This is a genomic window from Streptomyces sp. NPDC053541 (genome assembly GCF_044544705.1).
Taxonomy (GTDB): domain Bacteria; phylum Actinomycetota; class Actinomycetes; order Streptomycetales; family Streptomycetaceae; genus Streptomyces.
In genome coordinates, this window is the sequence record NZ_JBITXM010000013.1 from 1 (window position 1) to 52,325 (window position 52,325).

Annotated in this window: 66 protein-coding genes (1 of these 66 running past the window's edge); 41 read left to right on the forward strand and 25 right to left on the reverse strand. The window is 73.4% G+C overall.

The features are described from left to right. The first annotated feature begins 245 nt into the window (after positions 1-245). Complete coding sequence (locus ACIGW2_RS30520; protein ID WP_391654557.1) at positions 246-1,583, forward strand: UDP-glucose dehydrogenase family protein; 1,338 nt, start codon at positions 246-248, stop codon at positions 1,581-1,583. Between the two features lie 111 nt (positions 1,584-1,694). Here ACIGW2_RS30520 and ACIGW2_RS30525 read toward each other — a convergent pair whose 3' ends face one another. From ACIGW2_RS30525 to ACIGW2_RS30540, 4 genes are all read right to left on the reverse strand, one after another. Then, the gene (locus ACIGW2_RS30525) at positions 1,695-2,624 is read right to left on the reverse strand and encodes a membrane dipeptidase (RefSeq protein ID WP_361585552.1); all 930 of its coding nucleotides are present in this window, start codon (positions 2,622-2,624) and stop codon (positions 1,695-1,697) included. A 171-nt stretch (positions 2,625-2,795) separates the two neighbouring features. Then, on the reverse strand, positions 2,796-3,992 hold the full coding sequence (locus ACIGW2_RS30530) for a dipeptidase (RefSeq protein WP_399847177.1): 1,197 nt from the start codon (positions 3,990-3,992) through the stop codon (positions 2,796-2,798). Continuing rightward, positions 3,989-4,486: a 5-(carboxyamino)imidazole ribonucleotide mutase gene (gene purE / locus ACIGW2_RS30535; protein ID WP_356067542.1), complete on the reverse strand. Its 498-nt coding sequence runs from the start codon at positions 4,484-4,486 to the stop codon at positions 3,989-3,991. The genes ACIGW2_RS30530 and purE overlap by 4 nt, the downstream gene beginning before the upstream one ends. A gap of 34 nt (positions 4,487-4,520) precedes the next feature. Next, complete coding sequence (locus ACIGW2_RS30540) at positions 4,521-5,660, reverse strand: 5-(carboxyamino)imidazole ribonucleotide synthase (RefSeq protein WP_361585557.1); 1,140 nt, start codon at positions 5,658-5,660, stop codon at positions 4,521-4,523. 188 nt (positions 5,661-5,848) lie between these two features. On the opposite strand from ACIGW2_RS30540, the gene ACIGW2_RS30545 reads away from it, so the two are divergent. Then, complete coding sequence (locus ACIGW2_RS30545; RefSeq protein ID WP_391654559.1) at positions 5,849-6,364, forward strand: GtrA family protein; 516 nt, start codon at positions 5,849-5,851, stop codon at positions 6,362-6,364. Between the two features lie 22 nt (positions 6,365-6,386). Here ACIGW2_RS30545 and ACIGW2_RS30550 read toward each other — a convergent pair whose 3' ends face one another. Both ACIGW2_RS30550 and ACIGW2_RS30555 read right to left on the reverse strand, forming a co-directional pair. Beyond that, positions 6,387-7,658 (reverse strand): ATP-binding protein, encoded by a 1,272-nt coding sequence (locus ACIGW2_RS30550; RefSeq protein WP_391654560.1) that lies wholly within the window; start codon positions 7,656-7,658, stop codon positions 6,387-6,389. A 37-nt stretch (positions 7,659-7,695) separates the two neighbouring features. Then, positions 7,696-8,373, reverse strand: a complete 678-nt coding sequence (locus ACIGW2_RS30555) for a response regulator transcription factor (protein WP_356067522.1) — start codon at positions 8,371-8,373, stop codon at positions 7,696-7,698. Between the two features lie 436 nt (positions 8,374-8,809). Here ACIGW2_RS30555 and ACIGW2_RS30560 point away from each other — a divergent pair, with 436 nt between their 5' ends. Beyond that, positions 8,810-10,330, forward strand: coding sequence for an oligopeptide:H+ symporter (locus tag ACIGW2_RS30560; protein WP_356067521.1), 1,521 nt, complete (start codon positions 8,810-8,812; stop codon positions 10,328-10,330). 88 nt (positions 10,331-10,418) lie between these two features. On the opposite strand, the gene ACIGW2_RS30565 is transcribed toward ACIGW2_RS30560, so the two are convergent. The 6 genes from ACIGW2_RS30565 to ACIGW2_RS30590 form a co-directional block, all read right to left on the reverse strand. Further along, positions 10,419-11,762 (reverse strand): hypothetical protein, encoded by a 1,344-nt coding sequence (locus ACIGW2_RS30565; RefSeq protein WP_399847572.1) that lies wholly within the window; start codon positions 11,760-11,762, stop codon positions 10,419-10,421. 50 nt (positions 11,763-11,812) lie between these two features. Beyond that, complete coding sequence (locus ACIGW2_RS30570; protein ID WP_391654562.1) at positions 11,813-12,871, reverse strand: hypothetical protein; 1,059 nt, start codon at positions 12,869-12,871, stop codon at positions 11,813-11,815. Next, positions 12,868-13,734: a hypothetical protein gene (locus ACIGW2_RS30575; protein ID WP_399847178.1), complete on the reverse strand. Its 867-nt coding sequence runs from the start codon at positions 13,732-13,734 to the stop codon at positions 12,868-12,870. Before ACIGW2_RS30575 ends, ACIGW2_RS30570 begins: the two co-directional genes overlap by 4 nt. A gap of 8 nt (positions 13,735-13,742) precedes the next feature. After that, positions 13,743-14,441: a peptidase gene (locus tag ACIGW2_RS30580; protein WP_399847179.1), complete on the reverse strand. Its 699-nt coding sequence runs from the start codon at positions 14,439-14,441 to the stop codon at positions 13,743-13,745. 136 nt (positions 14,442-14,577) lie between these two features. Further along, positions 14,578-15,009: an ATP-binding protein gene (locus tag ACIGW2_RS30585; RefSeq protein WP_391654566.1), complete on the reverse strand. Its 432-nt coding sequence runs from the start codon at positions 15,007-15,009 to the stop codon at positions 14,578-14,580. A gap of 103 nt (positions 15,010-15,112) precedes the next feature. Further along, a complete protein-coding gene (locus tag ACIGW2_RS30590) occupies positions 15,113-15,484 on the reverse strand; it encodes an STAS domain-containing protein (RefSeq protein ID WP_356067513.1) in 372 nt (123 codons plus the stop codon). 186 nt (positions 15,485-15,670) lie between these two features. Between ACIGW2_RS30590 and ACIGW2_RS30595 the strand changes: the two genes are divergently transcribed. After that, positions 15,671-16,525, forward strand: coding sequence for an RNA polymerase sigma factor SigF (locus ACIGW2_RS30595; RefSeq protein ID WP_361585584.1), 855 nt, complete (start codon positions 15,671-15,673; stop codon positions 16,523-16,525). A gap of 21 nt (positions 16,526-16,546) precedes the next feature. Here the strand turns inward: ACIGW2_RS30595 and ACIGW2_RS30600 are convergent, their stop codons facing one another. Next, a complete protein-coding gene (locus ACIGW2_RS30600; protein ID WP_391654567.1) occupies positions 16,547-17,089 on the reverse strand; it encodes a hypothetical protein in 543 nt (180 codons plus the stop codon). Between the two features lie 140 nt (positions 17,090-17,229). Here ACIGW2_RS30600 and ACIGW2_RS30605 point away from each other — a divergent pair, with 140 nt between their 5' ends. After that, positions 17,230-17,544: a hypothetical protein gene (locus ACIGW2_RS30605; RefSeq protein ID WP_399847181.1), complete on the forward strand. Its 315-nt coding sequence runs from the start codon at positions 17,230-17,232 to the stop codon at positions 17,542-17,544. A 15-nt stretch (positions 17,545-17,559) separates the two neighbouring features. On the opposite strand, the gene ACIGW2_RS30610 is transcribed toward ACIGW2_RS30605, so the two are convergent. The 6 genes from ACIGW2_RS30610 to hutU form a co-directional block, all read right to left on the reverse strand. Then, complete coding sequence (locus ACIGW2_RS30610; protein WP_399847183.1) at positions 17,560-18,279, reverse strand: hypothetical protein; 720 nt, start codon at positions 18,277-18,279, stop codon at positions 17,560-17,562. Beyond that, positions 18,276-18,944 (reverse strand): VOC family protein, encoded by a 669-nt coding sequence (locus ACIGW2_RS30615; RefSeq protein ID WP_391654571.1) that lies wholly within the window; start codon positions 18,942-18,944, stop codon positions 18,276-18,278. The genes ACIGW2_RS30610 and ACIGW2_RS30615 overlap by 4 nt, the downstream gene beginning before the upstream one ends. Positions 18,945-18,967: 23 nt before the next feature. Continuing rightward, complete coding sequence (gene hutI / locus ACIGW2_RS30620; RefSeq protein ID WP_391654572.1) at positions 18,968-20,212, reverse strand: imidazolonepropionase; 1,245 nt, start codon at positions 20,210-20,212, stop codon at positions 18,968-18,970. A gap of 17 nt (positions 20,213-20,229) precedes the next feature. Beyond that, positions 20,230-21,567 carry a formimidoylglutamate deiminase gene (locus ACIGW2_RS30625; RefSeq protein WP_391654573.1) on the reverse strand — a complete coding sequence of 446 codons (1,338 nt, stop codon included), beginning with the start codon at positions 21,565-21,567 and terminating at the stop codon, positions 20,230-20,232. Next, positions 21,558-22,760, reverse strand: coding sequence for an allantoate amidohydrolase (locus tag ACIGW2_RS30630; protein ID WP_391654841.1), 1,203 nt, complete (start codon positions 22,758-22,760; stop codon positions 21,558-21,560). Before ACIGW2_RS30630 ends, ACIGW2_RS30625 begins: the two co-directional genes overlap by 10 nt. Positions 22,761-22,834: 74 nt before the next feature. Next, positions 22,835-24,499, reverse strand: a complete 1,665-nt coding sequence (hutU, locus tag ACIGW2_RS30635; protein ID WP_391654574.1) for a urocanate hydratase — start codon at positions 24,497-24,499, stop codon at positions 22,835-22,837. A gap of 136 nt (positions 24,500-24,635) precedes the next feature. On the opposite strand from hutU, the gene ACIGW2_RS30640 reads away from it, so the two are divergent. The 6 genes from ACIGW2_RS30640 to ACIGW2_RS30665 all read left to right on the forward strand — a co-directional run bounded on the left by ACIGW2_RS30640 (position 24,636) and on the right by ACIGW2_RS30665 (position 28,670). Further along, complete coding sequence (locus ACIGW2_RS30640; RefSeq protein ID WP_399847186.1) at positions 24,636-25,982, forward strand: diaminopimelate decarboxylase; 1,347 nt, start codon at positions 24,636-24,638, stop codon at positions 25,980-25,982. After that, positions 25,979-26,458 (forward strand): SRPBCC family protein, encoded by a 480-nt coding sequence (locus ACIGW2_RS30645; protein ID WP_361585608.1) that lies wholly within the window; start codon positions 25,979-25,981, stop codon positions 26,456-26,458. Before ACIGW2_RS30640 ends, ACIGW2_RS30645 begins: the two co-directional genes overlap by 4 nt. A gap of 113 nt (positions 26,459-26,571) precedes the next feature. Continuing rightward, the gene (locus ACIGW2_RS30650) at positions 26,572-26,994 is read left to right on the forward strand and encodes a hypothetical protein (RefSeq protein WP_399847187.1); all 423 of its coding nucleotides are present in this window, start codon (positions 26,572-26,574) and stop codon (positions 26,992-26,994) included. Further along, a complete protein-coding gene (locus tag ACIGW2_RS30655) occupies positions 26,991-27,767 on the forward strand; it encodes a transcriptional regulator (protein WP_391654576.1) in 777 nt (258 codons plus the stop codon). The genes ACIGW2_RS30650 and ACIGW2_RS30655 overlap by 4 nt, the downstream gene beginning before the upstream one ends. A 41-nt stretch (positions 27,768-27,808) precedes the next feature. Next, positions 27,809-28,201 carry a roadblock/LC7 domain-containing protein gene (locus ACIGW2_RS30660; RefSeq protein ID WP_356067489.1) on the forward strand — a complete coding sequence of 131 codons (393 nt, stop codon included), beginning with the start codon at positions 27,809-27,811 and terminating at the stop codon, positions 28,199-28,201. 97 nt (positions 28,202-28,298) lie between these two features. Continuing rightward, entirely contained in the window at positions 28,299-28,670 is a 372-nt protein-coding gene (locus ACIGW2_RS30665) for a hypothetical protein (RefSeq protein WP_391654577.1), read from the forward strand. A gap of 22 nt (positions 28,671-28,692) precedes the next feature. Here ACIGW2_RS30665 and ACIGW2_RS30670 read toward each other — a convergent pair whose 3' ends face one another. Both ACIGW2_RS30670 and ACIGW2_RS30675 read right to left on the reverse strand, forming a co-directional pair. Beyond that, a complete protein-coding gene (locus ACIGW2_RS30670) occupies positions 28,693-29,526 on the reverse strand; it encodes a MurR/RpiR family transcriptional regulator (protein ID WP_356067485.1) in 834 nt (277 codons plus the stop codon). A gap of 360 nt (positions 29,527-29,886) precedes the next feature. After that, the gene (locus tag ACIGW2_RS30675; protein WP_356067483.1) at positions 29,887-31,281 is read right to left on the reverse strand and encodes a cystathionine beta-synthase; all 1,395 of its coding nucleotides are present in this window, start codon (positions 31,279-31,281) and stop codon (positions 29,887-29,889) included. A 125-nt stretch (positions 31,282-31,406) separates the two neighbouring features. Here ACIGW2_RS30675 and ACIGW2_RS30680 point away from each other — a divergent pair, with 125 nt between their 5' ends. From ACIGW2_RS30680 to ACIGW2_RS30690, 3 genes are all read left to right on the forward strand, one after another. Further along, positions 31,407-32,435 (forward strand): SGNH/GDSL hydrolase family protein, encoded by a 1,029-nt coding sequence (locus tag ACIGW2_RS30680; protein ID WP_399847189.1) that lies wholly within the window; start codon positions 31,407-31,409, stop codon positions 32,433-32,435. A 176-nt stretch (positions 32,436-32,611) separates the two neighbouring features. Continuing rightward, entirely contained in the window at positions 32,612-33,832 is a 1,221-nt protein-coding gene (locus ACIGW2_RS30685) for an acetyl-CoA C-acetyltransferase (RefSeq protein WP_361585622.1), read from the forward strand. Between the two features lie 437 nt (positions 33,833-34,269). Continuing rightward, the gene (locus ACIGW2_RS30690) at positions 34,270-35,178 is read left to right on the forward strand and encodes a hypothetical protein (protein WP_391654580.1); all 909 of its coding nucleotides are present in this window, start codon (positions 34,270-34,272) and stop codon (positions 35,176-35,178) included. A gap of 75 nt (positions 35,179-35,253) precedes the next feature. On the opposite strand, the gene ACIGW2_RS30695 is transcribed toward ACIGW2_RS30690, so the two are convergent. Beyond that, a complete protein-coding gene (locus ACIGW2_RS30695) occupies positions 35,254-35,583 on the reverse strand; it encodes a hypothetical protein (RefSeq protein WP_361585628.1) in 330 nt (109 codons plus the stop codon). 99 nt (positions 35,584-35,682) lie between these two features. On the opposite strand from ACIGW2_RS30695, the gene ACIGW2_RS30700 reads away from it, so the two are divergent. Continuing rightward, positions 35,683-35,913: a DUF4287 domain-containing protein gene (locus tag ACIGW2_RS30700; RefSeq protein WP_361585630.1), complete on the forward strand. Its 231-nt coding sequence runs from the start codon at positions 35,683-35,685 to the stop codon at positions 35,911-35,913. Between the two features lie 15 nt (positions 35,914-35,928). Here the strand turns inward: ACIGW2_RS30700 and ACIGW2_RS30705 are convergent, their stop codons facing one another. Beyond that, complete coding sequence (locus ACIGW2_RS30705) at positions 35,929-36,804, reverse strand: alpha/beta fold hydrolase (RefSeq protein ID WP_391654581.1); 876 nt, start codon at positions 36,802-36,804, stop codon at positions 35,929-35,931. A gap of 116 nt (positions 36,805-36,920) precedes the next feature. Between ACIGW2_RS30705 and ACIGW2_RS30710 the strand changes: the two genes are divergently transcribed. Further along, positions 36,921-37,481, forward strand: coding sequence for a TetR/AcrR family transcriptional regulator (locus tag ACIGW2_RS30710; protein WP_391654582.1), 561 nt, complete (start codon positions 36,921-36,923; stop codon positions 37,479-37,481). A 93-nt stretch (positions 37,482-37,574) separates the two neighbouring features. Here the strand turns inward: ACIGW2_RS30710 and ACIGW2_RS30715 are convergent, their stop codons facing one another. Together ACIGW2_RS30715 and ACIGW2_RS30720 are read right to left on the reverse strand one after the other, a co-directional pair. Beyond that, the gene (locus ACIGW2_RS30715; protein ID WP_356067468.1) at positions 37,575-38,465 is read right to left on the reverse strand and encodes a Bax inhibitor-1/YccA family protein; all 891 of its coding nucleotides are present in this window, start codon (positions 38,463-38,465) and stop codon (positions 37,575-37,577) included. 344 nt (positions 38,466-38,809) lie between these two features. Continuing rightward, positions 38,810-39,220, reverse strand: coding sequence for a hypothetical protein (locus ACIGW2_RS30720; protein ID WP_399847193.1), 411 nt, complete (start codon positions 39,218-39,220; stop codon positions 38,810-38,812). A 195-nt stretch (positions 39,221-39,415) separates the two neighbouring features. Here ACIGW2_RS30720 and ACIGW2_RS30725 point away from each other — a divergent pair, with 195 nt between their 5' ends. From ACIGW2_RS30725 to ACIGW2_RS30845, 25 genes are all read left to right on the forward strand, one after another. Beyond that, positions 39,416-39,628 (forward strand): helix-turn-helix domain-containing protein, encoded by a 213-nt coding sequence (locus ACIGW2_RS30725; protein ID WP_399847195.1) that lies wholly within the window; start codon positions 39,416-39,418, stop codon positions 39,626-39,628. After that, positions 39,628-39,876, forward strand: a complete 249-nt coding sequence (locus ACIGW2_RS30730; RefSeq protein WP_399847197.1) for a hypothetical protein — start codon at positions 39,628-39,630, stop codon at positions 39,874-39,876. The genes ACIGW2_RS30725 and ACIGW2_RS30730 overlap by 1 nt, the downstream gene beginning before the upstream one ends. A 73-nt stretch (positions 39,877-39,949) precedes the next feature. Then, on the forward strand, positions 39,950-40,180 hold the full coding sequence (locus tag ACIGW2_RS30735) for a hypothetical protein (protein WP_399847200.1): 231 nt from the start codon (positions 39,950-39,952) through the stop codon (positions 40,178-40,180). Positions 40,181-40,274: 94 nt separating this feature from the next. Next, complete coding sequence (locus tag ACIGW2_RS30740) at positions 40,275-40,748, forward strand: hypothetical protein (protein ID WP_399847202.1); 474 nt, start codon at positions 40,275-40,277, stop codon at positions 40,746-40,748. Beyond that, entirely contained in the window at positions 40,745-40,918 is a 174-nt protein-coding gene (locus ACIGW2_RS30745; protein WP_399847204.1) for a hypothetical protein, read from the forward strand. The genes ACIGW2_RS30740 and ACIGW2_RS30745 overlap by 4 nt, the downstream gene beginning before the upstream one ends. Further along, complete coding sequence (locus ACIGW2_RS30750) at positions 40,915-41,379, forward strand: hypothetical protein (protein ID WP_399847206.1); 465 nt, start codon at positions 40,915-40,917, stop codon at positions 41,377-41,379. The genes ACIGW2_RS30745 and ACIGW2_RS30750 overlap by 4 nt, the downstream gene beginning before the upstream one ends. After that, positions 41,376-41,765 carry a hypothetical protein gene (locus tag ACIGW2_RS30755; protein WP_399847207.1) on the forward strand — a complete coding sequence of 130 codons (390 nt, stop codon included), beginning with the start codon at positions 41,376-41,378 and terminating at the stop codon, positions 41,763-41,765. Before ACIGW2_RS30750 ends, ACIGW2_RS30755 begins: the two co-directional genes overlap by 4 nt. Beyond that, the gene (locus tag ACIGW2_RS30760) at positions 41,758-42,045 is read left to right on the forward strand and encodes a hypothetical protein (RefSeq protein ID WP_399847210.1); all 288 of its coding nucleotides are present in this window, start codon (positions 41,758-41,760) and stop codon (positions 42,043-42,045) included. Before ACIGW2_RS30755 ends, ACIGW2_RS30760 begins: the two co-directional genes overlap by 8 nt. A gap of 205 nt (positions 42,046-42,250) precedes the next feature. Next, a complete protein-coding gene (locus tag ACIGW2_RS30765; RefSeq protein ID WP_399847213.1) occupies positions 42,251-42,658 on the forward strand; it encodes a hypothetical protein in 408 nt (135 codons plus the stop codon). Positions 42,659-42,715: 57 nt separating this feature from the next. Then, positions 42,716-43,771 carry a hypothetical protein gene (locus ACIGW2_RS30770; protein WP_399847214.1) on the forward strand — a complete coding sequence of 352 codons (1,056 nt, stop codon included), beginning with the start codon at positions 42,716-42,718 and terminating at the stop codon, positions 43,769-43,771. A 29-nt stretch (positions 43,772-43,800) separates the two neighbouring features. Beyond that, entirely contained in the window at positions 43,801-44,109 is a 309-nt protein-coding gene (locus ACIGW2_RS30775; protein ID WP_399847216.1) for a hypothetical protein, read from the forward strand. Further along, positions 44,106-44,387, forward strand: a complete 282-nt coding sequence (locus ACIGW2_RS30780) for a WhiB family transcriptional regulator (RefSeq protein ID WP_399847219.1) — start codon at positions 44,106-44,108, stop codon at positions 44,385-44,387. The genes ACIGW2_RS30775 and ACIGW2_RS30780 overlap by 4 nt, the downstream gene beginning before the upstream one ends. Continuing rightward, a complete protein-coding gene (locus ACIGW2_RS30785) occupies positions 44,387-44,818 on the forward strand; it encodes a hypothetical protein (RefSeq protein WP_399847220.1) in 432 nt (143 codons plus the stop codon). The genes ACIGW2_RS30780 and ACIGW2_RS30785 overlap by 1 nt, the downstream gene beginning before the upstream one ends. Beyond that, complete coding sequence (locus tag ACIGW2_RS30790) at positions 44,815-45,501, forward strand: hypothetical protein (protein ID WP_399847223.1); 687 nt, start codon at positions 44,815-44,817, stop codon at positions 45,499-45,501. The genes ACIGW2_RS30785 and ACIGW2_RS30790 overlap by 4 nt, the downstream gene beginning before the upstream one ends. A gap of 281 nt (positions 45,502-45,782) precedes the next feature. Continuing rightward, complete coding sequence (locus tag ACIGW2_RS30795) at positions 45,783-46,007, forward strand: hypothetical protein (RefSeq protein ID WP_399847225.1); 225 nt, start codon at positions 45,783-45,785, stop codon at positions 46,005-46,007. A gap of 114 nt (positions 46,008-46,121) precedes the next feature. Further along, complete coding sequence (locus tag ACIGW2_RS30800; RefSeq protein ID WP_399847228.1) at positions 46,122-46,367, forward strand: MerR family transcriptional regulator; 246 nt, start codon at positions 46,122-46,124, stop codon at positions 46,365-46,367. Positions 46,368-46,377: 10 nt separating this feature from the next. Further along, on the forward strand, positions 46,378-46,593 hold the full coding sequence (locus ACIGW2_RS30805; RefSeq protein ID WP_399847230.1) for a hypothetical protein: 216 nt from the start codon (positions 46,378-46,380) through the stop codon (positions 46,591-46,593). Further along, entirely contained in the window at positions 46,572-46,853 is a 282-nt protein-coding gene (locus tag ACIGW2_RS30810) for an HNH endonuclease (RefSeq protein WP_399847232.1), read from the forward strand. Before ACIGW2_RS30805 ends, ACIGW2_RS30810 begins: the two co-directional genes overlap by 22 nt. 9 nt (positions 46,854-46,862) lie before the next feature. Further along, complete coding sequence (locus tag ACIGW2_RS30815; RefSeq protein WP_399847235.1) at positions 46,863-47,216, forward strand: hypothetical protein; 354 nt, start codon at positions 46,863-46,865, stop codon at positions 47,214-47,216. Between the two features lie 9 nt (positions 47,217-47,225). Further along, positions 47,226-47,627 (forward strand): hypothetical protein, encoded by a 402-nt coding sequence (locus ACIGW2_RS30820; RefSeq protein WP_399847236.1) that lies wholly within the window; start codon positions 47,226-47,228, stop codon positions 47,625-47,627. A gap of 162 nt (positions 47,628-47,789) precedes the next feature. Then, entirely contained in the window at positions 47,790-48,380 is a 591-nt protein-coding gene (locus ACIGW2_RS30825; RefSeq protein WP_399847238.1) for a helix-turn-helix domain-containing protein, read from the forward strand. After that, positions 48,337-49,908: a terminase large subunit domain-containing protein gene (locus tag ACIGW2_RS30830; protein ID WP_399847239.1), complete on the forward strand. Its 1,572-nt coding sequence runs from the start codon at positions 48,337-48,339 to the stop codon at positions 49,906-49,908. Before ACIGW2_RS30825 ends, ACIGW2_RS30830 begins: the two co-directional genes overlap by 44 nt. 14 nt (positions 49,909-49,922) lie before the next feature. After that, positions 49,923-51,089 (forward strand): phage portal protein, encoded by a 1,167-nt coding sequence (locus tag ACIGW2_RS30835; protein ID WP_399847241.1) that lies wholly within the window; start codon positions 49,923-49,925, stop codon positions 51,087-51,089. A 17-nt stretch (positions 51,090-51,106) separates the two neighbouring features. After that, positions 51,107-51,793: an HK97 family phage prohead protease gene (locus tag ACIGW2_RS30840; protein WP_399847243.1), complete on the forward strand. Its 687-nt coding sequence runs from the start codon at positions 51,107-51,109 to the stop codon at positions 51,791-51,793. Positions 51,794-51,884: 91 nt separating this feature from the next. Continuing rightward, on the forward strand, positions 51,885-52,325 hold the 5' portion of the coding sequence (locus ACIGW2_RS30845) for a phage major capsid protein (protein ID WP_399847244.1). The gene runs 798 nt beyond the window's last position; 441 of the gene's 1,239 nt are visible here — the first part of the coding sequence; the start codon lies at positions 51,885-51,887; the stop codon falls past the right edge of the window.

Consider the following 52,325-nt stretch of genomic DNA (forward strand, 5'->3'; position numbering starts at 1 on the left):
ACCGCCGCGGCGAACGGCGCGATCTTCGCCTCCGCCAGCGCACGGACCGTCTCCCGGAGCATCTCGTGCTCCTCCGACGGACGATACAGATCGAAATCAGCCGAACCGGCCACCGTCATTCACTCCCACGCGTGCTAACTACCGTTAAGTAACTCAAAGGGTAGGGCGAGACCGGGCCGCGATCCAGGGCCCGACTATGCTCGGGCTGGCAATTCGCCCGACCTCGACTCCTCACTGGAGACCGCATGGCCCTCAAGATCACCGTGATCGGCACCGGCTACCTCGGCGCCACGCACGCCGCGGCCATGGCGGAGCTCGGATTCGAGGTGCTCGGGCTCGACGTGGTGCCCGAGAAGGTGGAGACGCTGGCCGCCGGGCGGGTCCCGATGTACGAGCCGGGCCTGGAGGAGCTGCTGGCGCGGCACGTCGCCGGGATCGAGGGCTCCAGCGGGCGGCTGCGCTTCACCACCTCCTGGGAGGAGGTCGGCGCCTTCGGCGACGTGCACTTCGTCTGTGTGAACACCCCGCAGAAGCACGGCGAGTACGCCTGCGACATGAGCTACGTGAACGCCGCCTTCGCCTCCCTCGCCGGGGTCGTACGGGACGGGGCCCTGGTCGTCGGCAAGTCGACCGTGCCGGTCGGCTCGGCCGAGCGGCTCGCCGGCGTGCTGCCGGAGGGCGTGGACCTGGCCTGGAACCCGGAGTTCCTGCGCGAGGGCTTCGCCGTCCAGGACACCCTGCACCCGGACCGGATCGTGGTCGGCACGGCCGAGGGCGCGCGCGGCGAGCGGGCCGAGAAGCTGCTGCGCGAGGTGTACGCGGTGCCGGTGGCGGAGGGCTCGCCGTTCGTGGTGACCGACTATCCGACCGCCGAGCTGGTGAAGACCTCCGCCAACTCCTTCCTCGCCACCAAGATCTCCTTCATCAACGCGATGGCGGAGGTGTGCGAGGCGGCCGGCGGCGACGTGGCCAAGCTGGCCGAGGCGATCGGGCACGACGAGCGGATCGGCAGCAAGTTCCTGCGGGCCGGCATCGGCTTCGGCGGCGGCTGCCTGCCCAAGGACATCCGGGCCTTCATGGCGCGCGCCGGCGAGCTGGGCGCGGACCAGGCGCTGACCTTCCTGCGCGAGATCGACTCGATCAACATGCGGCGCCGCGCGTCCATGGTGGAGATGGCCCGCGAGGCGCTGGGCGGCGGCTTCCTCGGCAAGCGGGTCGCGGTGCTCGGCGCGACCTTCAAGCCCGACTCGGACGACGTCCGCGACTCGCCCGCGCTGAACGTGGCCGGCCAGATCCACCTCCAGGGCGGCCAGGTCACCGTCTACGACCCCAAGGGCATGGACAACGCCCGGCGCCTGTTCCCGACGCTCGGGTACGCCGAGTCCGCGCTCGACGCGGTGCGCGGCGCGGACGTGGTGCTGCACCTGACCGAGTGGCGGGAGTTCCGCGAGGCGCTCGACCCGGCGGAGCTGGCCGCGGTCGTGTCGTCCGCCGTCATCCTCGACGGCCGCAACGCACTGGACGGGGCGCGCTGGCGCGAGGCCGGGTGGACCTACCGGGCGATGGGCCGTCCGCGCGCCTGACGGCGTCCCGACGACGACGGCCGAGGGGCCCGGTGCCGTGCGACACGGCTCCGGGCCCCTCGGTGTCTCCCGTGACGGTTCTCCGTCACGGCTCTCCGTCACGGCTCTCCGTCACGCGGCCTTCAGCCGGGTCACCCGGGAGCGGAACTCCGTCTCCCGCAGCGCGCGCGTGATGTTGCCGTGCGCGAGGGCCACCAGGTCCGGGGCCTGCCAGTCGCGGCGCAGGAGCTCCGCGAAGAGCGGGACGTAGCCGGTGGACGGGCTGGTCGGGTGGGAGATGCCCAGCGACCGGGGGCCCGCGAGGGCGCGGAGCCGGTCCAGGGCGTCGGCGGTCGCCGCGGCGTCCGGGGTGACCGGGATCATGCAGACGCCGTCCTTCTCGCCGAGCAGGCGCAGCACGTCGTCCGGCAGGACGTCCGGGTCGGCCTCGGTGAGCAGGACCGGGGCCCGGCTCACCGCGAGGGTCTGGCGGACGGTGTCGTGGTCGGCGCCGGCCAGGTCGACCGCCAGGCCGAGCCGGTTCATCTCCCGGACCGCCTCGCGGGCGAAGCGGTCGTAGCGGGTGAGGCTCACCGCCCGTACGCCGAGCGCGTGGTACGCCCGCAGGGTGGCGGGCGAGCCGCCGACGGCCGCCCAGCTCACCGGGCCGAGGACGACGGCGACCCGGCCGCAGTTGCGGGCGTGCTCCATCTCCGAGGTGGTGTGGGCGAGGCGCAGGTCCTCGGGGCAGGCCGCCACGAGGGCGCGGACCGCGTCGATCCGGCGCAGGGTGCCGAGGACGCCGTCGTCGGCGTCCACGCGCAGGGACCAGAGCTGTGCTCCCGCCTCCGCGGCCCGTTCCGGGGGAAGGTCCTCCGGGTCCGGGTCGGTGACGCGCGGCGGTTCCGTGTGCCCCTCGACGACCGGCTGCGCGGCGAGCAGCGCGCGGGCCCGGGTCGACTCGTCGAGGGGCCGGGGATGTTCGGGGGGATCGGCGTCGCCCGCCGAGGCGGCGTGGGCGACGGTGAAGGTGGTGGTGGGATCGTCCAGCAGATCTGCCATGGGTGACTCAACTCCGTACTACTGAGGCAGTACGGCAACCGTGCCACCGGCCCCGCCGCCGGGCGCGGCGGACTGGGCCGTCCGGGGGACGGCGGCCCGGGACGCGCGAAGGCCCCCGCCGGGGCGGGGGCCTCACTGACGGGCCGTCACTTCACCGGTGCCGTCCGGTGGTTACGCGTCGAAGCCGGCGATCGTCGCGATCGACGGGCCCCGCAGCGCCTGCTGCTCGCGCGCCACCGCCTCGGCGTCGCGCAGCACCCGCACCGCGTTGGACCAGGTCAGCTTCGTGAGGTCGGCGTGCGACCAGCCGCGCACGAGGAGCTCCGCGACCAGGTTCGGATAGCCGGCGACGTCGTCCAGGCCGGCCGGGGTGAAGGCCGTGCCGTCGTAGTCGCCGCCGATGCCGATGTGGTCGATGCCGGCGACCTCGCGCATGTGGTCGAGGTGGTCGGCGACCGTGGCCGCCGTGGCGACCGGGCGCGGGTGGTCGGCCTCGAAGGCGCGGTGGACGGCCATCGCCTCCGGGGTGGTGGCCAGGTGGTGCAGGCCGTGGGCGCGCATGTTCTCGTCGGCGCGGGCCGTCCACTCCACCGCGGCGGGCAGGATGAACTTCGGCACGAAGGTCGCCATCGCCACGCCGCCGTTGGCGGGCAGCCGCTCCAGGATCGCGTCCGGGACGTTGCGCGGGTGGTCGCAGACCGCGCGGGACGAGGAGTGCGAGAAGATCACCGGCGCGACGCTGGTGTCCAGGGCGTCCCGCATCGTCGACTCGGCGACGTGCGAGAGGTCCACGAGCATGCCGCAGCGGTTCATCTCGCGGACGACCTCGCGGCCGAAGGCGGTGAGGCCGTCGTGCCGCGGCTCGTCGGTGGCCGAGTCCGCCCAGTCGTTGTTCTCGTTGTGGGTGAGCGTCATGTAGCGCACGCCCAGGGCGTACAGGGCGCGCAGGGTGGCCAGCGAGTTGTTGATCGAGTGGCCGCCCTCGGCGCCCTTGAGGGACGCGATCCGGCCCTGCTCGCGGGCCGCCTCCATGTCGGCGGCGGTCCGCGCGGGCGCGAGGTCCGTCGCGTACCGCTCGACCAGCCGGTCGACGGCGTCGATCTGCTCCAGGGTGGCGCTGACCGCGTGGTCGCCGGCCAGCCGGCCCGGCACGTACACCGACCAGAACTGCGCGCCGACCCCGCCGGCGCGCAGCCGGGCGAGGTCGGTGTGCAGGGAGGCCGAGCGGTCGCCGGCGATGTCCAGCGCGTCCAGATCGTAGCCGCACTGCTCGCGCAGCGCCCACGGCAGGTCGTTGTGCCCGTCGACCACCGGGGCGGCGGCGAGCAGTTCCCTGGCCTCGGCCAGCCGCTCCGCCGCCGCGCTCACTGGGCGAACCCGAAGGAGCCCGAGCCCTCGACCTTCTGCCGCAGCCGCTTGCCCTTCTCGGTCGCCTGGTCGTTGAGCTCCTGCTGGAACTCCCGCATGCGGGCGAGCACGTCGGGGTCCTGCGCGGCGATGATCCGGGCGGCGAGCAGGCCCGCGTTGCGCGCGCCGCCGACCGAGACGGTGGCGACCGGGACGCCGGCCGGCATCTGCACGATGGACAGCAGCGAGTCCATGCCGTCGAGGTACTTGAGCGGCACGGGGACGCCGATCACCGGCAGCGGGGTGACCGAGGCGAGCATGCCCGGCAGGTGGGCCGCGCCGCCGGCGCCCGCGATGATCGCCTTGAGACCGCGGTCGGCGGCCTCCTCGCCGTACGCGATCATCTCGCGCGGCATGCGGTGCGCGGACAGGACGTTGACCTCGTACGCGATCTCGAACTCGTCCAGGGCCTGGGCGGCGGCCTCCATGACGGACCAGTCCGAGTCGGAGCCCATGGCGATGCCGATGAGCGGGGTGGCAGCGGCCGGATTACTCAACGATCGTTCCTCGCAGGTAGTCGGCGGCGTGACGGGCGCGCTCCAGCACGTCGTCCAGGTCGTCGCCGTAGGTGTTGACGTGGCCCACCTTGCGGCCCGGCTTCACGTCCTTGCCGTACATGTGGATCTTGAGCTGCGGGTCCCGGGCCATGCAGTGCAGGTACCCCTGGTACATGTCCGGGTAGTCGCCGCCCAGAACATTGCACATCACGGTCCACTTCGCGCGCGGGCGCGGGTCGCCCAGCGGAAGGTCGAGGACCGCCCGGACGTGGTTGGCGAACTGCGAGGTGACCGCGCCGTCCTGGGTCCAGTGGCCGGAGTTGTGCGGGCGCATGGCGAGCTCGTTGACGAGGATCCGCCCGTCACGGGTCTCGAAGAGCTCGACCGCCAGGTGGCCGACCACGTCGAGCTCCTTGGCGATCCGCAGCGCCAGCTCCTGGGCCTGCCCGGCCAGCTCGTCGGAGAGGTCCGGCGCGGGCGCGATCACGGTGTCGCAGACGCCGTCGACCTGACGGGACTCGACCACCGGATAGGCCACCGCCTGGCCGTGCGGGGAGCGGACGATGTTCGCGGCGAGCTCGCGCGCGAAGTCGACCTTCTCCTCGGCGAGCACGGGCACGCCGGCCTTGAAGGCGTCGTGGGCGTCCGCCTCGGAGCGCACGAACCACACCCCCTTGCCGTCGTAGCCGCCGCGCACGGTCTTGAGGATGATCGGGAAGCCCCCGCCCTCGGCGGCGAAGGCCGCCGCGTCGGCCGGGTCGGCCACGATGCGGTGCCGCGGGCTGGGCGCGCCGATCTCGTCGAGCCGCGCCCGCATCACCCCCTTGTCCTGGGCGTGCGCGAGGGCCGCGCGGCCCGGACGGACGACGACGCCGTCCGCCTCCAGGGCCGCGAGGTGCTCCGCGGGCACGTGCTCGTGGTCGAAGGTGATCACGTCACAGCCCCGCGCGAAGTCACGCAGCGTGTCCAGGTCGCGATAGTCGCCGAGGACGACCTCGCTCACCACCTGGGCCGCCGAGTCCTGCGGGGTGTCACTGAGGAGCTTGAACTGGATGCCGAGCGGGATGCCAGCCTCGTGCGTCATACGAGCGAGCTGACCGCCGCCGACCATGCCGACTACCGGGAACGTCACCCTCTTAGGGTATCCGCACAAGTTCCGGAGCCTCGTCCGGCTGTGCTTTGTCACAGCAGGGGTGGGCTCGCACACGGATCGCGCACAAGCCGGGCGTGCGCCGTGGGTGCTGGTTAGCATGGCTGGGTTGACGCCGATCCGGCGTCGGCCGGAACGCTTCCGGAACCGGACAGGACTGAGCCATCACGATGAGTGAACCCGGCGCGCTGCGCATGCGAGTGGACCGGCTCGTCCGCGAGGTCGCCAAATTCGGCGTGGTCGGCGGACTGGGCGTCCTGGTGAACCTGGGCGTCTTCAACCTGGTGCGCCACGTCACCGAGCTTCCGGTGGTGCGGGCGAGCATCATCGCCACCGTCGTGGCGATCCTCTTCAACTACGTGGGGTTCCGCTACTTCACGTACCGCGACCGCGACAAGTCCGGGCGCACGAAGGAACTGGTGCTGTTCCTGCTGTTCAGCGTCGTCGGCATGGTGATCGAGAACGGCGTGCTCTACACGGCGACCTACGGCTTCGGCTGGGACACCCCGCTGCAGAGCAACTTCTTCAAGTTCTTCGGCATCGGCGTCGCGACCCTGTTCCGCTTCTGGTCGTACCGCACCTGGGTGTTCCGGGCGCTGCCGGCGAAGGAGGCGGTGCACGCCGCCGAATCGTTCCTGGAGCAGGCGCCGCGCCAGGCCGGCCGCAAGCAGCCCGACCGGGTCTGAGCCCGGGCGGAGCCGCGGCGCCTCAGCGGACCGGGCGCTCCTGCTCCCGTTCCGTACGGCCCCTGACCTCCCGGCTCAGGAAGAGCGCGAAGACCGGCGGCTGCTGCTGGAGCAGCTCCAGGCGTCCGCCGTCCGCCTCCGCGAGGTCCCGGGCGACGGCCAGGCCGATGCCGGTGGAGGAGCGGCCGCTGACCGCCCGCTCGAAGATCCGCGCCCCGAGGTCCGCGGGCACGCCCGGCCCCTCGTCGGTGACCTCGATCACCGACTGGTTGCCGGTGACGCGGGTGCGCAGGGCGACGGTGCCGCCGCCGTGCATGAGCGAGTTCTCGATCAGCGCCGCCAGGACCTGGGCGACCGCGCCGGGGGTGCCGACGGCCCGCATGCCCTGCTTGCCGGAGTGCACGATGGCCCGGCCCGCGCTGCGGTAGGCCGGCCGCCACTCCTCGATCTGCTGCTTGATGACCTCGTCGAGGTCGAAGGCGACCGCGGAGCCGGTGCGCGGGTCGCGCGAGTTGGTGAGCAGCCGCTCCACGACGTCGGTGAGCCGCTCCACCTGGGTCAGCGCGATCGTCGCCTCCTCCCGGACCGTCTCCAGGTCGCCGGCGACGGCGACCTCCTCCAGGCGCATGGACAGCGCCGTCAGCGGCGTACGGAGCTGGTGGGAGGCGTCGGCGGCGAGCCGGCGCTCGGCGGTGAGCATCCGCGCGATCCGCTCGGCGGAGGCGTCCAGGACGTCCGCGACCCGGTCGAGCTCGGGCACCCCGTAGCGCTTGTGGCGGGGCCGCGGGTCGCCGGAGCCGAGCCGCTCGGCGGTCTCGGCGAGGTCGGTCAGGGGCGAGGCCAGCTTGTTGGCCTGGCGCACGGCGAGCAGCACCGCGGCCGCGACGCACAGCAGCGCCACGGCCAGGATGATCAGCAGGGTGCGGCGCACCTCGGCCATGACGACCGAGCGGGCCTCCTCGACGACCACGGTCTCGCCGCGCTCGCCCTCGGCGAAGCCGCTGATGACGCTGCCGCCGGGCGGGGAGCCGATCTCGATGGGCGCGCGGCCCGGGATGCGGATGACCGCGTACCGCCGGCCGCCGCTCTGGTCGGCCAGGATGTCCGGGTTGACCGGCTCGCCGCCGATCAGCCGGCTGTCGACGATGGAGGCGATCCGCACGGCCTCCGTGTCCACCCGTTCCTGGGCGCCGGCGGAGACCGTGCGGGTCTCCACGATCAGCAGGGAGCCGCCGAAGACGGCGATGACGACGAGCACCACGGCGAGCGTGGAGTTGATCAGACGGCGGCGCACGGGAGGGGATCAGCTCTTCTCGACTGGCTCTGAGCGGCTAGCTCTTCTCGAAGCGGAAGCCCACGCCGCGGACGGTGGAGATGTAGCGCGGATTGGCCGCGTCGTCGCCGAGCTTCTTGCGCAGCCAGGAGATGTGCATGTCCAGGGTCTTGGTGGAGGACCACCAGGTGGTGTCCCAGACCTCGCGCATCAACTGGTCGCGGGTGACCACCCGGCCCGCGTCGCGGACCAGGACCCGCAGCAGGTCGAACTCCTTGGCGGTGAGCTGGAGCTCCTCGTCGCCCATCCAGGCGCGGTGCGACTCGACGTCGATCCGCACGCCGTGGGTGGTGGGGGCGGCGGCCGGTTCGGCGGAGCCGCGCCGCAGCAGGGCCCGGACCCGGGCGAGCAGCTCGGCGAGCCGGAAGGGCTTCGTCACGTAGTCGTCGGCGCCGGCGTCCAGGCCGACCACCGTGTCGACCTCGTCGGCCCGGGCGGTGAGCACCAGGATCGGCACCGTGTGCCCGTCGGCGCGCAGCCGGCGGGCGACCTCCAGGCCGTCCATGCCGGGCAGGCCCAGGTCGAGCACGACCAGGTCCACGCCGCCCTGGAGTCCGGCGTCGAGCGCGCTGGGGCCGTCCTCCCGGACCTCGACCTCGTACCCCTCTCTCCGCAGGGCGCGGGCCAGCGGTTCCGAGATGGAGGCGTCGTCCTCGGCGAGCAGTACACGGGTCATGAGGTGATGGTAGTCCGCGCCGGGACGGTGCCGGGGCGTGATCGGCGGGGGCGGGGGGCCGTCACCGGACCCCCATTGGATCTTGAGTCGTAACTTGCTCATGACCTTGGAATGAACGAGGTTGGTTCCACGGACGCCTGTGATCCATCTCTCAAGTCCTTCCATATCCGGCAGTGTCGTGCCGTATGGTGTCGAGAGTTCTGTAGCGGTAAACGGGGACCTTTGGCCGGGTTGGTGAGCCAAGGGTCTCTTTTCTGCACGAGGCGGCCGTCGGCAGCCTTGAGGACGGTGAATGACCTGTGGGCCGGGTCCTGGTGCGACGTCGCACCGGGGCGTGGATCCCGGAGGGGCGCGACCGCGCTCCCCCCGGTGCCGGCCTCCCCCACCGGGCGCCTCCCGCTCACGAAGCGCGCGTCCCGACAGAGCAAGGATCGACATGGCGTCGAGCATGACGACGGCTTCTTCCGGAACCTCCGGTTCCGAGAAGACCTTCTTCGGCCACCCCCGGGGTCTGGCCACCCTCTTCATGACCGAGATGTGGGAGCGCTTCTCCTACTACGGCATGCGGGCCCTTCTGGTCCTCTACCTGGTCTCCGGCGGCGCCGACGCCGCGACGGGCAGCCAGGGCGGCGGCCTCGCCATGACGGCGGCCACGGCCACGGCGATCTACTCCGTGTACGTGTCGATGGTCTACCTCATGGCCATGCCCGGCGGCTGGTTCGGCGACCGCGTCTGGGGCGCCCGCAAGACGGTCGCCATCGCCGGCTTCGTGATCATGGCGGGCCACGCCTCGCTCGCGATCCCGGGCCAGGCGGCCTTCTTCGCCGGTCTCGCGCTCGTCGCCGCCGGCTCCGGTCTGCTCAAGGCCAACATCTCCACGATGGTGGGCCACCTCTACGACGGCCCGGACGACCCGCGCCGTGACGGTGGCTTCACGCTCTTCTACATCGGCATCAACCTGGGTGCCTTCGTCGCGCCCTTCGTCGTCGGCACCGTCGGCGAGAAGGTCAACTGGCACCTCGGCTTCGCGCTCGCCGCGGTCGGCATGGGCATCGGCCTGCTGCAGTTCCTGCTCGGCACCAAGCACCTCAGCGCCAAGAGCGACGTGGTCCCGAACCCGCTCTCGCCGGTCGAGCGCAAGAACGTCCTGGTCAAGGTCTCCGTGGTGCTCGTCGCCGCCGCCGTCTTCTACGGCGCGGTCATCGCCCTCGGCATGTACACCCTGAACTGGGCGCTGGTCCCGATCACCCTCGCCGGTCTGATCATCCCGGTCGCCGTCCTGGTCCGCATCAAGCGCGACAAGGACCTCGACAAGACCGAGCAGTCGAAGATGACCGCGTACATCTGGTTCTTCGTCGCCGCCGCCGTCTTCTGGATGATCTACGACCAGGGTGGTTCGACCCTGTCGCTGTTCGCCGACGACAAGACCGCCGACACCGTCTTCGGCCTCGGCTTCCCGGCCACCTGGTACCAGTCCCTGAACCCGCTGTTCGTCATGGCGCTGGCCCCGGTCTTCGCCTGGCTGTGGCTGTGGCTCGCCCGCAAGAACCAGGAGCCGAACACCATCGTGAAGTTCGCGATGGGCCTGGTCCTGGTCGGCGCGTCCTTCTTCGTCTTCATCGTCCCGATGAACATGGCGGGCGACGGCACCAAGGTCTCCCCGATGTGGCTGGTCTCGATCTACATGATCCAGACCATCGGCGAGCTGTGCCTCTCCCCGGTCGGCCTCTCCGTCACCACGAAGATGGCGCCGCAGAAGTACGCCTCCCAGATGATGGGCGTCTGGTTCCTCGCCGTCACCGCCGGTGACTGCACCACGGGTCTGCTCTCGCTGGCCGGTGTGGACCTGAACGGCACCGGGATCATCGGCATGCAGGCGGCCCTCGCCGTCCTCGCCGGATTCGCCGTGTGGGCCTACCGCAAGAAGGTCCAGTCGCTCATGGGCTCCGTCCACTGACGTCGCCCCCGGCACACGCCGTACGGCTCTGAGGGCCGCCGCACCGGAATCGGTGCGGCGGCCCTCCGCCGTTTCGCGCTCCGCCGGCTCAGCGGCGCAGCCGCGCCCACGGGGTGAACGTGAACACCGCGCCGCCGAGCAGGATCACCGTGCCCGCGACCAGGGCGAGGGCACGCAGGGCGCCGCCGTCCTCGGCGCCGGTGTCGGCGAGCCCGCCACCGCCCGAGCCGGAGCCGGACGCGGTGGTCGCACCGCCGTCACCGCTGCCGCCGGACGCGCCACCGGCCTGCTTCTCGGTGTCCAGGGTCAGCGAGGCCCGCACCGAGCCCTTGACCTCGCAGGGGATGACGATCGGCGAGCCGCCGAGGGACACGCTGATGGTCAGCTTGCCGGGGCTCAGGGTGGCCTTGCCGCTCGCGCCGGGCTTGTAGGTGCCGGTCATGTCGGTGAGGTCGACCGGCTTCCCGGCCTCCAGGGGCTCGGGGTTGGGCGCGCCGGTGACGGTGACCGTGCCGCTGTCGGCGCCGCCGATCCGCACCGCCATGGAGGGCTTGAGGGCGCCCTTGGGGAGGGCGGCCGGGCTGTTCATGACGCCCTTGGCGGTCTTGACGGTGAGGTCGTAGGAGCCGCCGTTCTTCTTGGCGTCGACGGTCACCTTGGAGCTGATGGACGCCGGGCCGGGGGCCTGGCAGGCGAAGGCGACGGAGACCTCCTTGCCGGGGAAGTCGGTCTGCCCGCCGGAGCCGCCGGTGCCGCCGGACGCGGTGGTGCCGCCGGAGGTCGAGCCTCCTGCCGCGGTGCCGCCGGAGGTGGTCGTACCGCCGGAAGACGTCGTGCCGCCGCTGGTGGTCGTACCGCCGGAAGACGTCGTGCCACCGCTCGTCGTCGTGCCACCGGAGGACGTCGTACCGCCGGAACTCGTACCGCCGCCCGCCGTCACCTTGATCGTGGCGCCGACCGCGACCGTCTCCTTCGGGGAGCACTTGGTGTCGGTGGACATCGGCTTGGAGACGTTGATCGTGTACTTGTCGGGCGTCAGCGTGATCTCGCCCGCCTTCTCCAGTTTCAGCCTGCCCTTCATGTCCGGCAGGACCATCGGGCTGTTCTTCGGGATCGGCGGGTTCTGTCGCGGCCCCTCCACGGCCAGGGTGCCGCTCGCCGCGCCGCCGACCTTGATCACGCCGGTGGGCTTCACCGTGTCCTTGTCGAGGTCGAGGACGTCCGGGTTCTTGGACGCGGCCTCGACCGTCTTCCAGACCACCTCGACCTCGTCGCCGACCTTGGCCTCGGCGGGCGCGGTGATCAGCACCTTCGTGGTGCCCTGCACCGGCGGCAGGCCGGAGATGGAGGGCGGGATGCACTCGGTCCGGTACGAGACCTCCGCCGCCATGGCGGGTGCGGCGGTCAGCAGGATCCCCGCCCCGCCGAGCATCAGCGCGACGCCCGTCGCACCGATCCTCCGTGTCGTCGTGCGTGTCGTCCTCACGCCTGTCCCTTCGTCGTCGGGCTGGTCTCTGACGGTGCGGAGTCAGGGGTGAACCACGGCAGGATCGCCGTGGATTCGGATGCGGATGCGGATGGGGATGCGGATACGGGGGCGGAGGCGGGGGTCGGGGCGTGTGCGGGGGTACGGCCACGGGCCCGGCGGCCGCCGAGCGGCGGGCGGACGCGGTCCACGACCGCCATGCCGATGCGGAAGAGGGCGGCCGGCACGACCAGCGCGAGCAGGACCCAGAACAGGGTCACGCCCCAGGGGCGGCCGACGCCCCAGGGCTGTTCGACCAGGACCGTGCCGCCGTGCCGCACGGACACCTGGTAGTCGCCGTGCGCGCCGGCGGTCAGCTCGACGGGCAGCCTCACCAGGGCCTTGCGGCCCGGTTCGATCGTGCCGCGCCACTGGCGCTCCTCGTACTGCGGCGCGAACACCCCGTGGCTGGTGCCGACCTCGAACACGGGGTCCTTGACCGGCGTCTGGCCGAGGTTGCCGAGGGTCACGACGATCTCGCGCCGGGCCGGGGCACCGAACCACACGAGGACCCCGCTGGAGCCCTCCAGACGGGCCGAGGCGAGCACCGCGAGCCGGGGCCGGCCGGCGGACTCGGGCAGCGGGGCGGTGGGGTGGCCGGCGACGGTGAAGGCGACGTCCGCGGTGTCCTGCTGTCCGGTCACCCCGGCCACGTGCACGACGCAGGGGCAGGGCACGGGCGGTTCGGCGACCGGGAGCTTCGTGCTGAACGCGCCCCGGGCGTCGACCGTGGCGGCGCGTCCGTCGGTGTTGGCGCAGGAGTTGGTGCCGCCGACGACGCCCCTGCCGGGTTCGGCCCGGCCGCAGACCAGCAGCATGAGCAGCGCGCCCGGTTTCCAGCCGGAGCCGCTGACGGTGATCTCGCCGCCCTTGCCGCCCTCGGTCCGCGAGAGCGCGACCCGCGGCCCCTCGGCGGCGGTGGCCGGGCCGGTCGGGGCGGCGTCGGCCGTGGCCGGCAGCAGGGCCAGCAGCAGCGCGGCGAGCAGCCCGCCCGCCGCCGTCCGCAGATGCGTCATCGTCTCCTCCGTCGTAGCGCGTACGCGGTCGTGCCGGCCGCCGCGAGGAGGGCGGCCGCCAGGGCGCCGACGCCCGCCGGTGAGGCGAAGGAGGCGTCCGCGCGGGCGGTCGCGGGGGCCGCGCCGGGGGCGGCGGCCGTCAGGCGCACGGTGACCGCGTCGAGCGCGGGCGGGTCGGGCCAGGGGGCGGTGCGGGTGAGCCGCTCACCGGGGCGCAGCCGCACCGGCAGGGCCTCCTCCGGGCGGTCCAGGACGGTGCCGAAGAGGCCCTCGGCGCGCACGGCCAGGCGCGGGGCGAGGACGGTGTTGCCGCGGTTGACCAGGGTGTAGCGGAGGGTGCCGGAGCGTTCCACGCGCACGTCCTCGACGGTGAGCGCGGCGAGCCGGGGCCCGCTCACCCGCAGGTGGAGCGGGACGGTGGCGGCGCGCCCGGCGGCCTCGGCGCGGACCGCGCCGCGGTGCTCGCCGGGCGGGGTGTCGGCGGTGACGGTGACGGCGAAGGGCACGTCGGCGCGGGTGCGGCCGGGCACGGTCACGCTGCGCGTGGCGAAGGCGAGGGCGAGGGGCGTGCCGGTGCCGGTGAGGGTGACGGTGAGCGGGCGCGGGCCGGGGTTCGTGACGGACAGGGTGTCCTCAAGGACGCTCCCGGCGGCGCCCTCCAGGTAGACGTACGGGCGGCCGGCGGCGGGCGCGGCGGTCCAGCCGGGGGTCGGCGCCGCGGGGACGGCCGGGGCCGCCAGGGCCGCCGGGGCCGCCGCGAGCAGGGTGGCGGCGGTGAGCGCGGCGCCCGCGAGGGCCCGTACCGCTGCCCGTACCCCTGCCGGGAGCCGTACCTCCGCCCGGGCCCGTACCCCTGCCCGCACCCCCCGCATCAACGTGCCGTGTGCCGGGCCGTGCGCCGGGTGAGCCAGAGCACGCCGGCCGCGCCGGTGAGGAGCACGGTGCCGCCGAGGGTGCCGAGGGCGGCGGCGGAGTCGAGCGGGCCGGTCTTGGGGAGCTCGCCGCCGGAGCCCGTACCGCCGGAGGGACCGCCCCCGGAGCCCCCCGCACCACTGGAGCCGCCGGAGCCGCCGGCCGCGGTCACGTCCAGCTCCAGGGCGGGCTTGGGGCTGTTGGTGGGCTTGCAGGTGGCGGCGTCCATGCCGAGCGCGTGGACGACGAGGGTGCCGGCCGTGAAGGTGACCCTGCCGCTCTTCCTCGGGGTGTACGTGCCCGTCAACTGCCCGATCTTGATGGGGGTGTTGGGCGGGATCGCGACGGCGTTCGGCACGCCCTTGACCTGCACCGTGCCGCTGTCGGCGCCACCGACGACCAGCTCGGCGCGCGGGGTCATGACCCCTTTGGGCAGCTCGACCGGGCTGTCCGAGACGCCCTTCTCGAAGGACATCGTGATCGTGTAGGCGTTCCCGCTCTTCACCGCCTTGATGTCGACGGGCGAGACGGCGCTCTTGGGCCCGATCTTCGTCTCGCAGGCGTAGTCGACGTCCACGACGGTGGCGTGGGCGGCGGGCGCGGAGAGCAGCACGGCCGAGCCGGCCACCGCCACCGTCGCCGTCAGCGCACGGGCCACTCTTCTCCGGTTCGGCACGTTCGGCACCTCAAGCACCCCTCACCGCACTCACCGCAGCATTGCTGACGGTTCATCAGATCGGCCGTCAAGGTACGCCCGGGGCCCTGCGGAGGGAAGAGAGAGCGCTGTGAAAGTCCTATGCGGGGGCGGCCAGTTCGGCCCAGACCGTCTTGCCCGGGGCTCCCGGGACCCGGTCGATGCCCCAGGCGCGGCAGAGCCGCTGCACGATGAACATCCCGTGGCCGCCGGGGCGGCCGGCGCGGTGCGGGGTGCGCGGGGCGGGCTGACCGGCGCCGCGGTCGGCGACCTCCAGACGCAGCACGCCGCCGAGGCGGAGCACGCGCAGGCTCTCCGGACCCTCGGCGTGCAGGCAGGCGTTGGTGACCAGCTCGGAGACGACGAGGAGGACGTCCTCGGCGGCGGCCCGGCGGTCGGCGGTGGCGGCGGGCAGCCAGCCCCACTCGTGGAGCAGCTGCCTCGTGAAGTCGCGGGCGAGCGGGACGGTGCCACTGGCCGACCCGAGGGCGAGGGTGCGGACCTCGGGGTCGCCGGAGGCGGTCTCCTTCAACGCTTCACCTCACCGATACCGATTCAACCGATTGACGAGTTCAGGACAGGGGGCCGGGCGGGCCGGGGCCGGTCCGCCCGGCGCGGGGCGGCGGCCCGGCCGCTCAGCGGGGATCCGGGAGGGCGGTGTCGAGGGTGTCGTGGAGGGTGAACACGGCGTCCGCCCCGGTGATCTCGAAGACCCGCGCCACGGCCGGCCGCATTCCGGCCAGATGGACCCCGCCGCCGGCGGCGTCGGCTCTCAGCCGGGCGCCGAGCAGGACGTTGAGTCCGGTGGAGTCGCAGAACTCGAGGCGTGAGCAGTCGAGTACGAGGCGTGTGCGGCCCTCGTCGAGCGCGTGGTCGAGTGGCGCACGCAACAGTTCGGCGGTGTGGTGATCGAGCTCACCCACCGGGGTGAGCACCTCGCTCGCCCCCACGGTCCGGACCTCGACCCGAAACCGCTCGGGTGCGCTGCCGATGTGCTGGCGGTACATGCGTCGAACCATACAAGCGCACCGGCGTGCACCGCACACAAGCTCCACCCCGAAACAGCCCAAAGCAGACAATTGCCACTTGCAACCATCGGGGTCGAGCAGGTAGGGCTAGTAAGGACCACGTTTCCCACGGCCGGCTTCGGAGGCGCCGCAAACCGCACGCGAGACCACGATGGAGGAGACCCCATGTCCCCCCGCCTCGACGTACCCCTCGTACCCCTCGAGGTGTCGGAAGGCGCGGACCCCACGCGCATGCCGCCCCTCGACGAGATCGCGCCGCAGGACGCGCGCGCCCTCTCGAAGAACCTGTTCGCCCGGCTGGGCGAGCTGGAGGAGGGCACCCACGAGTACGCGTACGTCCGCAACACCCTGATCGAACTCAACCTGGCGCTGGTGAAGTTCGCCGCCTCTCGGTTCCGCACCCGCAGCGAACCGATGGAGGACATCGTGCAGGTCGGCACGATCGGCCTCATCAAGGCGATCGACCGCTTCGAACTGACCCGGGGCGTCGAGTTCCCCACCTTCGCGATGCCGACGATCATCGGCGAGATCAAGCGCTTCTTCCGCGACACCTCGTGGTCGGTGCACGTCCCGCGCAGGCTCCAGGAGCTCCGCCTCGACCTGGCCAAGGCCGGCGACGAACTCTCCCAGCGCCTGGACCGGGCGCCCACCGTCGAGGAGCTGGCCCGTGAACTGGGCATCGGCACCGACGAGGTGGTCGAGGGCATGGCCGCGGCCAACGCGTACACCGCGAGCTCGCTGGACGCCCCGCAGGAGGAGTCCGACCCCGACGGTTCGACCCTCGCCGACCGGCTCGGCTACGAGGACCACGGCCTGGAGGGCATCGAGTACGTCGAGTCCCTCAAGCCGCTGATCGCCTCGCTGCCGCCGCGCGAGCGGCGCATCCTGTCGCTGCGCTTCACGGCCGGGCTGACGCAGTCGGAGATCGGCGAGGAGCTGGGCATCTCGCAGATGCACGTGTCGCGGCTGCTCGCGCGGACGCTGGCGCGGCTGCGCCGGGGGCTGACCGCGGAGGAGTGAGGCCGCCGGCCGCTGGCCGCCCTACCAGCCGGTCCGGGCCTCGCCGAGGAGCCGGCAGCCGGCGCGGGCGGCGAGGTGCCGGACGCGGTCGGGCGGGCAGCGCTTGTCGACGTGCAGGAAGACGGTGTGCGTGCCCGCGGGCCGCGCCGCGTCCGGCTCGACCTCGTCGGAGCGGAAGGACACCTGCACGCCGTCGTACTGCGCGGCCCCGTCCGCGCCGGGCCAGCGCCCCCGCCAGCCGATCACCGCCGGGTCCTGACCGACGGCCTCCAGGAACGGCAACTCCGCGTCGGCGGGCGCCTCTTCCTCGAACACCCACACCGGCAGCGCCCCCGCGCGCCCGCCCTCCGCCCACGGGTCGTACGCCTCCCCGTCGGCCCCCTCGAACAGCGCCCCCGGCACCACCCCGGCCACCTCCCGCACCCGCCCCGGCTCCCCCACCAGCGCCTCCAGCCAGCGCCCGTCCCGCACCTCCTCCAGCCCACGGCACAGCTCCCGCGCCCGCGCGTACGCGGCGTCGGCGTCATCACTCCGGAAAACGGGATAGGCCCGTGCGTGCCCCATGCGGAAACCCTCGCACGCGAAGGCCCCCGATGCGGTTGCATATCCGTGTGCCCACCCCCGCCACCACCCGCGCCACCGGCCCGACCGGCTTCCGGTAGCCCGCCAGGACAGCCCTGGCGGTCGCTCCCGGAGGAGTCCCCGTGTCGCGCACCGCCCACCACGTCCCACCCGCCCACGCCGCACGGCCCGAGCGCCCCGGCGCGCCCTGGCACGCGGTCCTGCTCCACGACCCGCGCCGCGGCACCCGCCGCTCCGTCGCGTTCTTCTCCTTCCCCCGCCACCAGCACGACCCCACGGTCGCCCGCCTGTCAGCCACCGGGGAACGCCGCGCCCGCGCCCGCCTGCGCACGGCCCTCACCGCCGCCGTCCGCCTGGCGAACACCACCCCGCAGGACCGCGACACCCTCGACGTCCCGCCCTGCCGCCACCGCCGCTCGGCACTGTGGCTGGCGTGAGCGCGGGGGCCTGCCTCACTGCGGGCGCATCAGGTCCAGGTCCTCGCCCCAGGCGTCCAGGACCGCGCCGTGGCCGGCGGTGCGGGCGGTGGACTCGACGCGGGCGAAGAGGGTGCGCTGGGCGGCCGGGGTCGGGGTGGCGGCGAGGCTGGTCAGGGTGGGGAGGAGGGTCGCCGTGGGCCAGTCCGGGAGGGGGTGACGGGTCAGCTCCCACTCCAGGTACTTGTTGTACGGGCGGGGGCGGCGGGCCAGGGTGAAGAGGAGGTCCAGGAGGTGGGAGAGGCTGTCCGTGGCGTCCAGGCGGGCGGCCAGCGCGTGGCCGTGCCGGGCGTTCTTCAGGGAGCGGTAGTGGGAGTTGGCGTAGGCGTCGAGGAAGTCCGGGGCGAGCCGGGCTGACTCCGCCTCCGTGAGGACCGCCTTGGCCGCCAGGATCGCGGCGATCTCCCCGTCCAGCCGGTCCAGGACCACCCGCGCCCGGGCGAGCGCGTAGCGCTCGAAGCCCGGCATGCCCAGCGCCCGGAAGGCGCTCAACGAGACGATCACCAGGTCGAGTTCGGGTGTGCGGTGGCCCGCGAAGCGGCCGAGGTCGCTCGTCGCGCCGTCGGCGAGGACGACGTAGAGGTCGTGGTCCGAGTGGGCCGTGGGCATGCCCTCGTGGGCCTGGGAGCCCTTGAGGACGAGGCCCACGACCGCCGGGTCGGCCGCCGCGAGGCGGACGAACTCCCCGTACCTCACAGCGTCCCCACGCACGCCTCGTTGCCCTCCGGGTCCGCCAGGACCCAGTGGGACGGGGCGTGTTCGGCGGTGACGAGGCGGCCGCCGGCCGCGAGGGCGGCGGCGATGCGGGACTCGGCCTGGTCGTGGGGGACCCAGACGTCGACGTGGACGCGGTTGCGCTGGGGGCGCGGGGTGGTCATCCGCTGGAAGTAGAAGGCGGCGTTGCGGCGGCCGGGGTCGACCAGGTCCTCCGGGCTGCCCGCGCGGTGGACGTAGCCGAGGAGGGCGTGCCAGAAGGGGGTGACGGCGGGGATGTCGAGGGCGTCGAGGGTGACCTGGACGCCGGTGAGGGCCGAGGGGTCGGCGGTCAGGCCGAGTTCGGCGGCCAGCGCCGAGATCCGCCGGGCCAGTTCGGGGTCGCCCTCGGTCAGCCCGTACAGCTCGTCGGTGAGGGTGATCAGGCGGACCGTCACGCCGTCCGGCCGCAGGTCCACGTCCGGCGCGCGGTCCGCGGAGCCGGGCAGCGCGGCGAGCGCGGCCACGAAGGCGGCGCCCTCGGCGAAGGTGCCGGTGCGGTAGTGCGCACAGGCTCCCTCGCCCAGGACCCGCCAGTCGTCCAGGCCGGGCTCCTCGCGGAAGGCGGCCGGCCTGATCTTCTTCGGAGGTGTGGGAGTGGTCGTCATGGGGGCCCAAACTAGCCGCGCCCTCAGACGGTCCGCACACCCTTTCGCCAGACCTCCGCGACCAGCGGCACTCCCGGCCGGTAGGCCAGGTGCACGTGGGAGGGGGCGTCCAGGACGATCAGGTCGGCGCGGGCGCCGGGGGAGAGCCGGCCCACGTCCGTGCGGCGGAGCGCCGCCGCGCCGCCGGCGGTCGCGGACCAGAGCGCCTCGTCGGGGGTCATCAGCATGTCGCGGACGGCGAGCGCGATGCAGAAGGGCATCGAGGAGGTGAAGGACGAGCCGGGGTTGCAGTCCGTGGACAGCGCGACCGTCACGCCCACGTCGAGCAGCCGCCGCGCGTCCGGCCACTCCGCGCGCGTGGAGAACTCCGCGCCGGGCAGCAGCGTCGCCACCGTGTTGCCCTGGGCGAGCGCGTCGATGTCGGCGTCGGTGAGGTGGGTGCAGTGGTCGGCGCTCGCCGCGTCCAGCTCGACCGCGAGCTGCACGCCGGGGCCGTACGTCAGCTGGTTGGCGTGCACCCGGGCCTGCAGGCCCTTCGCCTGGCCGGCCTTGAGGATCGCGCGGGCCTGGTCGCCGTCGAAGGCGCCCTTCTCGCAGAACACGTCGACCCAGCGGGCGTACGGCGCGCAGGCGTCCAGCATCGCGCCGGTCACCAGCTTCACGTACCCGGCGGGGTCGTCGGCGTAGTCGGGGGACACGATGTGCGCGCCGAGGTAGGTGACCTCGTCGGTGTGCTCGGCGGCGATCCGCAGGGCGCGGGCCTCGTCCTCGACGGTGAGGCCGTAGCCGGACTTGGTCTCGAAGGTGGTGGTGCCCTGGCGCAGCGCCTCCCACATGTAGCGGGCGACGTTGGCGGAGAGTTCGGCGTCGGTGGCGGCGCGGGTCGCGGCGACGGTGGTGCGGATGCCGCCGGCCTTGTAGGGCTGGCCGGACATCCGGGCGTTGAACTCGGCGGTGCGGTCGCCCGCGAAGACCAGGTGGGAGTGGGAGTCGACGAAGCCGGGGACGACGGCCCGGCCGCCGGCGTCGGCCCGGTTGTCAGTGGCGGGTGCTTTGCTGGATTCACCGACCCAGACGACGCGGTCGCCCTCGATGACGACGGCCGCGTCCTGGATCAGTCCGAGTGCCGAACCATCACCGAGGGAGGGGTCGTTGGTGACGAGACTTGCGATGTTCGTGATGACGGTGGCGGTCGTCGCCACGGCGCTGTTCGCGCTCGTGGGGGCGGGGTTCGCCACCGGGTTGTTCGTCGCCGCGGGGCCGTTCATGGTGAGAGGTGTCTCCTTCAGCCGCGCAGGGCGGCGATCGAGTCCGCGAGGGCACGGGCCGTATCGGGTACGGAGCGGTGGACGCCGTCCCGGACCACGTGGCGGCCGCCCACGACCGTGTGCCGCACGTCCGCGGCCGACGCTGCGAATACCGCCGTCTCGGCTGCCAGACGCGGTTCCGGCCCCGCTGTCCTGACGGAGTCGAGCGCGAGCGTCGTGAAGTCGGCGAGCGCGCCCGCCTCCAGGCGCCCTGCGTCGGTCCAGCCGAGGGCCGCGTGGCCGTCCTCGGTGGCCGCGCGCAGCAGGGCCGCCGCGGTCCAGTGGCCGCGGGTCCGGGTGCGCAGGCGCTCGTTCAGCTCCATGGCCCGCGCCTCTTCGAGGAGGTCGATGACGGCGTGGCTGTCGCTGCCCAGCGAGAGCGGGGAGCCGGCCCGCTGGAGGGCGACGGCGGGGCCGATGCCGTCGGCGAGGTCCCGTTCGGTGGTGGGGCACATGCAGGTGCCGGTGGCGGTCGAGCCGATGAGCTTGATGTCGCCGTCCGTCATGTGGGTGTTGTGGACGCCCGTGGTGCGGGCGCCGAGCACACCGTGCTCCGCCAGGAGCTGGGTCGGCGTCATGCCGTGGGCGGCCTGGCAGGCCTCGTTCTCGGCGGTCTGCTCGGAGAGGTGGACGTGCAGCGGGGCCCGCCGTTCCTCGGCCCAGCGGGCGACGGTGGCGAGCTGCCCGGCGGGGACGGCGCGGACGGAGTGGACGGCGGCGCCGATCCGGACGCCCTCGCGTTCCTCGAGGGCGGAGACCCGCTCGGCCCAGGCGTCGGCGGTGCCGTCGGAGAAGCGCAGCTGGTGCTGTTCGGGGGCGGCGCCGAAGCCGGAGGAGAGGTAGGCGGTGTCGAGGAGGGTGATGCGGATGCCGGCCTCGGCGGCGGCCGCGATCAGGGCCTCGCCCATGGCGTTGGGGTCGGCGTAGGGGGTGCCGCCGGGGGCGTGGTGGAGGTAGTGGAATTCGCCGACGGAGGTGATGCCGGCGAGCGCCATCTCGGCGTAGACGGCCCGGGCGAGGGCGAAGTAGCTCTCGGGGGTGAGCCGCTGGGCGACCCCGTACATGACCTCGCGCCAGGTCCAGAAGGTTCCGGAGCCGACCTGGACGGTGCCGCGCAGGGCCCGGTGGAAAGCGTGCGAGTGGGCGTTCGCCAGGCCGGGGACGGTGAGGCCGCGCAGCACCTCGGCGCCCGGGGGCGGGGTGTCCTGGCCGGTGCGGACGGCGGTGATGCGCCCGTCCGCGACGTCCAGGGCGACGCCCGGCTCGGCGTGGGTGCCGAGCCAGGCGTGCTCCAGCCAGTAGGTGGTCACCTGCACGCGAGGCCCTCCAGTACGTCGGCGAGTGCGTGGACGCCCGCGACGCAGTCGTCCTCGGCGGCGAACTCGGCCGGGGAGTGCGAGACGCCCGTGGGGTTCCGTACGAACAGCATGGCGGTCGGGATCGAGGCGGACAGGATGCCGGCGTCGTGTCCGGCGCCGGTGCCCAGGACCGGGATCTTGGTGCCGGTGGTGTCGGCGAGGATCCGGCTGAGTTCCTCGCGCAGCGCGTGCCCGAACTCGACGACCGGGGTGAAGGACTCGCGGACGACGGCGAGGTCGACGCCCCGGCGGACGGCGTGGTCGCGGGCGGCGGCCTCGATGCCGGCGACGACGGCGTCCAGGGACTCCTGGTCGGCGGCGCGGGCGTCGAGCCAGCCGCGGACCAGGGAGGGGATGGCGTTGACGCCGTTGGGCTCGACGGCGATCTTGCCGAAGGTGGCGACGGCGCCGGCGAGTTCGGCCTCCTGCCGGGCGGCGAGGACGGTCTCGGCGTACGGCAGCATGGGGTCGCGCCGGTCGACGAGCCGGGTGGTGCCCGCGTGGTTGGCCTCGCCGTGGAAGTCGTACCGCCAGCGGCCGTGCGGCCAGATGGCGGAGGCGATGCCGACGGGGTCGCCGGACAGGTCGAGGGCCCGGCCCTGCTCGACGTGGAGTTCGACGAAGGCGCCGATCCGGGCGAGCCGTTCGGGGTCGTGGCCGATGGTCTCGGGGTCGTGGCCGGCCGCCTCCATGGCCTGCGGGAGGCTGATGCCGTCCGCGTCGCGCAGCTCGAAGGCCTTCTCCTTGGTCAGCTGGCCGGAGGTGAGCCGGGAGCCGACGCAGGCGAGCCCGAAGCGGGCGCCCTCCTCGTCGCCGAAGTTGACGATGGCGAGGGGCCGCTTGAAGGAGACCCCGCGGGCGCGGAGCTCGTCGAGCGCGGCGAAGGCGGACACGACGCCGAGCGGGCCGTCGAAGGCGCCGCCGTCGGGCACGGAGTCCAGGTGGGAGCCGGTGACGACGGCGTCACCGGCGGCGGGGTCGCCGAGCCAGGCCCACTGGTTGCCGTTGCGGTCGGTCTCGACGTCGAGCCGCCGGGCCTCGGCCTGCATGCGGAACCACAGCCGGCAGTCGGCGTCCGCCTCGGTCCAGGCGTAGCGGCGGTAGCCGCCGGAGTCCGCGTGGCGGCCGAGGGGGGCGAGGCTGCGCCACATCGCGTGGAAGGAGGGCGAGTCCGGCCGGCCCCCGCCGGCCGTGCGGCCGGCGGGGGTGGCGTCGTGGGCGGAGGTCACGCGGAGTCACCCTCGCGCATCGGGATGCGGACGCCCTTCTCGTCGGCGACCCGCTCGGCGATGTCGTAGCCGGCGTCGACGTGGCGGATGACGCCCATGCCGGGGTCGTTGGTCAGCACGCGGCGGATCTTCTCGCCGGCGAGCTTGGTGCCGTCGGCGACGGAGACCTGGCCGGCGTGGATGGAGCGGCCCATGCCGACGCCGCCGCCGTGGTGGAGGGAGACCCAGGAGGCGCCGGAGGCGACGTTGACCATGGCGTTGAGCAGCGGCCAGTCGGCGATGGCGTCGGAGCCGTCGAGCATGGCCTCGGTCTCGCGGTACGGGGAGGCGACCGAGCCGCAGTCGAGGTGGTCGCGGCCGATCGCGAGCGGGGCGGCGAGGGTGCCGTCGGCGACCATGTCGTTGAACATGGCGCCGGCCTTGTCGCGCTCGCCCTGGCCGAGCCAGCAGATGCGGGCGGGCAGGCCCTGGAAGTGGACGCGCTCGCCGGCCATCTTGATCCAGCGGGCGAGGGACTCGTTCTCCGGGAAGAGGTCGAGGATCGCCTTGTCGGTCTTCGCGATGTCGCTCGCCTCGCCGGAGAGGGCGGCCCAGCGGAACGGGCCCTTGCCCTCGCAGAAGAGCGGGCGGATGTAGGCGGGGACGAAGCCCGGGAAGGCGAAGGCGCGGTCGTAGCCGGCCAGCTGGGCCTCGCCGCGGATCGAGTTGCCGTAGTCGAAGACCTCGGCGCCGGCGTCCATGAAGCCGACCATGGCCTCGACGTGCCGGGCCATGGACTCGCGGGAGCGCTGGGTGAAGCCGGCCGGGTCCTTGGCGGCGGCGTCGGCCATGTCCTCGAAGGCGATGCCGACGGGGAGGTAGGACAGCGGGTCGTGGGCGGACGTCTGGTCCGTCACGATGTCGATCGGCGCGCCCTCGGCGAGCATCTGCGGGAGCAGCTCGGCGGCGTTGCCGAGGAGGCCGATGGAGAGCGGGCGGCGGGCGTCGCGGGCCTCGGTGGCGAGCTGGAGGGCGTGCGCCAGGTTGTCGGCCTTGACGTCGAGGTAGCGGTGCTCGATGCGGCGCTCGATGGCGCGCGGGTCGCAGTCGATGCAGAGGGCGACGCCGTCGTTCATGGTGACGGCGAGCGGCTGGGCGCCGCCCATGCCGCCGAGGCCGGCGGTGAGGGTGATGGTGCCGGCGAGGGTGCCGCCGAACTTCTTGGCGGCGACGGCGGCGAAGGTCTCGTAGGTGCCCTGGAGGATGCCCTGGGTGCCGATGTAGATCCAGGAGCCGGCGGTCATCTGGCCGTACATGGTGAGGCCGAGGGCCTCCAGGCGCCGGAACTCCTCCCAGTTGGCCCAGTCGCCGACCAGGTTGGAGTTGGCGATGAGGACGCGCGGGGCCCACTCGTGGGTCTGCATGACGCCGACCGGGCGGCCGGACTGGACGAGCATGGTCTCGTCCTGCTTGAGGGTCCTCAGCGTGCGGACCATGGCGTCGAAGGAGCGCCAGTCGCGGGCGGCCTTGCCGGTGCCGCCGTAGACGACGAGCTTGTCGGGGTGCTCGGCGACCTCGGGGTCGAGGTTGTTCTGCAGCATCCGGAGGGCGGCCTCCTGCTGCCATCCCAGGGCGCTCAGTTCCGTACCGCGCGGTGCCCGTACGGGTCGGGGTCCTGACATGGCGGTGCCTCCTCGGTTCTGCATGCCGACGTCGCTGACGTCACAGACGTATTCACTCAGGTATTCACATCCTGACCCGATGAATAGTTTTAGTCAACAGCTGCGCGGCCGACCCACCGGGTGGTGCCATGGACGCATGACGCTCTCCGTACGCGACCGGGCCGTCCGCGCCGCCGTCGAGCACGGCCTGCTCTCCCCCGCCGAACCCGTCACCGCCCTCCTCGACACCGCCGGCATCCGCGCCTCCGCCGCCGCGCTGACCAGCGCCTTCGCCGCCGTCACCGACGCCCCCGTGCTCCACGCCTTCGCCGTCAAGGCCTGCCCGCTGGTGCCCGTGCTGCGCCTGCTGCACGAGGCCGGGCTCGGCGCCGAGGTCGCCAGCCCCGGCGAGCTGGCCCTGGCCCGGGCCGCCGGCGTCCCCGCCGCCCGCACCGTCCTCGACTCCCCCGCCAAGACCCCCGAGGAACTGCGCCACGCCCTCGCGCTCGGCATCGCGGTCAACGCCGACAACCTCCAGGAACTGGCCCGGCTCGACGCCCTGGTCGCAGCCAGGCCCACCGCCTCGCCGCTCGGCCTGCGGGTGAACCCCCAGGTCGGCGCCGGCACCATCGACGCCCTGTCCACCGCGACCCCGACCTCCAAGTTCGGCGTGGCCCTGCGCGACGAGGGCGCCCGCGAGGCCGTCGTCCAGGCCTACCTCGACCGCCCCTGGCTCACCCGGCTGCACACCCACACCGGCTCCCAGGGCATCCCGCTCGCCCTGATGGCCGAGGGCGTCGCCGCCGGATACGCGCTCGCCGAGGAGATCAACGCCAAGGCCGGCCGGCAGCAGATCGACACCTTCGACATCGGCGGCGGCCTCCCGGTCAACTTCGCCTCCGACGAGGAGACCCCCACCCACGCCGAGTACGCCCGGCTGCTCGCCGCCACCGTCCCCGGGCTCTTCGACGGGCGCTATGCCCTGGTCACCGAGTTCGGACGGTCCCTGCTCGCCAAGCACGGCACCGTGCTGGCCCGGGTCGAGTACACCAAGACCTCCGGCGGCCGCCCCATCGCCGTCACCCACGCCGGCGTCCAGATCGCCGCCCGCACCGTCTACGTCCCCGGCGCCTGGCCGCTGCGGATCCTCGCGTACGACGCCGAGGGCCGCCGCCGCACCGGCGACGAGGTGGTCCAGGACGTGGCCGGACCGGCCTGCTTCGCCGGGGACCTGCTCGCCACCGGCCGGGCCCTGCCGCCGCTGCGCCCCGGCGACGTGGTGGCGGTGCCGGACACCGGCGCCTACTACTTCGCGCACCACTACGCGTACAACAGCCTGCCCCGGCCCGCCGTGCACGGATTCACCCCGACGGACGACGGCTCGATCGCCTTCTCCACCGTGCGCCCCACCCAGAGCCTCGACGAGATCGTGGCCGAGTCCGGCGGCGCCCACGCCGACGCGCTGGTGCGCGCCCCGGCGCCGGATGCTGCCATGGAGGCATGACCGCAGGCACCTCCGTCGTCGTGGAACGCCGTGTCGCCGCCTCCCCCGGGCGCGTCTGGGAGGCGATCACCGACCTGCCCGAGCTGCCCCGGCTGCTCACCGGCGTCGAGAAGGTCGAGGTGCTCACCCCGGGCGGCTTCGCGGTGGGCACCCGCTGGCGCGAGACCCGGCGGATGCTGGGCCGGACGGCCACCGAGGAGATGACGGTGACCGTGTGCGAGCCGCCCGAGCGGTACGTCACCGTCGCCGACTCGCACGGGATGCACTACGTCTCCGAGCTCACCCTGCGCCCCGAGGGCCCCGCGGTCGCCGCCACCGCGACCGTGCTGCGGATGACCTTCACGGCCCGGCCCGCCCACGACCGCAGCCCCGGCCCGCTCACCCGGCTGCTCGCCCGCTTCGGCGGCCGGGCGGTGGGGCGGGCCCTCGGCAAGGACCTGGACGAGATGGCGCGGGCCGTGGAGAGCCGGGGCTGAGCCCCTGACAAATTCCGTTGGAAAATGCCAGAACCCCTCCCTGGAGCCGCGACGTTGAGTAGCGTCACCGTTACTGCCGTTCGTCCGCACGCCGCATCGGGAGGGGATCTCGCGTGCCCGGAATCGACGAGTGCCTGCTGGAGGCGATGAGCCTGCCGGGGGCGCGCGGGGCCTGGCTGGTCGACTGGACCAGCGGACTGGCCCTCGGGTCGGCGGGCGAGTCACCGGTGGGCGACCACGAGACCACCGCCGCCGAGAGCGCCGAACTGGCCCGCGCGGCCGCCGAGTTCGAGTCGCCCGCCGGCGAACCGGCCACCACCGGATCGGCCGCCGTGGAGACGGCGCCCCAGGCCGCCGCCCCGCCGGTCGAGGACCTGATCGTCACCACCCGGGTCGGCTACCACGTGATCCGCTTCGTCGAGACGGACTTCGACAGCAGCGTCTTCCTCCACGTCTGGCTGGACCGCTCCACCGGCAACCTCGCCCTCGCCCGGATCAGGCTCGGCGACCTCGCCGAGAGGCTGGTGCTGGGATGACGCCCGCCGCACCGGTCTCCCCGATGCTCACCCGCCTCGTGGCGGAGCGGGCCACCGGCGCCCTGCTGCGCGACCACGGCACGCTCTACCTGGTCGACGGGCGCGTCGTGCACGCGGAGAGCCCCAGCGCCCCCGGCGTCGACGTGCTGCTCACCGCCGCCGGCCGACTGCCGCGGGCGGGCTGGGACGAGGCCGTCGACCGGGCCGGGGCGCGCGGCGCCGTCGGCCGCTTCCTCGTCGACAGCGGCCGGCTGCACGACGGCGAGCTGGAGATCTGCCACCTCGGCGCGGTCTTCGACGCCGCCTTCTTCGCCCTCGCGCCCACCACGGGACCGACCCGTTTCCGCTACGGAGTGGCGCACTGGTTCGGCACCGTGCGGCCGGTCGACACCGGCACCGTCGAGCGCGAGACCCTGCGCCGCCGCGCCCTCCTCGACAGCGTCTGGCCGTGGCCGGCCGTCGACCACGCCCCCGTGGTGCCCCGCCCCGCCGCCCCCGGCCAGCCGGTCGGGGCCCGCCACCGGGCGCTGCTCGCCGCCGCCGACGGGGTGCGCACCCCCGGCGACCTCGCCCGGCTGCTGGGCCGGCCCGCCTTCCACACCCTGCTCGACGTGCGCCGGCTCGCCGCGGCGGGCCTGGTCGAGACCCCGTACGACGCACCGCCGCCGGCCCCGCCCGCCGTCCCCGCGTGGCTGGGCGAGGCGGCCGCCGTCAGCGATCCCGACGTCGCCCTGCTCCGCCGGCTCCGTGACGCCCTGGAGGCAGCCCTGTGATGCGGCGTGCTCTGCGCCTGCGCGCCGAGAGGAGACAACTGATGACCGCAGAAGCCGAGGTGCTCGGCGAGCTGAGACGACTGCGCGCCCGGCTGCCGCAGCTGACCGGGGCGCTGGCGGCCAGCGCCGACGGCCTGGTGCTCGCCCAGGACGCCGTGGCGGGCGAGGCGGAGGCCGTGGCCGCGCTGACCGCCGCCGCGCTCGGCGTCGGACAGCGGCTCGCCGACTGCACCGGCCAGGGCGGCTTCCGCGAGCTGCTGGTCCGCGGCGAGCACGGCTACGTGGCGACGTACGCGGCGGGCGGCTCGGCCGTCCTCACGCTGCTCGCCGAGCCCCGGATCAACGTCGGCCGGCTCCACCTGGAGGCCCGCCGGTCCAGCGCCCGGATAGGCGAGCTGGTCGACGGCGCACTGACCCGCCGGGACCCGGACTGACCCCGGAGCGCCTGGAACTCCCCCGCGCTGCCCGGCGCTCCCGGGGCTCCCCCACGACTTTTCCCCCGTCCCACTCCCACGAAGGAAGAAGCGAAGCATGGCGAACACCGAGACCTCCCTCAAGGAAGCCGCCCAGATCGAAGGCACCATCGGTGCGGCGCTCGTCGACTACACGAGCGGCATGGCCCTCGGCGTCATCGGCGGCGGCAAGGACTTCGACCTGGCCGTCGCGGCGGCGGGCAACACGGACGTGGTCCGCGCCAAGGTCCGCACGATGGAGATGCTGGGCATCCAGGACGAGATCGAGGACATCCTGATCACCCTCGGCGGCCAGTACCACCTGATCCGGCTGCTCAAGTCGCGTGGCGCGAACGGCCTCTTCCTCTACCTGGCGCTCGACAAGTCCCGGGCGAACCTGGCGATGGCCCGCCACCAGCTCAAGCGGATCGGCGACGAGCTGGAGATCTGAGGCGCCGCCCGGGAGGGCGCGCTCAGTCGACGAACAGGCCGCGCGCCGCCGCCTTGGCGTCGAACTCCTCCAGGCGGGCCTGGGCGTCCGGCAGCTCGTCCGCCATGGCCTCCAGGAGGACCCGGCCGAGCAGCATCGGCGCGCACGCGGTGTCGAAGGCCAGGCCGGTGCCGACGGCGGCCGGGATGAGCAGGTCGCTGTGGGCGGCGACGGGCGCGAAGGCGGACTCCGCCACGGTCACCACCGTCAGTCCGGCGGCCCGGGCGTGCGCGAGCGCGTCGACCACCTCGCGCGGGTGCCGGGGCAGCGCGAAGCACAGCAGGGCCGAGGCCCCGGCCCGCACGGCCGCGTCGATGCGGTCGTCGAGCATCGAGCCGCCCTCGTCGAGCAGCCGGACGTCCGGGTGCACCTTGCCGGCGAAGTAGGCGAAGCCGCGGGCCTGCGAGGAGGCGGCGCGCAGGCCGAGCACCGGCAGCGGGCGCGAGCCGGCGAGCAGCCGGCCGGCCCGCTCGACCGGGGCGGGGTCGGCGAGCAGCTCGGCGAGGTGCCTGAGGTTCTCGATCTCGCCGAGCACGGCCTGCTGGTACTCGTTGTGCTCGGCGTGCTCCTCGGCGACCGCGGGCACGCTGTCGCGCAGGTGCTTGCGCAGCGCCGGGTAGCCGTCGAAGCCGAGGGAGACCGCGAAGCGGGTCACGGAGGGCTGGCTGACGCCGGCGAGCTCGGCCAGTTCGACGCTGGAGAGGAAGGGCACGTCGGCGGCACGGCGCACCATGCAGTGCGCGATGCGCCGCTGGGTCGGCGTGAGCCGGTGCCCCTCGAAGAGCGCCTGCAGCCGTCCGGCCGGGCTGTCGCTCATGCCTGCCGTCCCCCTTCCCCTGTCCGCCTATTCAGTCACCTGGAACTCTGCATGAGCATATGCAGACAGGCAAGCAGAGGGCACGGGGAACGAGGGGAGGGCGCGGGGAATGGGTTGCGCGGGGACCGCCGCACCCCCGTTTCCGGGGGGCGGGACGACGGCGGTCCCCGCGAGGGACACGGGCCCGGGTCAGGGCCGGTCCGCGTCCGGCGGCGTCGTCTGGAAGGTCCGGGAGCCGCTCCGGAGGTCCGTGACGCCGACGGGAATCACTCTGCACGGGCCTTGTTAAGGGGGTGCTGCGGGTACGTGTCGCGCTCGTACCGTTTGCGCGAACGGCGCCGCGGCACCCCCGTCACGGCCTCAGTGCTGGCGGCCGCCGCCGCTCGCGGCGAGGAAGGCCAGCAGGTCCTGGCGGCTGACCACGCCGGTCGGCTTGCCCTCGACCAGCACGATCGCCGCGTCCGCGTCGCCGAGCACCGACATCAGGTCGGCGACCGGCTCGCCCGAGCCGACCTGCGGCAGCGGGGCGGACATGTGGTCCTCCAGCGGGTCCTCCAGGGAGGCCTTCTGGGTGAAGAGCGCGCTCAGCAGCTCGCGCTCGACGACCGAGCCGACGACCTCGGCGGCCATCACGTCGGGGTGGCCGGCGCCCGGCTTCACGATCGGCATCTGGGAGACGCCGTACTCGCGCAGCACCTCGATGGCCTGGCCGACGGTCTCGTCCGGGTGCATGTGGACCAGCGAGGGCACGTCGCCGGAGCGGTGGGTCAGCACGTCGGAGACGGTGGCGGAGGAGGTGTCCTCCAGGAAGCCGTAGTCGGCCATCCACTCGTCGTTGAAGATCTTCGACAGGTAGCCGCGGCCGGAGTCCGGCAGCAGCACCACGACGACGTCGTCCGGGCCGAGCTCCTTGGCGACCTCCAGCGCGGCGACGACCGCCATGCCGCAGGAGCCGCCGACCAGCAGGCCCTCCTCCTTGGCGAGGCGGCGGGTCATCTGGAAGGAGTCCTTGTCGGACACCGCGACGATCCGGTCGGCGACGTTCCGGTCGTAGGCGGTCGGCCAGAAGTCCTCGCCGACGCCCTCCACCAGGTACGGGCGGCCGGAGCCGCCGGAGTAGACCGAGCCCTCCGGGTCGGCGCCGATGACCTGGACCTTGCCCTTGGAGGCGTCCTTCAGGTAGTTGCCGGTGCCGGAGATGGTGCCTCCGGTGCCGACGCCCGCGACGAAGTGGGTGATCTTCCCCTCCGTCTGCTCCCACAGCTCGGGACCGGTGGTCTCGTAGTGCGAGCGCGGGTTGTTCGGGTTCGAGTACTGGTCGGGCTTCCAGGCGCCGGGGGTCTCCCGCACGAGCCGGTCCGACACGTTGTAGTACGAGTCCGGGTGCTCGGGGTCGACCGCCGTCGGGCAGACGACGACCTCGGCACCGTAGGCCCGCAGCACGTTGATCTTGTCCGTGGACACCTTGTCCGGGCAGACGAAGATGCACTTGTAGCCCTTCTGCTGGGCCACGATCGCGAGGCCGACGCCGGTGTTTCCGGACGTGGGCTCGACGATGGTGCCGCCGGGCTTGAGGGCGCCGCTCTCCTCGGCCGCCTCGATCATGCGCAGGGCGATGCGGTCCTTGACCGAGCCGCCCGGGTTGAAGTACTCGACCTTGGCCAGGACGGTCGCCTGGATGCCGGCGGTGACGCTGTTGAGCTTCACCAGCGGGGTGTTGCCGACGAGGCTGATCATCGAGTCGTGGAATTGCACCGTAGTCTCCGGGGTCTCCGTAATGGTGCTGCCAGCGTATTCCGTGGAATGCGTAGCCGGAGCCGCTTACGGGGCAGGACTAACCGAGACGGCTCGGATGCGGCCTGAAGGAGGTGGCGGCCCGGATGTCCAGGGCGAGGGTGGCGCGGCGGATCGCGGCAGGCGCGGCGTACGGCGGCGGGAGCATCGGCCTGCTCGGTGTGGCGGCCGTGGGCGTGCTGCTCGCCGAGGTCGCGCTGGCCAAGAAGTCGGTCGGGGGCGGGGTGGCGCCGCTGCCGCCCGGGTCGGACGGGCGCTACGGGCGGGAGTTCGGCCCCGAGGAGCCGCTGCGGCTGGCCCTTCTGGGTGATTCGACGGCGGCCGGGCAGGGCGTGCGGCGGGTCGGGCAGACCCCGGGCGCGCTGCTGGCCTCCGGGCTCGCGGCGGTGGCCGAGCGGCCGGTGGCGCTGCGGAACGTGGCGCTGTCGGGGGCGCGCTCGGACGACCTGGAGCGGCAGGTGTCGCTGCTGCTCGCCTCGCCCTCGGGGCCGCCGGACGTGGCCGTGATCATGATCGGCGCGAACGACGTCACCCACCGGATGCCGGCCACCCAGTCGGTGCGCTGTCTGGCGGCGGCGGTGCGGCGGCTGCGCACGGCGGGCGCCGAGGTGGTGGTGGGCACCTGCCCGGACCTGGGCACCATCGAGCCGGTCTACCAGCCGCTGCGCTGGCTGGCCCGACGGGCCTCGCGGCAGCTCGCGGCGGCGCAGACGATCGTGGTGGTCGAGCAGGGCGGGCGCACGGTGTCGCTGGGCGACCTGCTGGGCCCGGAGTTCGCGGCGAACCCGCGGGAGATGTTCGGCGTGGACAACTTCCACCCCTCGGCCGAGGGGTACGCGACGGCGGCGATGGCGCTGCTGCCGACGGTGTGCGCGGCGCTCGGGGTGTGGCCGGAGGCCGACCGGTTCGACGCGGAGCGCCGGGAGAACGTGCTGCCGGTGGCCAAGGCGGCCGCGGAGGCGGCCAAGGAGGCCGGTACGGAGGTCTCCGGGGGGCGCGCCCCGTGGGCCCTGCTCAAGCACCGCAGGCGGCGCCGGTTGCCGGTGCCGGACGAGGGGCACGTACCGGACGAGGACGGGCGCAGGGACGCCTCCGCGCCGCTCCAGCGGGACTGAGCGCTCTCCGGCCCGGGGCGGCGCGGCCGTGGCCGGCCGCGCGGCCGGCCCGGCGCCCCACTGAGCAAGCGCTTAGAAAAGAGGTCCGCATCACACGCCGATCCCGGTGACCCGCGCGGTACGTGCAGGTAACTTCCCTTTCTGTCCGCCCACTCCGCACCCCTCCTGGAGCCGTGATGCCCGAAGCCGTCATCGTCTCGACCGCCCGCTCCCCGATCGGCCGGGCCTTCAAGGGCTCCCTGAAGGACCTGCGGCCCGACGACCTGACCGCCACGATCATCCAGGCCGCCCTCGCCAAGGTCCCCGAGCTGGACCCGCGCGACATCGACGACCTGATGCTCGGCTGCGGCCTGCCCGGCGGCGAGCAGGGCAACAACCTGGGCCGCATCGTGGCCGTGCAGATGGGCATGGACCACCTCCCCGGCTGCACCATCACCCGCTACTGCTCCTCCTCGCTGCAGACCTCCCGGATGGCGCTGCACGCGATCAAGGCGGGCGAGGGCGACGTCTTCATCTCGGCCGGCGTCGAGATGGTGTCCCGCTTCGTGAAGGGCAACTCGGACTCGCTGCCCGACACGCACAACCCGTTCTTCGCCGAGGCCGAGGCACGCACCGCCGAGGTCGCCGCCTCCGAGGGCTCCACCTGGCACGACCCGCGCGAGGACGGCCTGGTCCCCGACGCGTACATCGCCATGGGCCAGACGGCCGAGAACCTGGCGCGCTGGAAGGGCGTCACCCGCCAGGAGATGGACGAGTTCGGCGTCCGCTCGCAGAACCTGGCCGAGCAGGCCATCAAGAACGGCTTCTGGGAGCGCGAGATCACCCCGGTGACGCTCCCGGACGGCACGGTCGTCTCGAAGGACGACGGCCCGCGCGCCGGCGTCACCCTGGAGGGCGTCTCCGGCCTGAAGCCGGTCTTCCGCCCCGACGGCCTGGTCACCGCCGGCAACTGCTGCCCGCTGAACGACGGCGCCGCCGCGCTCGTGATCATGTCCGACACCAAGGCGCGCGAGCTGGGCCTGACCCCGCTGGCCCGGATCGTCTCCACCGGCGTCTCCGGCCTCTCCCCCGAGATCATGGGCCTGGGCCCGGTCGAGGCGTCGAAGCAGGCCCTGAAGCGGGCCGGTCTCACCACCTCCGACATCGACCTGGTCGAGATCAACGAGGCCTTCGCCGCGCAGGTCATCCCGTCCTACCGGGACCTCGGCTTCGACCTGGACAAGGTCAACGTCAACGGCGGCGCCATCGCCGTCGGCCACCCCTTCGGCATGACCGGCGCCCGGATCACCGGCACGCTGATCAACAGCCTGCAGTTCCACGACAAGCAGTTCGGCCTGGAGACCATGTGCGTGGGCGGCGGCCAGGGCATGGCCATGGTCATCGAGCGGCTGAGCTGAGCCGTAGCGGAGGGTAGGGGGCGCCCGAGGAACGAGGGCGGGACCTGCCCGCAGCGGTGGCGAAGCTCAGCGCGACCACAAGAGGCGAGCGGCTGAGCTGAGCCGTAGCGGAGGGTAGGGGTCGCCCGAGGAACGAGGGCGGGACCTGCCCGCAGCGGTGGCGAAGCTCAGCGCGACCACAAAAGGCGAGCGGCTGAGCCAGTGGCCTTCCGGGCCGCGGGCTAACCGCCCCGCGTCCAAGCCGTGACCGAATCTCCCCCAGGATGTGACATACATCCCGGGGGAGAGTCGTCTTCCCAGGTCACAGGGGTTTCGGGACCAAACACCCGGCCCAAATACCTGTCCATTTCGTGACGTAATGCACTGACAGGCGGCGCGACCTCAGGACACTCTGATGTAGGAAGTCGGGGGATCGACTCGGAATCGGGAGTACGTCAGTGAGCGCACTGTCTCTTGCCCTGCTGGTTTCCACGGCCGCTGCCACGGCCGTGGGCGCCGCCGCCCTGCACTCCGCCCACGCTCTCCGTAAGCAGATCATCGCACTGCGTGGCGAGATCGCAAGCGCGCAGGGCGCGACCGTTCCCCAGGCCCGCCAGTCGCCCGCCGGCGAGATACGCGCCGCGGTCGCCGAGGCCCTGGCCGAGGAGCGCGAGCGCGAGCTCGCCGAGGCCCGCGCCTTCTGGGCCGCGCAGGAGGCCCGGGACGCCGCCGACGCCCCGTCGCTGCTCGGCGGACTGGCCGGCCCGGCCGAGGAGGGCCCGTACTTCGTCCCGCGCCAGACCGACTTCGTGGGCCTGGAGGCGATGGCCCTGGAGGCCATGGAGGCGGAGGCCGCCGCACTCGACGGCCCGGGCCGGGAGGCCGCGCAGGATCCGATGGAGCTCTTCGACACCTTCGACACCTTCGAGGAGTTCCCCGAGCTGACCGGTGAGCTCACCGGCGCCGGCGAGTACCCGGAGGACTCACCCGAGCTGGCCGCGGCCCGCCGCCGGCACCCCTCGCACCCGGACTTCGTGCCGGTCCGCACCCCCGTGGTCACCGACCACGAGCGCACGGTGGCGCGCCTGGAGGAGCTGGCCGACACCCGGACCGCGCTGACCGACGTCCGCCCCGGCCCGCTGGGCACCCTGGACGTCTACGTCTTCGCCGACGGCACCACGCTCTGCATGACCCCGGGCCACCGGGAGACCGCAGAGCGCCTCGCCGAGGCGCTGCGCTCCGGCCGCGCCCCGGTCCTGCTGGGCGGCTCGGGCGTCTCCGGCGCGTACGCCCTCACGTTCTCCTGCGGCGAGGCGGCCGAGGACAACGTCTACATCCTCGCGGACCGCGTGATCGCCAGCATGTAGCCCGCCCCGCCCCGCTCCCCCGGGCGCCGCGACGGCGCCCCCGGAGGCGGCCGCCCCCGATCCCGCCGGACGGCCTCACAGCCCGGCGCGGGCCTCCGCCTCCCGTACGAGTTCCACGGCCTCGTCCAGGTCCCCTCCCGGGGCTCCTGCCGGGGCCGTACGCATGCTTTCGGCCAGATCCGCGGCGGCGACGGCGAGTTGGTCGGCGACCACGAAGATGCCCGCGTCGGGCATGGTCCGCGGCTCCCGCTCCGGGTCCTCCAGGCGCTGCGCCCGGGCGGCCAACTCCCTGGCCAGGGCCAGCCCCTCGGCGGCGGCCCCGCGCTGGAGGCGGCTCTGCGGGGCGGCCCGCAGCCGGTCGGCGAAGCGCTCGGCGGCGGCGGTCAGTTCGGTCGTATCGCGCACCCCGCGACCCTACGCGCCGTCCGGGGACCATTGCCAACGGGCGAACCCTCGGGCACGGTGACGTGAAGGAGCACAGGCACAACGCGTCCGGAGGCGCCGATGTCCCACGCATTCTCCGAAGAGACCCACCGCAACCTGCTCGCCCGCATCCCCCGATGCACCGGTCGTGAGATCTCCGACTGGCTGCGGGCCGTCGAGGAGGGCCCGTCCCTCATCCGCTTCGAGGAGAAGGTCAGCTGGCTGCGCGGCGAGCACGGCCTCGCCTACGGCCACGCGAAGGCGATCATCCACGAGTACGACCTGCGCCGGGCGGCCCGCCGGATGCTGTGACGGAGCCGCCGCGGCTCACTTCCCGACGTGACGGCCGAGGAAGTCGCGGACCAGTTCCGCGATCTCCTCGCCGTGCGTCTCCAGGGCGAAGTGCCCGGCGTCGAGGAGGTGGATCTCGGCGTCCGGCAGGTCCCGGGCGAAGGCCTCGGCGCCGGCCGGGCCGAAGATCTCGTCGCCCCGGCCCCAGGCGGCGAGCAGCGGCGGCCGGTGGGTGCGGAAGTACTCCTGGAAGGCCGGGTAGCCGTCCAGGTTGAACTGGTAGTCCCAGAAGAGCTGGAGCTGGATCTCCTGGTTGCCGGGCCGGTCCAGGCCGGCCTGGTCGAGGAGCCAGGTCTCCGGGCCGATCCGGTCGAGCCGGTCGGCGGGCACGCCGTGGGTGTACTGCCAGCGGGTGGCCTCGGGGGTGAGCAGCGCGCGCACGCCGTCCTCGTGGCCCGCGCGGTCCTTCGCGTGGGCGAAGAGCACGTCCCAGAAGGGCGTGAAGCCCTCCAGATAGGCGTTGCCGCTCTGGGTGACGATCGCGGTGATCCGCTCGGGGTGACGGGAGGCGATGCGCAGGCCGATGGGCGCGCCGTAGTCCTGGATGTAGAGCGCGAAGCGGTCGACGCCGAGCCGGTCGAGCAGCTTGAGGGTGATCTCGGTGAGCTTCTCGAAGCTGTAGTCGAAGGCGTCCACGGGCGGTGCGGCGGAGGCGCCGAAGCCGATGTGGTCGGGCGCGATCAGGTGGTACGAGTCGGCGAGCTCCGCCATGAGGCCCCGGTACATGTGCGAGCTGCTCGGGAAGCCGTGCAGCAGCACCAGGGTGGGCCGGTCGGGGTCGCCGGCCTCGCGGTAGAAGACCTCCAGACCGTCGACGGTCTCGGTGCGGGCGCGCAGGGCGAATGCGGACATGGCTGTCTCCCGGAGGGTCGTGACGCGACATGGAGAACGATCGTTCTCCCTCTGCCCGGTAGAGTAGGAGAACGATGGTTCTCCCCGCAAGGGCGCTTTTCGAGGAGTGATCGGTGATGGACGCGGAGACCGCGGAGCTCAGGCTCCTGGAAACGGCCGAGGCGCTGTTCGACGAGAAGGGCGTCCAGGCCGTCGGCATGGACGCCATCCGCAGCGCCTCGGGGGTCTCCCTCAAGCGCCTCTACCAGCTCTTCCCGTCCAAGGACCACCTGGTCTGGGCGGTCCTGGAGCGCCGGGACACGGCCGTGCGCGAGGCCATCGCCGCCCATGGCGCCACCCACGCCACCACCCCGTACCAGCGGGCCCTCGCGGTCTTCGACTACCTCGGCGACTGGTTCGCCGACCCCGGCTTCCGCGGCTGCGCCTTCATCAACACCTTCGGAGAGATGGGCGGCATCTCCCCCGACATCGCCGGCCTCGCCCGCGGCCACAAACAGGCCCTGCGGGACTACTTCGCCGAGCAGACCGACGCCCTGAACGCGCCGCCCGCCCTCGCCGACCAGCTCGCCCTGCTCGCCAACGGCGCCATGGTCGTGGCCGGCATCAACGGCACCTCCGAGCCGGCCGCCCGGGCCAAGGACGCCGCCCGGGTGCTGCTCGACGCCCACGTCGCGTAGCGCCGGGCGCGGAGAGGGCCCGCGCACGCGGAAGGGCCCGCCCGGCGGATGCCGGACGGGCCCTCCTCGGTGCCGTGCTCACACGGCGGAGCGTCAGTCGTCGCCCTGCAGGATCGACAGCAGCCGCAGGAACTCCATGTAGATCCACACCAGCGTCATGGTGAGGCCGAAGGCCGCCAGCCAGGCCTCCTCGCGCGGAGCGCCGTACGTGATGCCGTCCTCGACCTGCTTGAAGTCCAGGGCCAGGAAGCAGGCACCCAGGATGATGCCGATGACACCGAACAGGATGCCGAGGCCGCCGCTGCGGAAGCCGAGGCCGTCACCGCCGCCGAAGACGGCGAACAGCAGGTTGACCGCCATCAGCAGCATGAAGCCGATCGCGGCCGCGATCACGAAGCCGTAGAAGCGGCGGGTGACGCGGATCCAGCCCATCTTGTAGGCGATCAGCACGCCGGCGAAGACCGCCATGGTGCCGAGCACCGCCTGGGCGACCACGCCGTCCGCGATGTACGTCGACACCGCGGCGGAGATCACGCCGAGGAAGACGCCCTCGAAGGCCGCGTAGGCCAGGATCAGCGCGGGGACCGGCTTGCGCTTGAAGGACTGGACGAGCGACAGGACGAGCGCCACCAGACCGGCGCCGACGCCGATGGCGTACGACTTGTTCAGGTTGGCGGGGTCGACCGGCAGCAGCAGCCAGGACAGCACGGCGGTCACGACGACGGTGCCGAGGGTCATCGCCGTACGGCTGACCACGTCGTCGATCGTCATCACATTGCCGCGGACCTGCTGCGGCGCGCCGAACGAGGCGTCCTGCGGCGCGTACGGGTTGGTGGCGTACGGGTTGGCGGCACCCTCGGCGTAGGGGTTGCCGGTGGCGTACGGGTTGGTTCCGACGCCCCCGGCCTGCGGCTGCTGCGCGCCCGCGTAGGCGTTGTCGCGGCTGAACCCCCGTCGCGAGAAGACCGGGTTGCTGCTCCTCATCTCACTCCTCCATGGCCGCACTGCGCGGCCTTGCGTCAAGAGTAATAGGAAGGCAAAAGGAACCCCCTCGTGCTCGGGGAGGATCTTTATACGATCGTTTCGAGCGGGAGCGGCCGAGCCCGCGCCCCGGGGGCGCGAGAAGTGCCCGGAACCGGATTCGAACCTGTTCCGAACCCCCCTCTGACCTGCGGTGATGCGCTGACCTTTACGTTTCGGTCCGCCTTTTCCCGTCCGCGCCCGGCTAGGGCCGTCTGGCCGCGCTCCAGTGTTCCCATGGGAACACGCGCCGGGAACACGCTGGTCAGCACCTGAGGGGGCATCAATGGCCTGATCTGGTCGGCAGGTCAGGCCGAGGGACGCGCTTCGGGCGGTAGCCGGTCCCCCAGGCGCCGGAGGACCTGGCGCTGCACGCGCTCCGGCAGACCCTCCAGGATGGTGAGGATCGCCGAGGCCTGCGGATCGACTTCTTCAGTGGGGGCGGCGGGGCTCGTCGAGGCCGGCACCTCCAAGGTTGGAGTGCCACCCTCCCTCGCGAGGTTCACGCCACCGCGCGCCCACCCCAGGGCGATCTCCAACTTCCGATATGTGGTGGGGCTGACCCTTACGCCTTTCCGGATCTTGGCGAGGGTCTCGATCGAAAAGTCTGCACGCTCCGCGACCTCGGTGAACTGCATCCCTGCCTCCGAGATGCGCTGCTCCACCGCGGCGCCGAGTCTGGCGAGCTCCTCGCCGTCGTCGTACCCATCACCCGTCATGCGGCTGAGGCTACCCGCCGACTCCAAAGGGCTCCAATGCTGGATTTGGCCACCTGACCGGATTTCACGAGACCCCCACGTTCACAGGGCAGCCCCCCGCAAGGTGGGACGACGTTGGACTTACGCGAGCCCCAGATACGCCAACACATCCCAATCTTGGGTTGACGAACTCCAACATTGGAGTATGTTGGAGCCATGTTGAGCCTCCGGATCGACGGCCGAAAGGTCCGCCGCCTGCGTGAGGGACGCGGCCTCTCTGTCGCCGACGTCGCGCAGGCCGCCGGCCGCAGCAAATGGGCCATTTACAAGATCGAGCGCGGGCAGAACCAGCCCTCGCCGCACGTGTACGCCGCCCTGCGCACCCTGCTCCAGGCGACGGACGAGGACCTCGTGGCGGAGGGGGACTGATGGCCTTCAACCGCAACTACTCGCTGGAGGAGGCGGCGGAGCTGCTCGGCTGCGCGCCGCGGTTCCTGGAGGACAACCTCCGCCGCCTGCCTCACCAGAAGCTCGGAAAGTCGGTCGCCTTCGACGACGACGAGCTGATGGAGATCAAGAACATGCACCGCGTGCGGCCGACGGCCGTACGCCCGAGCGCGGACAACGGGCCGCGCACCCTCGCGCAGATCCGCCCCAAGGGCGCACGCGCTTCCTGACCCACTGGGAACCGAGGCCCTGCCCGGCCTCGGCGACCCGTGCGGAACCTCACCTGTTCTGAATCGAGGAACCGTGACCCACCGTACCCAACTCCCGAACTCTTCCCCGCTCGTGCGGGCTACGGACGGCTCCCGCTGGCGCGCGGCCGGCCACGCGCCGGACGGCGAGCAGCTCTACGTCCTGGACGGCGTGAACCCCGACACCTGCGCCCAGTGGGTGCGAGCCCGCGAGTCCGAGCTCGTCGAGATCGTCGGTGCGCTCACCCCGGTCGTCGACCTCGTCAAGGCTGGTGGTGCCGAGTGATCGCCGCCGTCTGCGCCCTCGTCGCTGTCCTGGGCCTGCTCGCCGTCCGCTTCGCCCTCGCCCGCAGCGACCGCCAGTCGGGGGGTGGCCGCTGATGAGCGTCCGCCTCACCGATGCCCGCCTCGCGGAGATCCGCGCGGGCCAGCACACCTACCGCACCGTCGAGCAGCTCGACCGCGACATCCGCGAACTCCTGGAGTACACCGACGAACTGCGCGCCGAGCTGGCGGCGGGGAAGGGCACCGCGACGGGCGGCGAGCTCACCCCGCCGGCGCCTGGCCGCGCCAGGGCCGCCGAGGTTCGGTTCGCCGTGCACGGCTCGGTGCAGCTGCTCGACCCGACCCTGCGGGACCTGGAGCCGGACCACTACGGCCACCCCTACCGCCAGCTCGGCGGCTGGCTCCCCGACGAGCTGAGCGTCGAGCTCCCGCGCGGCACCGAGCACATGGAGCACGCCCACTTCCCGGGCCGCGTCATGCCGACCGAGATCAACGTGCAGGTCGCCACCGCCCGGACCCGCGACGGCTCGCGGTACATGACCGTCGAGTGGCGCCGGGAGCGCCCGTGACGACCGAGCCCGCCCGCGCGCTGCCGCAGCTGGCCGTCCCGTGCCCGATGTGCGGCGCCGCCCCCGGCGACCTGTGCACCAGCCACGGCGGCACCCGCCCGCGCCGCACCGACACCCACCAGGCGCGCCGCACCGCCTGGGCCAACTCCCAGAAGGGCGCCACCCGATGATTCCCCAGCAGCACCACGCCCTCGCCGAGAGGCTCCTCGCGCAGGCCGACACGTGGATGGACGCCGACACCGGCTGGCGCGCCCGCCTGTCCACCGCCGAGCGTCTCGCCCACCGTGCGGCGGACCTGGCGACCGCCCAGGTGCACGCGACGCTCGCCACGCTCCTGCCGATCCTCACCCCCGAGCCCGACCCGGCCCCGGGTGGCGAGCTCGCCGTGTACCGGGCGCAGTTCGAGTCCATCACGCTCGGCCACTACACCAGCCCCGAAGCCGCGCGGTCCCACTGCGAGGCCCTCCTGCTCCGGGAATGGCCGTCCCTGAGCTGCACCTGGGCCGAGGACGACGAGGACGGCATCGCCGAGCTCATCGCCGTCTACGAGGACGGCACGGAGAGCACCACGGCCTACACCGTCACGCCGCTGTCCGTCGCCGCCGCGTACGACGCCGAGGCGGACGAGTGAGCGCCCCGGCCGTCGTCGAGGACGGCATCGCGCACGGCGAGCCCCGCGGCTACTACCAGCACCGCAACCGCAAGGTCTTCCCGATCTGCCAGAACTGCCGTGACGCGTTCAACGCTGAGCAGCGGGACAAGCGGGCTGCGGCGAAGGGCTGGAACCGGGGCAAGGTCGGGGAGCCGACGGCGCCTCGTCCGGTGCTGACGGGCCGGGACTGTGCGGTGTCCGGCTGCGGCGAGCTCGCCAGCCTGCCGCAGCCGGCCGCCCGCATGGTCCGCGTGGTCTGGCCCGGGTCGCGGGAGCCCGCCCGCTGGTACTGCCCCGGCCCGTGCCACGCGTACGGCCTGGCGCTCGCCGAGGTCCGGGCGATCCCGGAGGCACGCCGTGTATGACGTGCTGCCGCTCGCCGTGCTCGTCCTCCTGGTGCTCGGGGCCGCGACCGTGACCGTGGGCATCGTGTGCGCGATGCTCGCGGCCGGCCGGGTCCTGCGCCGCCTCGTCGCCCCTCGCCCGCAGCCCCCCGTGGCGATCCCGGCGCAGCGCCGCGGATGCGTGTGGCTGGCGTGCCACGCGCCTCGCTGCGGGCACCTTCAGACGCCGCACTACCCGGCCGGGCCCGGCTACGTCATGTGCGACCAGTGCGGTACGCACCGCCGCGCCCCCGCCTCGTGACGCGCCGCCCGCCGCCCTGTGACCACGTCGGGCCCCACGGCCTCAAGCGGGCCCGCCTGTACGTGACCGGCTGGTGCTGCGACCGCCACACCCCCGCCGCGCAGGCCGGCCGCCCGGAGCCGCAGCCCGGGCCCGGCTGGCCGCCCGGCTCCTACCTCCACGCCACCCCCGAACCACACCCGCACGACCCGCCTCGGAGTAGCTCATGAGCACGATCCCGACCCCCGCCGACGTCTACCGCCGCCAGGCCCACCCGCTGATCGCCCCCGGCCCCCACGACCCCGCCGTGGATGGTCCGTTCCGCCAGCTGTACGAGCGCGGTATCACCGGCTCCCGGCTCATCCCCGCCACCCAGCTCGTCGCGCTCACCCTCGCCTCGCACGCCGACTGGGAGACCGGCCGCATCCCCGCCGACGACCAGCCGCGCCTCGCCGGCCTCGTCGCCGAGACCGAGCTCGACGCCGGCCGCGTCGTCGTCTCGCTCCAGATCCTCGAGGACCGCGGCTGGATTCGCCGGGCCTCCCGCCGTGAGCGCTGGGACACCGCGGACGCCGAGCTCACGATCCCCAGCCCGATCATGCGCCGCCTCAAGCGCAAGCGTCGCCGCTCCTGACCGGCCCCGCGCCCCGGCCCCGCCCGGCCCCACCCGCACCAACCCGAGAGGCACCCCGTGGACGAGCAGACCCGAGCCGCCGGCAGCGTGCCGAACGACTACGGAAACGCGCTCGCCTGGCGCTGGGCCGGGTCGCTGCCCCGGCCGCTCACCGGCGGATTCCTCACCCTGCTCTACGCGATGCGCGCTATGGCGTCCGCCGACGGCCGACTCCGGTACGAGCGAGGCGGCAAGGCCATCACCATCCAGCAGATCGCCAAGGCCTGCCGCAGCGACCAGAAGGACGTCAGGACCTACCTCCAAGCGGCCATCGCCGCCGGCGTCATCGGCATCGTCGAGGACCCCCGCGGACGGGGCCAGACCCTCGGGCGCGCCACCACCTACACCCTGCTCCTGTGCCCCGCTCCGGACTGGGAGCGCGCCGCCGCGATCGTGCGGCACGCCCAGCAGATCAAGGCCGAGCAGCGCGCCGCCCGGGCCGCCCGCAAGGCCGCCGCCGACGCCCCGCAGGACCCGGCGACCTCGGGGGACAGTCCCCCGAGGGGGTCGGGGGACAGTGCCCCGACGTCTGAAGAGCCACCCTCGGGGGACAGTGCCCCGAGGTCACCCGACGAGGGGTCGGGGGACAGTGCCCCGACGGTGGTCGAGGGACTGTCACCCGAGGGGGTCGGGGGACAGTGCCCCGACCATCCAGGTAGTTACCAGGAACTACACCAAGAGATGGCTGAGGTAGTACCTCAACCACAGGACGGGCGCGGGCGCGCGACGAGCGACAAGACGATCCCCCAGCAGCCCCAGCCAGATGAGCACCGCCGCTGCGCGGCCGGATGCGGCCAGCCCGTCATCCGCGCCGACCGCACGACGTGCAACGGCTGCGAGCGCCGCGCCCAGAAGCCCCACCTGCCCGCCTCAGGGCCCGTACAGGGGGCGTTCCTGATGGCCATGCCCTCCACCAGCCCCCCGGCCCCCCGGCGCACCCCACGAGCCCCTCAGGCCCCGGCCGATCCGTTCGTGCCGCTGCGGACCTGCGGCTGCGGACGCAAGTACCACGCCCCGAAGCCCGGCCGCTGCCCCGACTGCCTCCACGCCGAGCGCGAGCACGCCGTCGGCTGACCGACCACCCACCCGCCCCGGAGACCACGATGACGACCCCTCACGGCACGGTGCCGTGCCCGTCGTGCGGCCAGCCCATCCGCTGGGCCGTCACCGCCGCCGGCCGCCGCCAGGCCCTCAACCCCGACCCCGACGCGGCGGGCAACTCGGCCGCGTACACCGACGGCACCGGCCGCCTGCGCGTCCGCGCCCTCACCACCGAGCGTCCGGCCCTGGAGCACGCCGAGTGGCGCGCCATGCCCCACGCCGCCACCTGCACCCGGCCCCGCCCGCGCCGCAGCGTCCCCCGACAGACCCCGGGCGTGCGGCCCACCCCGTGGCGGGGGTGGCAGCGATGAGCACCACCCACGCCCTCGCCGCCGGCACCCAGCCTGCGGGCGACGCCAGCTGGCGCGAGCTCGGCCTCTGCCGCCAGACCGACCCCGACCTCTTCAGCCCCGAGGAGGGCGATTCGACGGCCGAGGCCCGCCGCATCTGCTTCGCCTGCAAGGTCCGCAAGCCCTGCCTGGACTGGGCCCTCGAACGTGGCGAGCCCGGTGTGTGGGGCGGCACCTCTGCGAGCCAGCGCAAGGCCATCCGCCGCAGCCGCACCCCCATCCGCCGGGCGGCAGCCTGATGTCCGGCCTCGCACTCACCGCCGCGTTCGTCGCGCTCACCGTGCTGACCGCCGCCGTGCCCCTCGGCCACGCCGCCAACCGGGAACTGATCCCGCGCCAGCGCTGGCGCTACTGGGCGCACCGCGCCGGCATCCTCCGCTCGCCCGTTTGCACCTTCCGCGGTGTCCCGTTCGGCCCCGCCCGAGCGCGCCGGCGCCGCGCCCAGGAGCGCGCCGTCGACAACCCGTTCGTGGTCGGCTTCCGCCTCCACGGCCGTCACGGCCTGGTCCTCGACGGCGCGCTGCTCCCGTGCGGCTACTGCCTCGTCGTCGAGTGCGCCGAGGACGGCCTGATCACCGCCGCCCGGTCCCTTGAGGACTTGGTCCGCGGCTACCCCGACGCCTACATCGAATGGCCCGCCCACGTCCCCGAGGAAGGTCCCGGCACATGAGCCTCTGCCTGATCTGCACCCACCCCGCTCAGCAGCCCCGTACGGCCTGCGTCCGGTGCGGTGACCGGCTGCGCGGCTGGCTCGCCGAGATCCCCCGCCAGCTCGTGCTCCTGGCCGCGTCCCTGGAGCTCGGCTCCCGCCCCGCGCAGGGGTACGGCGGCGCCGGCCGCGCACACTCCCCGCTCCCCGTCCGCGGCGACGTCCTCAACCTCCTTGGCCCCGCCGCGGCGGGGACCGTCCGCGACACCGCCCGCGACCAGACCGGGCCCGCGCCGGTCCACGCGACCCTGCACGCCTGGGCCGACCAGCTCGCCGAGGACCTCGGCCACCGCCTGGCGCCCATCAACCCCCGCGCCCCGTACGCCGACTACCTCGCCCGCCACCTCGACCACATCGTCCGCTCGCCGTGGGTCGCGCTCCTGCACGCCGAGCTCGCCGACGTCGTACGCCGCATCCGGGCCATCACCAGCACCGAGCCCCGCCGCCGCGCCATGGACGCCCCGTGCCCGTCCTGCACGGCCTTCGCTCTCGGTCACACCGACTGGCAGACGTACGTCGACTGCGAGGCGTGCGGGCTGCTCCTCACCCCCGCCGAGTACGCCGAGCACCGCGTCCGGGTCATGCCCGCGCTCGTCGAGATCGGCATCCTCATGGTGGCCGCCCAGCACCGGGAGGCCTCGTGACAACCGTCCCGGACACGCCCGCCCGCATCGCCATGCGCCGCCGCGACGTAGCCCGGCTGCGCCGGGACGGCCTGTCGATCCGGAACATCGGCACAGCCCTGGGGATCAGCCGGATGACCGTGCTGCGGGACATCCAGGCCCTCGACCAGACCGCGTCCCCCGCCGCTGAACAGGCGGAAGAGACACCGGATACGGACACCGTGCCGTCTCGCGAGGACAGCGTCCCACCGTCCCGTGACGAGCAAGGGACACCGTCACCTCGACCCGGGACACCGCCTCCGATGTCCCTCGTCCTCGCCACCGACCCACGCCTCCTGGACGACCTCGCCGCCCTCACGCGCACCGGCATCCGCCCCGAGACCGCCGTGCGAATGGCCGTCGCCTTCATGGCCACCGCCTACCGCAACGCCTGGGCCGACGGCCTCTACCCGCCCACCGCCACACCCCGCATCAGCGCCTACCAACTCGCGCCCTACAGCCCCGCCCCGGACACCCACAGCGAGTAACGGGCTGGACATGATCGCCACTTAGCGCAACACTGGTGCCAACAGCACACGTGTGCCCACACACCACATCGGCCCCGCCCCGGCGGGGCCGTCGTCGTTCCCGGAGGTGACACCGTGGCCGCCCTCTACACCGCCACCCAGGCCGCCGAGCACGCCACCCGCTGGCGCCGCCTCACATCCGCCGGCGCCGCCGCCGTCACCCCGACCACCATCCGCTCCTGGGTCAACCGCGGCCACCTCACCCCCGCCGGCCTCGACGAGCGCCGCCGCCCCCTCTACGCCCACGCCGACATCGCCCGCGCCGAGGCCGCCACCCGCGCCCGCGCCCTGCGCCTCGTCGGCATCCCCACGCACACCTGAGGAACCCGCCATGGCCACGCACGCCCTGGAGTTCGAGCGCGGCATCCGCACGGTCGCCGAGCCGAGCCAGCCCGGATGGGCCGAGTACGAGCACGACGGCACCATGCGCGCCTGGTGCAGCTGCGGCCTCGACACCGGATGGGTCGCCACCCGCGAAGCCGCCACCGCCATCCGCGCCCACGCCGAGGAGACCAGGAGCGAGCGATGGCCAAGCGCGACGACCTGACCGAGTACGGCTACCGCAAGGCCCGCGCCCAGTTCCTCGCCGACAACGACGTCTGCCACCTCTGCGGGCACGCCCAGGCCGACGTCATCGACCACGCCGTCCCCGTCGCCGCCGGCGCCGACCCCCGCGACCGCGACAACTGGCGCCCAGCCCACGGCGTGCGCAAGTGCCCCACGTGCGGGCGAAACTGCAACGGCGAGAAGGGCGACCGCGCTGCGCCCCGCCTCGCCACCTCCCGCGACTGGTACGCCGGACCCTGAGGAGACGACGTGCGCTATGACTCGTTCCTCTCCGCCGGCCCCCGCTGCCCCCGGGTCCTCGGTGACGCACTGTGCGGGCTGGACCGAGGCCACGACGGCGACCACCTGCCGTACGTACCCGGCGGCTACCTCCCGCCGCCGCTCCTCACCCCGCTCGACCTCCTCGGCCTGGTACGGCAGGCGCGCCCGGCGTGCCCGCTGTGCGGGGCCCGAGTGACCTCCATCTGGTGCGACGGCCCAGTGGTCGTCTACCGCGAGCTCGAGGACGTCGGGTCCACCGAGTGCGAGTGGTCGTTCGGGCCCTGCGGCTGCAAGGGCCGCGAGATCGTCACCGCCACCCACAACTCGTCCGCCGGACCCTAGGAGCGCCCCATGTCCCACACCGCCCGCATCGACCTCGACGCCACCGGCGCGGCCTCGGTCGAGCTGGACGGCACGGACGTCAGCCGCGCCGTCACCTCCGTCCACGTCCACGCCGAGCACGGCGAGCGCCCTCACGTGACCCTCGGCCTGGCGCTGCACGACATCAGCACCCTGGCCGAGACCCGCATCCTCGTGCCCGAGGACACAGCCGCTGCCCTCGTTGCGCTCGGCTGGACCCCGCCCGAGGACGTCGGCCAGGGCATCGACGTCACCCACCCCGCCCTGCGCGAGGCGGTGCTCGCCGCGCTGCGCCATGCCGCCCGGGCCCGGGCCCCGTGGCTCACCGAGCTGCTCAGGCGCCACGCCCGCATCGAGGGACTGCCCATGCCCACCTACCTCGACCCCCGCTGACGCAGGCATATCCGCAGGTCAGAGGCCTACTCGCTCCGGCTGGCGCGCCCGGGTTCTTTAGCCCGGGCCGCTTCCCAGCCCCGCGCCCAGCTTTCATTTTTCTCCCCCCGGCCCTGACCAGCGCGTATGCGACTCCTGGGCCCCGCTCGACGGGAGGCACCGATGGCCGCACGCACGGCAGAGATCGGCCCGGCCGGGCAGCACGCCGCCCGGGCCGTGGCCCAGCTCCGCGAGGCCCGCGGCCTCGACCAGCGCGCCCTGGTGCAGCTGCTCGCTGCCCAGGGCCGTCCGATGTCGCAGCCGGTCCTGTCCCGTGTCGAGGCCGCCGCCCGTCGCATCGACGTCGACGACCTCGTCGCCCTGGCGGCCGTCCTCGGCGTCAGCACCGCCGCTCTCCTCCCGGCCGCACCCGAGCCCGAGGCCACCGGCATGCGCGGGCCGTCCCCCACGCTCGTGGTCGTCGACGAGCTCGGCCCGGTGAGCGCGGCGCTGGCCGAGGACGTCGAGCAGCTGGGTGACCTGACCGGCATGGAGCCGACCCTGGCCGCCACCGCCGTGCGGCTGGCCGAGCAAATCGACGGCGGCCGGCCAATCCCGTGCGACGAGTGCGGTGCGCTCGTCCGCGGCCTGGTCGACGCCCGGACTCTCCCCCAGCTGACCCGGGAACTGCGGGCCACCGTGGCGGCGCTGCTGGAGGGACGGGCCGTGGATGACGACGACGATGACGGCCTCGATGACCTCGGGGACGTCTGACACCTGGGCGCCGCCACCGGAGTTCGCCGAGGACCTGTTCGAGCGGTACGGGCTCACCTGCCCGCCGCGCTGGGGCACGCCGCGCAACCCCGACTTCCCCAGCCTCGGCCCGAAGCTGTGGCGCGTCATGGAGAAGCTCGGCGCCCCGCCGATGCCGTGGCAGAAGTACGTGTCGGACGTCGCCCTCGAGGTCGACCCGGCCACCGGCCTGTTCGTGCACCGGCACGTCGGTCTGTCCGTGCCCCGGCAGCAGGGCAAGACCGAACTCACCCTCGGCGCCCAGGTGCACCGCGCCCTGGCCTGGCCGCGGCAGAACATTGTCTACGCGGCGCAGACCCGGAGCATGGCCCGGCAGCGCTGGGAAGACGAGTTCTGGGAGAAGATCTCCGCCTCCCCCCTGGCCAAGCGGGCACGCATCCGCAAGGCCAACGGCAACGAGGCGATCCTGTGGCCCGGCAAGCGGTCCCGGATGGGCATCACCGCCAACACCGAGAAGGCCGGGCACGGACCGCCCTTGGACCTCGGGTTCATCGACGAAGCCTTCGCCCACACCGACGACCGCTTGGAGCAGGCGTTCTCTCCGGCCATGCTGACGCGGCTCATGGCCCAGCTGTGGTGGGCGTCCGCGGGCGGCACCGAGGCCTCGGTCTGGCTCAACAAGAAGCGCGAGCAGGGCAGGGCCCTGATCGAGGAACTGTGGGCTGAGGGGAGGCGGACCCGCGTGGCCTACTTCGAGTGGTACGCACCCGAGGACATGCCGCGGGACGACCCCGCCACCTGGCGGGCGACCCTGCCCGCGCTCGGTTACACCGTCACCGAGGACACCATCCGCGCCGAGCTCGACGGCATGGACGCCGCCGAGTTCGACCGGGCCTACCTCAACCGGACCCGCAAGGCCACGCCGCCGGCGGACCCGAACATGCCCAAGGCCGAGTGGGCCGGCCTCGCCGACAAGGCGGCCCGGCCACCCGCGGACCGGATGGCGCTGGCGGTCGACGTCTCCCAGGACCGCAAGCACGCGTCCATCGCCGCGGCCCTCCAGGGCCCGGACGGGCGCGTGCACCTGGAGCTCGTCGACCGGCGGGCCGGCACGGACTGGGTGGTGCCCGCGCTCGTGCGGCTCGCTGCCTTGTGGGATCCGCTGGTCGTGGCGATCGGCGGGTCCGGCTCCCCGGCCGCCTCGCTCATCGACGACCTCAAGACCGCCGGCATCACCGTGCCCGAGGACAAGGAGCGCCCGCACCGCGGGCACCTGGTCGTCGTCCGCTCCGGCGACATGAGCGAGGCGTGCGGCCAGCTGGCCGACGCGCTGCGCCAGGGCACGGTGCAGCACCTCGACCAGCCCCCGCTCACCAGCGCCGTGAACGGGGCCCGGACGCGGCGCCTGGGCGACGCGTGGGTCCTGGACCGGACGAAGAGCTTGGCCGACGTGTCCCCGCTCATCGCCGCCACCCAGGCCCGGTGGGCGCTGCTGACCCGGGGCCCGGCGGTCCTCGACGACTACGACGTGATGAACAGCGTCGGTTGAAAGGAGGCGCCGCCATGTACCGCTGGACTCGGGCCTTTGCCGCGCCGTTCCGGCGCCTGGCCACGGTGGCGAAGCGCGCGATCACGTCCGTGCCGTGGGCGGCCGGCGGACCGTCCACGGCCGAGGTGTCGGCGGCACGGGCCCTGACCCTGATCCCGGTGTTCGCGTGCGTGCGGATCATCTCCGAGTCGGTCAGCACGCTGCCGCTGCAGCTGTTCCGCCGCGACGGCTCCTCGCGCGAGCCGCTCTCCTACGTGCCGCCGCTGTTCTGGGCGCCCGACGCCCAGGGCGACCTGGTGACGTGGCTGTCGAAGTGCCTCACCTCGATGCTGCTGCGCGGCAACGCCTACGGCCTGATCACCCAGCGCGACCCGCTCGGGTTCCCGACCATGGTCGAGTGGCTCAACCCCGACGAGGTGTGGGTCGACGAGACCAACCCGGTGCGGCCCGTGTACTACTGGCGCGGCCGGGAAGTCGACCGGGGCGACATCGTGCACATCCCGTGGGTCGTGCTGCCCGGCCGCGTGGTCGGGCTCTCCCCGGTGGCCGCCTTCGCGCAGACGATCGGCGCCGGCCTGACCATCACCCAGTACGGGATGAGCTGGTTCGCCAACGGCGGCACCCCGCCCGCGGTCCTGAAGAACGCGAACCGGACGATCAACCCGGACGAATCCGAGGAGATCTCCAACCGGCTGGCCTCCCGTATCCGCGCGCGCAAGCCGCTCGTCATCGGCTCCGACTGGGACTTCACCGCCCTCTCGGTCAGCCCCGAGGAGAGCCAGTTCATCGAGTCGCTGCGGCTCAACGCGACGCAGATCGCCGCGATCTACGGCGTGCCGCCGACGATGGTCGGCGGCGACTCCGGCGCCTCGATGACCTACTCGAACGTGGAGGCCGAGGCGAACAACCTGATCACCCTGACGCTGCGCCCGTGGCTGGTGCGGCTGGAGAACGTCTTCAGCAGGCTCATGCCCGGCCGCGAGTACGTCCGCTTCAACGTCGACGCGATGATCCGCACCAGCGTCATCGACCGCTACACCGCGCACGGCATGGCGCTCGCCCAGGGATGGCGCAGCCCCAACGAGGTCCGCGCGCTGGAGAACCTGGCCCCGCTCCCGCCCGGGCAGGGCGGCGACATCTACGGGCCCCGCACCGCTCCCGCTCTCCCGGCGGGCGAGTAGGCCAAGGAGGAATGACCATGGGCGACGCCGAACGCCGATTCACCCGCGGCCTCGTCGAGGTCCGCACCAACGACCAGGCACACACCGGCCGCCGGATCGGCGGCTACGCCGCCAAGTTCAACCGGCTCAGCCAGAACCTCGGCGGCTTCGTCGAGCGCATCGACCCCGCCTTCTTCGCCAAGAGCGAGGGCGACGGCTGGCCCGACGTGATGGCCCGCTACAACCACGACGACAACCGGCTGCTCGGCACCACCGAGGCCGGCACCCTGCGGCTGATCACGGACGGCACCGGCCTGGACTACAGCGTCGACGTCCCGGCCTCGCGCGAGGACGTCTACGAGCTGGTGCAGCGCGGCGACGTCCGCCGGTCCAGCTTCGCGTTCCGCACCTTCGCCGACGACTGGGGCCAGACCGAGGACGGGTTCCCGCTGCGCACGCTGCTGTCCGGCGCCCTCGTCGACGTCGCCCCGGTCAACACCCCGGCCTACCACGACACTTCGACCGGGCTCCGCTCGCTCGCCGACAAGGCGGGTGCCGACCTCGCCGAGGTCCGGGCCGCGGCTGAGGCCGGCCAGCTCGGCCGGTTCCTCGGCCCCAAGCCCCCGGTCACCATCGACCTCGCGCCGAGCGGGCAGGGCGCCACCCACCCGCTCATCGCGATCCGGCAGCGGCGCGCCGAGCTGGAGCAGCGCCGCACCTTCTGAGGCAGGGCGACACCCACCTCGACACACCACCCACCACCTGACCTCGCGGCCACCGGCCGGCGGGGTCGTCGTCATGCCCGAAGGAGGGCACATGCCCGCGTACATCAAGCGCCTCCAGGAGCAGCGCGCCGGTCTGTGGGAGCAGGCCAAGGCCCTGCTCGACAAGGCCGAGGCGGAGAAGCGCGACCTCACCGCCGAGGAAGAGCAGACCTACCAGCGGATCAACGGCGACATCGACGCCATCGACGCCCGCGCCAAGGACCTGGCCGCCGCCGAGCAGCGCAACCGCGACGCCGACGAGGCGTTCCGCCAGCTGCTGGAGAAGGCCCCGAGCCCCGAGGCCCGCGGCTCGGCCGCCGACCAGGAGGTCAAGCGCGTCCGCGAGTGGCTGACCGGCGCGTCCGGTAGCCGCTCCTACGACATCCTCCCGCCCAAGCCCCTGCCTCTGGACCAGCGCACCCTGTCCAAGCTCACGGCGGCCGCTGGCGCGAACACGGTCCCGATCAGCTTCTACAACCGCCTCGTCCAGCAC

What these genes read in the sequence shown, in the direction of transcription:
- ACIGW2_RS30570 (WP_391654562.1), bottom strand. Translation starts at nt 12,871, where the DNA reads ATGACGCATCTGCGGACGGCGGCGGGCGGGCTGCTCGCCGCGCTGCTG.
- hutU (WP_391654574.1), bottom strand. Translation starts at nt 24,499, where the DNA reads ATGTCAGGACCCCGACCCGTACGGGCACCGCGCGGTACGGAACTGAGC.
- ACIGW2_RS30665 (WP_391654577.1), top strand. Translation starts at nt 28,299, where the DNA reads ATGGCGAACACCGAGACCTCCCTCAAGGAAGCCGCCCAGATCGAAGGC.
- ACIGW2_RS30820 (WP_399847236.1), top strand. Translation starts at nt 47,226, where the DNA reads ATGTCCCACACCGCCCGCATCGACCTCGACGCCACCGGCGCGGCCTCG.
- ACIGW2_RS30645 (WP_361585608.1), top strand. Translation starts at nt 25,979, where the DNA reads ATGACCGCAGGCACCTCCGTCGTCGTGGAACGCCGTGTCGCCGCCTCC.
- ACIGW2_RS30525 (WP_361585552.1), bottom strand. Translation starts at nt 2,624, where the DNA reads ATGGCAGATCTGCTGGACGATCCCACCACCACCTTCACCGTCGCCCAC.
- ACIGW2_RS30785 (WP_399847220.1), top strand. Translation starts at nt 44,387, where the DNA reads ATGTCCGGCCTCGCACTCACCGCCGCGTTCGTCGCGCTCACCGTGCTG.
- ACIGW2_RS30520 (WP_391654557.1), top strand. Translation starts at nt 246, where the DNA reads ATGGCCCTCAAGATCACCGTGATCGGCACCGGCTACCTCGGCGCCACG.
- ACIGW2_RS30685 (WP_361585622.1), top strand. Translation starts at nt 32,612, where the DNA reads ATGCCCGAAGCCGTCATCGTCTCGACCGCCCGCTCCCCGATCGGCCGG.
- ACIGW2_RS30545 (WP_391654559.1), top strand. Translation starts at nt 5,849, where the DNA reads ATGAGTGAACCCGGCGCGCTGCGCATGCGAGTGGACCGGCTCGTCCGC.
- ACIGW2_RS30810 (WP_399847232.1), top strand. Translation starts at nt 46,572, where the DNA reads ATGGCCAAGCGCGACGACCTGACCGAGTACGGCTACCGCAAGGCCCGC.
- ACIGW2_RS30840 (WP_399847243.1), top strand. Translation starts at nt 51,107, where the DNA reads ATGGGCGACGCCGAACGCCGATTCACCCGCGGCCTCGTCGAGGTCCGC.
- ACIGW2_RS30775 (WP_399847216.1), top strand. Translation starts at nt 43,801, where the DNA reads ATGACGACCCCTCACGGCACGGTGCCGTGCCCGTCGTGCGGCCAGCCC.
- purE (WP_356067542.1), bottom strand. Translation starts at nt 4,486, where the DNA reads ATGGGCTCCGACTCGGACTGGTCCGTCATGGAGGCCGCCGCCCAGGCC.
- ACIGW2_RS30730 (WP_399847197.1), top strand. Translation starts at nt 39,628, where the DNA reads ATGGCCTTCAACCGCAACTACTCGCTGGAGGAGGCGGCGGAGCTGCTC.
- hutI (WP_391654572.1), bottom strand. Translation starts at nt 20,212, where the DNA reads ATGAACGGCCCCGCGGCGACGAACAACCCGGTGGCGAACCCCGCCCCC.
- ACIGW2_RS30720 (WP_399847193.1), bottom strand. Translation starts at nt 39,220, where the DNA reads ATGACGGGTGATGGGTACGACGACGGCGAGGAGCTCGCCAGACTCGGC.
- ACIGW2_RS30705 (WP_391654581.1), bottom strand. Translation starts at nt 36,804, where the DNA reads ATGTCCGCATTCGCCCTGCGCGCCCGCACCGAGACCGTCGACGGTCTG.
- ACIGW2_RS30640 (WP_399847186.1), top strand. Translation starts at nt 24,636, where the DNA reads ATGACGCTCTCCGTACGCGACCGGGCCGTCCGCGCCGCCGTCGAGCAC.
- ACIGW2_RS30555 (WP_356067522.1), bottom strand. Translation starts at nt 8,373, where the DNA reads ATGACCCGTGTACTGCTCGCCGAGGACGACGCCTCCATCTCGGAACCG.
- ACIGW2_RS30630 (WP_391654841.1), bottom strand. Translation starts at nt 22,760, where the DNA reads ATGTGGCGCAGCCTCGCCCCCCTCGGCCGCCACGCGGACTCCGGCGGC.
- ACIGW2_RS30780 (WP_399847219.1), top strand. Translation starts at nt 44,106, where the DNA reads ATGAGCACCACCCACGCCCTCGCCGCCGGCACCCAGCCTGCGGGCGAC.
- ACIGW2_RS30835 (WP_399847241.1), top strand. Translation starts at nt 49,923, where the DNA reads ATGTACCGCTGGACTCGGGCCTTTGCCGCGCCGTTCCGGCGCCTGGCC.
- ACIGW2_RS30655 (WP_391654576.1), top strand. Translation starts at nt 26,991, where the DNA reads ATGACGCCCGCCGCACCGGTCTCCCCGATGCTCACCCGCCTCGTGGCG.
- ACIGW2_RS30825 (WP_399847238.1), top strand. Translation starts at nt 47,790, where the DNA reads ATGGCCGCACGCACGGCAGAGATCGGCCCGGCCGGGCAGCACGCCGCC.
- ACIGW2_RS30600 (WP_391654567.1), bottom strand. Translation starts at nt 17,089, where the DNA reads ATGGGGCACGCACGGGCCTATCCCGTTTTCCGGAGTGATGACGCCGAC.
- ACIGW2_RS30615 (WP_391654571.1), bottom strand. Translation starts at nt 18,944, where the DNA reads ATGACGACCACTCCCACACCTCCGAAGAAGATCAGGCCGGCCGCCTTC.
- ACIGW2_RS30680 (WP_399847189.1), top strand. Translation starts at nt 31,407, where the DNA reads ATGTCCAGGGCGAGGGTGGCGCGGCGGATCGCGGCAGGCGCGGCGTAC.
- ACIGW2_RS30660 (WP_356067489.1), top strand. Translation starts at nt 27,809, where the DNA reads ATGACCGCAGAAGCCGAGGTGCTCGGCGAGCTGAGACGACTGCGCGCC.
- ACIGW2_RS30590 (WP_356067513.1), bottom strand. Translation starts at nt 15,484, where the DNA reads ATGTACCGCCAGCACATCGGCAGCGCACCCGAGCGGTTTCGGGTCGAG.
- ACIGW2_RS30565 (WP_399847572.1), bottom strand. Translation starts at nt 11,762, where the DNA reads ATGCTCGGCGGGGCGGGGATCCTGCTGACCGCCGCACCCGCCATGGCG.
- ACIGW2_RS30765 (WP_399847213.1), top strand. Translation starts at nt 42,251, where the DNA reads ATGAGCACGATCCCGACCCCCGCCGACGTCTACCGCCGCCAGGCCCAC.
- ACIGW2_RS30595 (WP_361585584.1), top strand. Translation starts at nt 15,671, where the DNA reads ATGTCCCCCCGCCTCGACGTACCCCTCGTACCCCTCGAGGTGTCGGAA.
- ACIGW2_RS30700 (WP_361585630.1), top strand. Translation starts at nt 35,683, where the DNA reads ATGTCCCACGCATTCTCCGAAGAGACCCACCGCAACCTGCTCGCCCGC.
- ACIGW2_RS30725 (WP_399847195.1), top strand. Translation starts at nt 39,416, where the DNA reads ATGTTGAGCCTCCGGATCGACGGCCGAAAGGTCCGCCGCCTGCGTGAG.
- ACIGW2_RS30710 (WP_391654582.1), top strand. Translation starts at nt 36,921, where the DNA reads ATGGACGCGGAGACCGCGGAGCTCAGGCTCCTGGAAACGGCCGAGGCG.
- ACIGW2_RS30795 (WP_399847225.1), top strand. Translation starts at nt 45,783, where the DNA reads ATGTCCCTCGTCCTCGCCACCGACCCACGCCTCCTGGACGACCTCGCC.
- ACIGW2_RS30790 (WP_399847223.1), top strand. Translation starts at nt 44,815, where the DNA reads ATGAGCCTCTGCCTGATCTGCACCCACCCCGCTCAGCAGCCCCGTACG.
- ACIGW2_RS30740 (WP_399847202.1), top strand. Translation starts at nt 40,275, where the DNA reads ATGAGCGTCCGCCTCACCGATGCCCGCCTCGCGGAGATCCGCGCGGGC.
- ACIGW2_RS30805 (WP_399847230.1), top strand. Translation starts at nt 46,378, where the DNA reads ATGGCCACGCACGCCCTGGAGTTCGAGCGCGGCATCCGCACGGTCGCC.
- ACIGW2_RS30750 (WP_399847206.1), top strand. Translation starts at nt 40,915, where the DNA reads ATGATTCCCCAGCAGCACCACGCCCTCGCCGAGAGGCTCCTCGCGCAG.
- ACIGW2_RS30830 (WP_399847239.1), top strand. Translation starts at nt 48,337, where the DNA reads ATGACGACGACGATGACGGCCTCGATGACCTCGGGGACGTCTGACACC.
- ACIGW2_RS30670 (WP_356067485.1), bottom strand. Translation starts at nt 29,526, where the DNA reads ATGAGCGACAGCCCGGCCGGACGGCTGCAGGCGCTCTTCGAGGGGCAC.
- ACIGW2_RS30560 (WP_356067521.1), top strand. Translation starts at nt 8,810, where the DNA reads ATGGCGTCGAGCATGACGACGGCTTCTTCCGGAACCTCCGGTTCCGAG.
- ACIGW2_RS30715 (WP_356067468.1), bottom strand. Translation starts at nt 38,465, where the DNA reads ATGAGGAGCAGCAACCCGGTCTTCTCGCGACGGGGGTTCAGCCGCGAC.